The following is a 57671-nucleotide window of genomic DNA, read 5'->3' as shown; positions in this document are numbered from 1 at the left end:
GCCAATCCGCGAAAAAAGCCTTGATGAGAACACCCGTGGACGGCGCGCGTCTTTCCAGCCGCTTTGGGAAACGCAAGCATCCGGTTCTTGGTTATACCAAAATGCATAAAGGTGTGGACTTTGCCGCCCCGCGTGGCACACCTATTTATGCTGCGGGTGATGGCGTCATTCTACGGGCAAACCGTTTCAGCAGCTATGGTAACTATGTAAAAATTCGTCACCATAGTGGCTATGAAACTGCTTACGCCCACCTAAAGGGCTTTGCCAAAGGTATCCGTAAATCCAAACGCGTGCGTCAGGGACAGGTAATCGGTTACGTTGGTACGACAGGACGTTCTACAGGTCCGCACCTTCATTATGAAGTGCTGTTCAATGGCCGTCAGGTTAATCCGTTAGGCGTTAAACTGCCAGCTGGTGAAAAGCTCAAGAAGGCTGACCTAAGAAACTTCAAATCTGAGAAAGCCAAAATCGACGGGCTGATTGAAGACCTGAAACAACCCGCAACCATTGCAAAGCTGAGCACAAACTAATCTCGGATTTTCCGGATTATCCAAATTATACCGCACAGAAAAAGGACCGCTTGATTAAACAAGCGGTCCTTTTTTATATCATACCAAAAGATACTCGGCCCAAGAGACACCAGAAACTAAGGTCGGCTAGTTGACGATTACGTAACAGCTAGCTTTCTGCCATTAATCGTCAGCACATCATCTTCTGCAGAGATATCCAGCTGCTCGCCATCATGTATCGCCCCCTCAAGTAGTAACGATGCCAACGGATTTTGTAGTTCCCGCTGAATCACACGTTTAAGCGGACGTGCACCATAGACAGGGTCATAGCCTTTTTCGGCTAGCCATTCGATGGATTCATCGTCGAGCTTTGCCTTGATATCGCGGTCAGCCAAAAGCTTTTGCAAACGACCAAACTGAATTTTAACAATAGAGCTCATGTGTCGGCGTTCCAAACGATGGAACAGAAGGACTTCATCAAGACGGTTCAAAAATTCAGGTCTGAAGGAAGCCCGAACCACCTCCATCACCTGTTCACGAACCACAGAACTGTCTTCGCCATCCGGCTGGTTCGCCAAGATATCAGACCCAAGGTTGGACGTCATAATGATTAGCGTATTGCTAAAATCAACTGTGCGCCCCTGACCATCCGTCAAACGCCCATCATCAAGAACCTGTAGAAGTACATTGAAGACATCCGGGTGTGCCTTTTCAACTTCATCAAAAAGGACAACCTGATAAGGCCGTCTGCGCACCGCTTCGGTTAAAGCGCCCCCCTCTTCGTAACCGACGTATCCTGGTGGCGCACCAATCATCCGGGAAACAGCGTGCTTTTCCATGTACTCCGACATATCCAAACGTACCATCGCGGTATCATCATCAAACAAAAAGGATGCCAAAGTTTTTGTCAGTTCAGTCTTCCCGACCCCGGTTGGTCCCAAAAAGAGAAAAGAACCGATAGGACGGTTAGGATCCTGAAGGCCAGACCTCGAACGGCGAACAGCATTGGAGATCGCAACAATCGCTTCATCCTGACCGATGACACGTTTCCTGAGAAGATCTTCCATTTGAAGAAGCTTCTCTCTTTCGCCCTCTAGCATCTTATCAACCGGAATTCCCGTCCAGCGAGAAACAACCCCGGCAATGGCATCTTCACGTACTTCTTCGTTCAGCATGTGGCCATCGCCAGCTTCTTCAGCCTGAGCCAACGTTCTTTCCAGCTCAGGCAGGCGACCATATTTCAACTCACCAGCCTTTTCCAAGCGACCATCTCGCTCTGCCTGTTCAAGCTCTAAGCGTGCTTGTTCAAGTTCTTCCTTAATCTTTTGCGCACCGGCAAGTTTATCTTTTTCCGATTTCCATTGGCTCGTGAGTGTGTTGCTTTTCTCTTCCAGCTCTGCAATTTCAAACTTCAACTTGTCGAGACGATCTTTGGCAGCCTTATCACTCTCTTTTTGAAGGGCTGACTGCTCGATCTTAAGCTGAATCAACCTGCGATCCATCTCATCGATTTCTTCTGGTTTGGAATCCACCTCCATACGTAGTCGGCTAGCAGCTTCGTCGACAAGATCGATGGCCTTATCTGGCAAGAATCGATCTGTTATATAACGATTTGAAAGTGATGCCGCGGCAACAAGAGCCGAATCTGTAATGCGAACGCCGTGGTGTAGCTCGTACTTTTCTTTCAAACCCCGAAGGATCGATACGGTGTCTTCGACATTCGGTTCTTCCACAACAACAGATTGGAAACGCCGCGCCAGTGCTGCGTCCTTTTCAATATATTTGCGATATTCATCAAGGGTTGTTGCGCCCACACAATGTAGTTCACCGCGTGCCAGAGCAGGCTTCAGCATATTGGACGCGTCCATTGCGCCATCTGTTTTACCAGCACCAACCAAGGTGTGTAGCTCATCAATAAAAACAATGATCTCACCACTTGCTTCGGTAACTTCCTGCAAAACAGCTTTCAATCGCTCTTCAAATTCACCGCGATATTTCGCACCCGCAACCATTGATCCAAGATCAAGAGACATAAGCTTCTTGTTCTTGAGGCTTTCAGGCACATCACCGTTCACAATCCGAAGAGCAAGTCCTTCAATAATTGCCGTTTTACCCACACCCGGTTCACCAATCAGTACGGGATTATTCTTCGTGCGCCTTGAAAGGACCTGAATAGTCCGGCGAATCTCTTCCTCGCGCCCGATCACAGGATCAAGCTTCCCTTCCCGTGCCATACTGGTCAGGTCTTGCGCATATTTTTTCAAGGCATCATAGCTATCTTCTGCAGATGCGGATTGAGCTGTCCGACCTTTACGCAAATCATTAATTGCAGCATTGAGGTTTTGAGCGGTTAACCCAGCATCTTTGAGAATTTTTCCAGATTCAGCTTCTTTAGATAGTGCAAGTGCGATTAGAAGACGCTCAACTGTAACATAGTTGTCACCCGCCTTTTTTGCGATCTGTTCTGCTTGTTCAAAGACTCTGGCCGTTTCTGGGGCAAGATACACCTGCCCGACATCCTGACCGCTGACCTTCGGTAACTTGGCCAATGCCCGGTCAACATCTTCCCGTGCTTTTGACGGTTTTCCGCCAGCGGCAGTAATCAGATTTGCGGCAAGTCCTTCCGAATCATCCAACATCACCTTTAGCATATGCTCAGGTGTCAGTCTTTGATGATCACTACGGTGTGCAAGCCCTTGCGCGGCCTGAATAAAACCCTGGGTTCTTTCTGTATAACTATTCAAATTCATATTTTTAAAGCCCTCTCCGTCATGCCTGCGTCAGCAGCACACAATCGTTGATGCAATACCATCCATCACCCACGATAGTAGCATGATGGAACTCTGACGTTGATCAAGATCACCCGTCACTAAATATATGTGTATCAGATTAATCGGATACAAGGATCGAACGCGCGGAATTTATCAATACATTCCTAAAACGACGAGCAGAAACGGCAAGGTAGCGTTCACCCACCTTCCCCATCTACCCTTGGGAAAAATAATAAAAAAAACCCTGCCCGAAGGCAGGGTTGGGAAATCCCATAGTTACGTCAGGAGAGATGAGTACATACCCAGAAGGAGCACAAACCAATAATACAAGCGATGTTCGCCGAATAGTTTGTGGTGTCTTCCTCGGTAGGAACTACAAGAAGGAAGCTAGCCTATGAAAAAATATTATGCAACTGAAAATCATTCTCATTTGAAAAAATTTTCATTTATTTTCAATATGTAAATTATTTCTCACCTGTTTTCCCGAATGCTTTATCCCCACAATCCGTTGAAACACAGGAGATTCGAAGATTAAATCATTAAAGGCTTGAAAAATAATGTGTAGCCAACACAATAGAAAAAAATTCGGGAAAGAAGATGTCTGCTTATATCAACTCAATCTACCGCTACCCTGTTAAAGGCCTTAGTGCGGAAAAGCTGGATCAAGTAAATGTCCAGAAAAGCGCTCTTATTCCTCATGACAGACGATTCGCCATTGCTCACGGCTCCACAGAATTTCCCGATGGCCCTGTCTGGCTCTCAAAAAAGCATTTTGTAATGTTGGCAAAGAATCCAAAATTGGCTCAATTGACGTCGAATTTTGACGAAGAGACAGAAATTCTTACTCTTTTACGTAATGGTAAAAGAGTATCCAGAGGAAAACTTACCGATCAGACTGGCCGCATGCTATTGGAACAATTCCTTGCAAGCTTCCTAGAATCAGATGTGCGCGGTACACCAAAGATTGTCGAAAATAAGACCTCAGCCTTTACAGACATTCCTGATTTACAAATATCCCTGATTAACCTCGAAAGCGTTAAAGACCTAGAGCGGGTCGTGAGAGCCCCCGTCGACCCTATGCGGTTTAGAGGAAACCTCTATATTGAGGGATTAAAAGCGTGGGAAGAAAATGACTGGATTGGGAAAGAGATCAAAGTAGGAAACGTCACTCTGGAGATAATGTCCCATATCGGGCGTTGTTCAGCGACGAACGTAAATCTAGACACTGCAGATGTTGATTTAAATATTCCCAAAAATTTGCAAGCAGGGTTTGGGCACAGAAATATGGGTGTATATGCTCAGGTTAAAACTGATGGCACTATACAAAAAAATGCACCAGTGACGACTGTTTAATACAATCAATCAACTGGTGCAAAAAAGCGAACTTTTAGACAGCCAAAAACCAAGAAGTAAAACTAAGCGGTTTCTGTCGTATCTTTTTCAACAGGATTTTTACGTGGGCGGCCCCTAGGGCGAGGCGCCTTAACTTCACCTGTATCTGCAACTTTTCGTGTACGCGTGCGCCGCTTAGGTTTTTCAGCCGGCGTTTCTTCAGCACCCAAAGGCAATTCAACCACAGCAGGCGTCGCCTTGGCAGTCTCTAGTTCTGGGTCTTGTTTAATTTCAAGCGTCGCTTTTTCAGCATGCTTCTCTACTGGGGCGGCATCATCAGAAGCCTCGTATCGAGGACGCCGGGTCCGAACACGGCCTCTTGCAGGTTTAGGAGCTTCCTCTTCAGCAGGACTTTCTTCATTCAAGACAATTGCTGGCTGTGCATCAGCTTCATTTTCAGAAGCAATATTCCCATCAACTGCTTTCGTATCTCCATCAGAAGAATTCCGAGTATTTCTATTGCGGTAATTATTATCCGACTGATTAGTTCGACCCGAATTAGGGTCGGTAGAATCATTAATCACACGGAAATAATGCTCTGCAAACTGATAGAAAGATTCGGCGGCAACACGATCCCCTCCGACAGCGGCGTCACGCGCCATTTGCAGGTACTTTTCTTTTAGCTGAGAGGCATTGCCGCGTATGCGCCCCCCAGGTCCATTACTATCGAAGACACCATTACGTGATTGCTGTGGTTTTCGATTACTGTTATTTGACCGGCCGCGCGGGCGACGGTTCGAATTGTTTGAATTTTGCTGTCTCATCATTCGCAAGCTAAATTAAATGCTAAATCTTGGGTATCGACAAACGTCAAGAGTCTTAAACTCAGACGACGTATCTATCAAGTTGTCGGCAAATACCCCCGGGGCACCCCACGCCCCTGCTTATCGGTACACCGTAAAGCTATATCTTCGGCTTTCCAAGCCCTAAATGTTAATTTTATATTATTTATTAAATGCACTTACGGGCAATGCAGGCTCTGGCAATCCCGCCAAGGTCTTTTTTTGCAGGATAAACCATAAGCCCTGCATCAGACATTAAGGCATTAATAGCCTCGGCCTGGGTATGCCCGGCTTCTACAACAAGCATGCCATTATTTTTCAGGATCGAAGCAGCTTGAGGTATGAATGTTTGATAATCTTTCATCCCGTTATTTTCTGCAAAGAGTGCTAATGCAGGGTCATAATTTAAAACTTCTGGTGAAAGGGCCTTTTTTTCACCCTCACCAATATAAGGTGGATTGGATATAATAATATCCCAACTATCCTTTACCCCATCGCACCAATTCCCTAATTGAAATGCCACTCTATCAGATAAACCCAAAGCTTCGGCATTATCCTTTGCGATAGCAAGAGCCCTATCACTGATATCGATGCCAAGTCCCTTGGCTCCTTGGAGTTCACTTAAAAGAGTAAGTAAGAGGCACCCTGTCCCAGTTCCCAGATCAAGAATTTTAATTGCTTCTGTCTTGTCCACTAAGCTTTCGAGAACTGCTTCAATAAGTGTTTCACTGTCAGGACGCGGGTCCAATGTATCACGTGAGACCTTAAACTCCAGACTCCAGAATTCCTTGCGTCCAATAATTTTTGAGACAGGTTCACGCTTTAACCGCCGATTTATCATCGCCTGAAAATGACCAAACTGGCCATCATTCAGACGTTTTTCCGGATAGCCAAAAAGATAAGAGGTGTCGACACTTAGCGCCTCTGCAAGCAATAATCGCACATCCAATCTGGGATTCTCGATCTCAGCTGCAGTTAACTGTTCATTCCCAAGTTTCAAACAATCTGCAATCGTCTTCTGGACTTGCTCATCAGATGCCATATCTAGCCAATCAATCTTTTAGAACGATGCCTAATTATTGGATTTCGGCAAGGCGTTCAGCCTGATCTTCCGCAATTAGCGCATTAACCACTTCATCAAGTGCCTCACCCGCAATTACCTTATCCAGCTTATATAATGTTAGGTTGATTCGATGATCCGTCACGCGACCTTGAGGAAAATTATAGGTTCTAATTCGTTCCGATCGATCCCCGCTCCCGACCTGTGACTTACGGTTAGCAGCCTGTTCTTTCTCTTGTTCTTGACGCTGATTATCATAAATCTGGGTCAGCAACATCTTCATCGCTTGCTCTTTATTTTTATGCTGAGAGCGACCATCCTGACATTGAACGACAACACCCGTGGGAACATGCGTAATACGCACAGCAGAATCCGTCGTATTAACGTGCTGTCCGCCTGCACCCTGTGCACGATAGGTATCGATACGTAAATCAGCCGGATTAATTTCAACGTCAACATCTTGGGCTTCGGGCATTACCGCAACTGTCGCGGCTGAAGTATGAATGCGTCCACCGGATTCCGTCACGGGCACGCGCTGAACACGATGTACACCAGATTCAAATTTCAGATTAGAGAACACCCCTGTTCCCGTGATCAGGGCGGTTGCCTCTTTCACACCTCCGATACCATTTTCGGAATAGTCCAGTGCCTCAAACCGCCATCCTGATGCTTCAGCATATCGCTGATACATCCTAAATAACTCTGATGCAAAAAGACCTGCTTCATCGCCCCCAGTCCCTGCTCGGACTTCGAGAATCGCGTTACGCTCGCCGTCCACATCTTTGGGGAGCAGCATAATTTGCACCTGCTGTTCCATCTCCGGCAGCTTTTGCTTAAGTTCTAGGAATTCTTCCTGTGCAAGGTCCCGCATTTCAGCATCTGCATCTGGATCATTCAGCATTTCGGCCAGATCAGCCATTTCGTTTTGTAAGGTGCGGAGCTCCTGAACAGTTTCCACGACAGACGTTAAGTCCGACAGCTCTCTCAGCAACTTGGTATATTCGTTAGACCCTGGGTCTTGATGAGTAGAAATAACCGCATTCAGTTCGTCATACCGGGCAACAACAGCATCTAGCTTTTCATCGAACTTCACGTTCAGTCCTCTTTTCCATCATTTTCTTGGGATTCACAATTCTCAGCGAGCCCGCCATCTTCTTTACCACGACAATGCAAAGCAGTCTCTATTCCAAAAAACCTATAGAGCAACTGTTCAAACAACACATGCCCTTCGGGGTCTTCTCTTGCAATCTCTTTTAAGACCACCTGCGGATTATGCAATAGTCTATTAATCAATAGCCGGGTCGCAACATCTGCATTTTCTTCAGTTTCCAGCAGAACCTGTGACCGAAGAGACTCAAAATGCTTTCGAATAACAGCAATAGCAGGGACAGCTTGTCTCTCTACCTTTGAACGGATGAAAGCCTGCATTTCATCGCCAAGAACTTTCCATGCTGCCATCATAGCAGCCTCGCGGTGGACTTTGCCTTGTTTCGCAACATTTTCAAGGTCTTCGAGATTATAAAAATAAGCACCACTCAGATCATTCACCCCGAGGGCGATATCGCGTGCTGCAGTCGTATCAATAAAAAAGACAGGTTTCCGCTTTCTTTTACGAAGAGCAACCCCAACGTTCGTAACCGTTAAGATATGATCACCACCACCATAAGCAGACAAGATAATGTCACTTTGGCTTATCAGATCATCTAGTTGATCCCAAGGACATACCTTTCCTCCCAACCGAAAACTTGCGGTTTGACTTCGTCCAATTTTGGGGTGCGTAATAACAAGGTTACCGATGCCGACGCTATTAAACTCTTGGCAAAGAAGCTCGCCCACTTCGCCACTCCCGATTAAAGAAACCGTACATCTAGCCAAATCACCATGAATGCCACGCGCCACCTGTAAAGCAGAAGAGGCCAGAGAAATCGGTTGCTGTGCAATGGTCGTCTCGGTTCGTACCCGCTTTGCAGCAACAAGGCCGGCGTTAAGCACACTATCAAGAAAACTATCCGTTAGTCCCAAATCTCTTGAAACACGATGACACTCTTTCACCTGGCCTAGAATTTGCGGTTCACCGACGATCAAACTATCCAGCGATGATGCGACAGCAAAAAGATGCCGTAAAGCATCAACCCCTGTGTGCTGATAGCTTTGTTTCCGAAGGCTCTCTAGATCAATATTGGCTTCTTGCGCTATAATATTCTGATAATAATCAATATCTTCGCGTTCAAACTGGCCTAAAACAAAGTCAAATCTTTCACACGTTGCAATCAAAACAACGCTTTGTTTGCCCTCGCTCTTGAGCTTGGTAAGGATCGTAGAATAATCTGGCTCTTCAACAAAGAGAGTATCGCGCAAACGACGCCCCGCAGTTCTTGAACTGACACCAACGATTGCAAGCTGATCAAACTGATCAGAGTGCTCTATCAAAGGATGTTCAGGAACAAAGGGCGGAACTGAATTCATACCATATCACGATTGTAAGCAAGAAAGGCCATTTTAGGCCTCTTTTGCCGGATCTGTACAGCTCAGCGATAAACCGACAGCTTATCAGCCAAAGCATCCAGTTTAACAAGTTCTTGCTCACCACTTGAAAGATCACGAACAGTTGCAGAATTTGCAGCCAATTCATCATCCCCCATAATAATAGCAACACTGGCATTTTGTTTGTTGGCTCTGTTCAATCGTTTTTTCAGATTTCCACTAAACCCAAGCTCGATACGGTATGCTGCATACCTTAGTTCATCCGCCAAAACCTGTGCCTTTGCCTCGGCCGCTTCCCCCATAGGAATAATGACGACAGGTTTAGGCTCAACGACTTGCCGTGTCATCAGCATGGCCAAACGTTCAATACCCGAAGCCCAGCCAACACCAGGTGTTGAAGGGCCGCCCATGGTTTTGATCAATCCATCATAACGACCACCAGCCAGAACTGTTCCTTGGGCACCAAGGGCTGTTGTGGTGAATTCAAACGCAGTATGACAGTAATAATCCAGGCCACGAACAAGGCGCGGGTTTATTTCATAAGAAATACCCAAGGCATCCAGACCACTTTTGACCTGTGCAAAAAAATCTTTACTCAAGTCATTGAGATAGTCAGAGAAAACAGGAGCATCAGCAACAAGCTTTCTGTCCCCTTCCTCTTTTGAATCCAAAATCCGCAGTGGATTTTTCTCTAGTCGGCTCAAGCTGTCTTCTGAAAGCTGGTCTTTGAACGCAGAGAAATATTCAATCAATGCTTCACGGTAAGCCTGACGGCTTTCTTGATCCCCAAGCGTGTTGAGTTCCAGCGTCGTGTTTTCATAGACACCAAGTTCTTTAAGGAAATGCACACCCAAAGAAATAATCTCGACATCTCCTTGTGGCTTTTCAACCCCAAGAAGCTCAACCCCGGCTTGATGAAATTGCCTCTGCCGCCCCTTTTGCGGACGTTCATGACGAAACATTGGACCGCCATAAAAGAACTTAACGGGTAACTGTTGGCTTAGCCCATTGGACATAAAGGCACGGGCAACGCCCGCAGTATTTTCCGGGCGCAGTGTAATTTCATCCCCGCCTTTGGTAGGGAAGGTATACATTTCTTTGGTCACAACATCCGACGTATCGCCAAGCGTACGTTTGAAAACTTCTGTTTTTTCAAAGATAGGCGTGATTATTTCGTCATACCCAAAACGATTTGCAACCTCGCGTCCAATATTCAACACTTCGCGATGTCGACGCATATCGTCGCCAAAAAGGTCATGCGTGCCGCGAACAGGTTGCAGAGAAGACATCGTTAGGGTTCTCCTGAAAGAAACAAATAAGAGTGTGAATAAGAATAACCGGAATGGTTATAGGGAATAGCCCTTTAAAAGTACATAGTCACGATAGCTGACCACGTACTTTTATAAAAGCTTCAGATAGAAACGGCTAATGCCCCATCTGCTGTGGTGTTTCGCCCCGGGCAATTGCGTCTTCGATTTCCGCCGCCTTGGTTTCGATCATACCCACCAAGTGATCAACGATGCTTTGGTCTTTAAGTCGATGATCGGGCATACCGGCCACATAAACTTGATGAGTACCTTTACCTCCACCTGTCAGACCAATATCCGTCATTGTCGCTTCGCCAGGACCATTAACCACGCAGCCAATAACAGAAACGGTCATCGGCGTGGTAATGTGGCTCAATCTTTCTTCAAGAACAGAAACGGTATTGATCACATCAAACTGTTGGCGTGCGCATGACGGACAGGAAATAACATTCACGCCACGATGTCTCAGCCCCAAAGATTTCAAGATATCAAACCCGACCTTGATCTCTTCAACAGGATCAGCGGAGAGAGAAACTCGCAAGGTATCCCCGATACCCGACCACAAAAGATTTCCCATACCGATAGATGATTTAATCGTTCCCGTGCGCAGGCCACCAGCTTCTGTAACGCCAATATGCAGTGGATAATCACAAACCTCACCCAATTGCATATAGGCAGCAACAGCCATGAAAACGTCTGATGCCTTACAGGAAATTTTAAACTCTCTGAAATCGAGATCTTCCAGAATCCGAATATGGCCGAGAGCAGATTCTACCATCGCATCCGGACAAGGTTCCCCAAAGCGATCTAACAGATGTTTTTCCAAAGACCCAGCATTTACGCCAATACGCATGGAACAACCGTGATCCTTTGCTGCACTGACGACTTCGAGTACTTTTTCGCGCTTGCCAATGTTTCCCGGATTAATCCGTAAACAGGCCGCGCCAGATTCTGCAGCTTCAATCGCACGTTTATAATGAAAGTGAATATCTGCCACAATCGGCACAGAGACTTCCTTGACGATATCTTTCAAGGCGCGGGAAGATTCTTCGTCCGGACAAGACACGCGTACAATGTCTGCACCAGCTTCTTCCATTGCATGAATCTGGTCGACAGTCGCTTTCACATCTGTCGTTAAGGTGTTCGTCATAGACTGAACAGTAATGGGGGCATCCCCACCGACAGGAACATTACCAACCATTACCTGTCGTGATTTCCGGCGAACAATATCTCGCCAAGGACGTATACTCATAAAACTCTCTCTGTGCCCTAAAAAAGCAGAGGAAACATGCGCTTTCTTGGACAATAATTCAAGCTGAAACCCCTAAAGTGGTGGTGCCTATTCAATAGCACAATAGTGACAGAAAAAAGAAAAGGCGCAGTTTTATAACTACGCCTTTGAACCTAAAGCAACTAACCTTCTGAAACAGAATGTATTATTCAGCTGTAATTGTCTCTAAAAGCCCTTCTTCAGACAGAATAATATCCCTGCGAACAGCCCCGAGGACACCTAACTTAGGTAGTTCATTACCATTCAGCTTAATTGTAATACCACCGGCATTCCCCGTCGCCATCACCAAATCATCTCGTTTAGGTACATTGTAAACTGACCCGGCACGAAGAACCCGGCTAAAAATTGCTTCACCAGTTCCATCAACAATATGCAACCAGGTATCCCGTTCAGCATGAATAGTTATCGGTGACGCTTCGGCTTCATTTCCAAAGACTTCCGGTTCAGGTGGTGGTGGGGGTGTTACTGCTGCAACCGATGTCTCAGAAGAAACAACGCCCTCTTCTGTCGTTTCGGCAGCACTGTTTTCTGGCGTCGCATCTGCAACTTCCGCATCACCTTGTTCAGCATTGCCCGTCAAAGATACTTCCGGCACATCGGGAACCGTTTGGTTTTCCGCCGCTTCAGTCTCTGTTGTTGTATTATTTGGCGCTGTGTCGGTTGGTACCCTTGCAACAACCTCTTCTGTATTTTCACTTACAACTTCGGACAGCGTATCCGTTGTCACGGCCTCTGTATCAGAGCTATCAACCGTCTCATTATTGCCATTAACGACAACATCAGACGCGGTATCTGTGGTCGAAGAATTACCTTTTACAACAGGTGTCGTGGCCTCAACAGACGCTTCAGCTTGGGGTGCATCCTGATTTGTTGTTTGTGTTACATCGTCTGAACTAGCGGTTGAGCTTTGTACTTCGCCAGTTGTAGCGTTTTGTTTTTCAGATAAAAAAGGAACCCACTCTGTTATATCGACATCAAACCGAGACACCGCGGTCCATCCACCATACGCAACACCAAGCAAAATAACCGAAGTTAAAAGAATTGCCAGTCCAGGGGTTTTGCTCTCGGGAACCGGTGTTGGAAAAACCAACTGCTTCCGATCACCATAGCTTTGAACTTCTTGCTTGAACTGTCGAACAATTTCATCTTTGTCGAGATTTAAATACCCAGCATAGGTCCGCACAAAACCATATGCATAGGTATCCCCCGGTAAGCTCGCAAAATCGCCGCGTTCAATCGCTTCCAGAAAAACATATCTGATGCGAAGAATATTGGCGACAGAACGTAAATCCTGCCCACGTTTTTCCCGGCCAGTACGAAGGATCTCCGCAACGGTTATCGTTGGCTGGCTATTTTCCGAGGTATCTTCCCCGGATGTATTTTCCCGTGATTCCGGCATCGCTTCCACAATCCCCTCCCTGCAAGCTGCGACCATCCCTTAGTATTAAGCTATGGTCACCTGTGGCGCGTAGGGGAAAGTTGTAACAAATTCAGTAACAAACAACAAATAAATCTATTTTAAATCATAACGTTTTCTGTTTTGGCATAGTTCTCTAACTCATGGCGCACACTATGATCCGGCTTCTCTAACAGACCCGTTACAAATTGTTTAATGCTATCCGCATCAAGAGAACGCACCATCTTTTTGGCGCCCGCAACCTGTTGCGCAGGCATCGACAACGATTTGAAGCCACACCCTATCAACGCCATGGCTTCTATTGGTTGACCGGCCATATCCCCACAAAGAGAAAGATCAATCCCAGCCCGGTGTGTGGTTTCCGCAATATTGCGCATCATCTTTAAAACACCGGGGTTTAAAGCATCGTATCGACGTGCCAACCGGGTATTGCCGCGGTCTGTTGCAAAAACAAACTGTAACAGATCATTACTACCAACCGAGAGGAAATCTACCTCTCTACACAAGGGAGCCAGTTGCCAAATCAAAGCCGGAACTTCCAACATCGCCCCCACTCGAATCTTTTCTGGTAACATACCGCCGATTGTTTTTTCGCGTTCAAGTTCACGATCTAGCAATGCACGCGCAGCTTTAAATTCTGCTGTTTCAGAAATCATCGGGAACATGACATCAAGATTACGTCCCGCACAGGCACGAATAAGCGCACGTAGCTGCTGACGTAACAAAGCCGGTCGATCCAACCCGATACGAATCGCCCGCCAGCCCATTGCCGGATTTTCTTCAGCCACGCTTGACCAATAGGGCAGAACTTTGTCTCCCCCCACATCCAATGTCCGAAAGACAACAGGTTTTCCTTCGGCCCGATCCATGGCTTTACGGTACAATTCAGCTTGCTCGGCAACATCAGGAAAAGACTTGCGCACCATAAAGGGTACTTCAGTTCGGTATAACCCGACACCATCCGCACCCGCCGCATGCATATGCGGTAGATCCATCAACATACCCACATTGACGTTTAGCGAAATACGCTGATTATCCAGACTAACCGGTGCTAGATCCCGTGCCGCAGAAACTTCTTCCCAACGAAGCTTTTTATCCTTAACGCTCGTCCGCAAAGTTCTGAGCACATCATCTTTTGGGCGAACAAAAACCTGATCATGAGACGCATCCAGAACAACCATGTCCCCTTCGCGGACACGGGTCAAAACATCCCGACAACGTCCAATTATGGGCAATTCAAGGGCTTGCGCAACCAACGCAACATGGGCTGTTGGCGAACCTTCTTCCAAAACAACGCCCTTTAGACGATCCCAGTCGTAATCCAGAAGTTCAGCCGGACCAAGCGTCCGCGCCAAAAGGACAAATTCATCAGGCAGTTCTGGCTTGTCTTCGTCCAAGTCCAGTAGGTGGTGCAACAGGCGATTGGCAAGGTCATCCAAATCAGCAAGGCGTTCACGCAGATAGGGGTCACTGATTTTGCTCATCCGCGAGCGGGTTTCATTTTGAATCTTCTGAACGGCTGCCTCAGCAGTCATCCCCCCGACACGAATGGCCTCGGTAATTTTTCCGACCCACCCCCGGTCTTCAGCGAACATCCTGTAAGTCTCAAGAACCTCTCGCTGTTCGCCCATCGCCGCGATATCAGTTCTGGTGAGCATCTCATCAATTGATGAGCGCATTTCCTTAACCGTCTTTTCCAAACGCACGACTTCTTCGTCGATATCATCGGCAATAATGCGATTAATAACGATGCCACGATTGTGAAAGACAGCTTGCCCAATCCCCATACCTTCGTTCAGACAAAGGCCTTTGATTCGATCCGGTTTTTCTAGCTCTTCTTTCGAGCTTTTTGATTCGAGAGCAGAAACCGACAGCGCCCCACCAGCGATAAGTTCAGCCAGAACCATGGCGATGGTTTCCAGGGCTTCAACTTCTTCTTCGTCATAGTGCCTGTGGGTAACATTCTGAACGGCAATAACACCAAGAACCCGGCCACTTCGCAGGATTGGAACCCCCAACATGGATTGGTACGGCTCTTCCCCTGTTTCAGGACGGTAGGCAAAATTAGGGTGGCGTGGCGCATCAGAGACAGCCATAGGCAGAGCCAGAGCTGCGCACTGCCCTACGATACCTTCGCCTTTGTGTAACCGTGTTTGGTATACAGCTTCGGGTTTTAGCCCCATCGTCGCAGCAAGCTCGAGATATTCACCTCGACGCATGACGTAGATCGAGCAAACCTCGGCATTCATATCCCGCGCGATCAGATTAACTGTTTGCGCCAGACGCTCCTGATTGGTGGACTTGCCCTTCATCTGATCGCGCAAGAGTTTCAACAAACGACGAGACCCACCCCAAGCCGATGTTTTTTCATTCTTGCCTGTCATCAGATCCAGCGTCCTCGCAACCAGTGAAAAATTCAGGTTCTTATAAATATTGGGTTATTGGCACAGAGCCTATAGCTCGGGGCCAATAACCCAACAAAATAAATCCTATGTCGGCTTTAAAGTACTGCTTATCTACGAAAACCGATTACAGAATTAATACTATAATATTAATCTTCTGAATCAAGACCGTATGCAGTATGCAAGCTCCGCAGAGCCAGCTCTGTATATTCCTCGGCAACAAGAACAGAAATTTTAATTTCAGAGGTGGAAATCACTTCAATGTTGATCCCCTTCTCAGCCAAAGCCGAGAACATCTTTTGAGCAACGCCTGCATGAGAGCGCATACCAACACCAATGACAGAAATCTTAGCAACAGCAGGATCTGAATCCAGACTGTCGTATTTCAATCCATTGCTGCTGTCTTCCAGAACTTTAATTGCTCTGTCCAGTTCAGCCTTGGCAACGGTGAAAGTCATATCTGTAGTTTTTTTATCGGCGGAAATATTTTGAACAATCATGTCCACATTAATCGCATTATCAGTCAAAGGACCAAAGATACTTGCCGCAACACCCGGCGTATCCCTTACGCTACGGAGTGTAATTTTCGCTTCATCACGATTATAGGCGATGCCACTTACGATTGCCTGTTCCACGATTTCCTCCTCGTCTACAACTAAAGTTCCGGGCTTGTCTTCGAAGCTGGAAAGAACTTGAACGCGTACCCCGTGCTTCATGGCCATTTCGACCGAGCGGGTCTGCAAAACTTTTGCTCCTTGAGAAGCAAGCTCTAACATTTCCTCATAGGTGATTTTTTCCATCTTACGGGCCTTGGCAACAATACGAGGATCAGTCGTATAAATACCGTCAACATCCGTATAGATATCACAACGATCAGCTTTCAAAGCTGCCGCAATCGCCACCGCAGAAGTATCAGAACCGCCACGACCCAACGTCGAAATTCGACCATCAGGTCCAACTCCTTGGAACCCGGCAAAGACAGCAACTTGACCTTCTCCAAAACGGCGAATGATATCGTCGACCTCAATGCGCTCAATTCGGGCACTTCCATGCGCCGCATTGGTCACAATCGGGCTCTGCCAACCGAGCCAAGATCGGGCGTTGATCCCCATATCCTGCAACACGATAGAAAGTAAACCTGACGTCACCTGCTCACCAGATGATACAACGGTATCATACTCGCGCAGATCATAGAGCGAACCAGCATCTTGAACATAATTGACTAGCTGGTTGGTCACACCAGCCATTGCGGATACAACTACCGCAACCTCGTTTCCCGCCTCAACCTCTCGCTTAACACGCTTTGCAGCGTTGCGGATTCGGTCAAGATCAGCAACCGAGGTGCCACCGAATTTCATAACGACTCGGGCCATCGGAACTCATCCTGTGAGGAAAATATAAATTTAATATCGCTGCCCTGAATACCACCGTCAAAAAACAGCTTTCAAACGGTTGCTCTCTGGGCTCGACATATCCATACTCTGCACGGCACAGCGACGCAAGAAAATGCGTGTGAAAAACGAACACAATCACATATGTAAAATGTAAAATAGCGTCAGATTTAAAGTAAATTTCTCGTCCTCTCATGCAGGGGACCCCGGCAAAATGATGGTTTAGAATACAATGAATGCGACCCAGATCCCCGAAAAAGACGAAGCGTCCGGCATTACCGTTGACCCCTTGGAAATATCAAAATTTGCGGCCATGGCAGATGAGTGGTGGGATCCATTGGGCAAATTCAAACCACTTCACCAACTGAATCCTGTCCGCATTAGTTATATACGGGACCACCTTGCCCAAAAACACGACCGCGACATCACAACCCTAACCCCACTCAAAGGATTAACGATTCTGGACATCGGGTGTGGCGGGGGCTTGTTATCGGAACCTCTCACCCGGTTGGGGGCAAAAGTCACAAGCATTGACGCTTCACATCGCAACATTGAAATTGCACAAATTCATGCCGAAGAAAGCGGCCTTGAAATGGACTATCGGCATATGACAGCCGAAGAGCTTGTCGAACAAGGAGCTCAATTCGATGCGGTTATCAATATGGAAGTTATTGAACACGTCGCCGATGTCGAGGCTTATAGCCGGGATTGTGCTGCCCTTGTAAAACCCGGCGGCACTATGTTTGGCTCAACTTTAAATCGTACAAAAAAATCTTATCTTCTTGCCATTGTTGGTGCTGAATATCTGTTACGTTGGGTCCCCCGAGGAACCCACGAGTGGAATAAGTTTTTGCGCCCGTCAGAGTTTGTCGACCTACTGCGTCGTAATGGGCTAGAGACCGAAGATCTTATGGGAATAGTATATAATCCGGTGCAGGATAAATGGTCTCAGGACGCCAGTGATCTGGGTGTAAACTATATGCTAATCGCGGAAAAACCGTCGTAAAACTATATCAAGACACAAGTTGCTCTAATCTAAAAGCCGCTACGCGTTGATCAAAAGGATGTATTCGAAGGGCATGACCGTTCATGCCTGTTAAGCATCTGCTTTTTGCTTCCAAGGAATTGTTGCAAAGGCAACGCCCTCTTCCTTTAGGCTTTTGGCATCAGTTTCACTTGCCTCACCATAGATATTCTTTTTGTCTGATTCGCCGTAATGAATTTTACGGGCTTCCGCGGCAAAGTCTTTACCAACATAATCAAAGTTATTCTCAACGGCTTTTTGAGCTTCAGAGATAAATTTTTGCGCCTTGGCCAGCTCTGTGGCCGAGACCTGCTTCTTCTCACTATTGGCCAGACTGACATTCGGTGCCATCAAAGCTTTTTTGACTTCTTTAGAAGAACAGTTGGGGCACAGAACAATCCCTCTTTCGGATTGCTCCTTGAAGGCCGCACTATCTTTAAACCAAGCTTCAAAAACGTGATCGTTTTCGCATTTCAAATCGAAAAGAATCATTCTAATCCTGCTTTATTCGTACTGTCAGTTATGTAAAGAATATGGTTATGACTGATGATCTCTGCAATGGTCAAGCTTCTGATACCAGAAGTTATGGCATTAAAAGCACCTGCCAGTAGTGAATGTAACTAGGCCTCAACATTAAGGCAAAACTCATTAATAGATTGTTCCATTCGATTGGAAACAGAAGGCAAAGATAATGAACGAACCATCTTCGTGGGTGCTTAGACATGCGGGATATATTCCCGAAAGTAGTGACATATTGGACCTTGCCTGTGGGACAGGCCGACATGCACGACTATTTTTAATGTCAGGACACTACGTTACAGCCCTTGATAAAAATACGGATGCCCTTACTGATCTTGAAAACCATCCCGGGGCCGAGATTATTCTTGCTGATCTGGAAGACGGAAGCCCCTTTCCCCTCTCGAACAAAAAATTTGGCGGTATTATTGTTACCAACTATCTCTACCGAGCTCTCTTGCCTTTACTTCCCGAATTACTGCTACCAAACGGCGTTTTGATCTATGAGACATTTATGGTGGGGAATGAAAAATTCGGACGGCCCAAAAGCCCAGACTTCCTGTTAAAGCCCCAAGAACTTTTAGACGAATATTACACACGACTAAAAATTCAAAGTTATGAAGAAACAACAATCGCGGAACCTAATCCCGCCGTTGTGCAACGTATCTGCGCGGTAAATTCAGTATGAAGACGATCAACTGATGGTAAAGTCCCTATCATGATCTATTGATGGCACCATATCACGGGCTTGTTTCACGCGATCAAGATCAATATCAGCAACGATAATCCCCGGTTGATCACCGCCATCAGCAAGGACTTCCCCCCATGGCGCAATAATAAGGGAATGACCATACGTTTCACGCCCCTCAGCGTGAATACCACATTGTCCGGCCGCAATGACAAAACATCCATTTTCAATTGCACGCGCTTTTAAAAGCGTGTGCCAGTGTGCTTCCCCCGTGAACTTGGTAAAAGCAGCCGGCGCCGTCAAAATTGTTGCGCCCTTTTTCGCCTGAGCCCGGAACAAATAAGGGAAACGAACATCATAGCAAATCGCCATACCTAATTCAGCCCACGGAAGCTTAGCGACAACCGCCTGATCTCCGGGGCGAAATGTTGCTGATTCACGATAAGACTGGCCGTCGGGAATAACGACATCAAACATATGAATTTTATCATATCGGGCCGCAATATCACCTTCCGGTGAGAAAAGAAACGCACGGTTAGCCGCACGGCTCTCTTCTGTACCAACAATCAAAGAACCTATGTGCAACCAAACCCCAAGTTCCGCAGCGAGTGCAGAAAAAGCCTTCACCGAGAGATGATCACTCTCGGGAAGTGCTTTTTCCAGCGTCAGCTTTTTATTGGGTTCCATCATCGTCGTGCATTCGGGCGTTTGAATGTAGTCTGCGCCCAAGGCATGCGCCTGACGAATAAGATCGCAAGCAGGACCTAACGTAACGCTGTCATCCCGATCTGCTGTTAGCTGCACACAAGCTGCTTTGAATTTATTCAAGAGGCAATCCTGTTTTCGAGTTTGCTATCCAGTTTACCATGACTTTCAAGTTCCATGAGTTCATCACACCCGCCAATATGCTCACCATTAATGAAAATTTGTGGCACAGATGTACGCCCGCCAGCCTTCTCAACCATTTCTGGTTTACGACGTGGTTCCATCATTACGTCAATCTCGTTAAAAGCAACGCCTTTGCTTTTCAGCAGTTTTTTTGCACGGATGCAATAAGGGCAAAGCATACTGGAATAAACAACAACTTCAGCCATAGACAACATTCCTAATTTCGCTGTGGTTACACAAACAGGTACTTGATCACAGAACCTGCGAGTAACTTTATGTAAGGCACTTACTAATAAATTACAGTATCTGGCAATAAAATTTTATGCCCATAGCTCTATCACTCTTTTGTTACTCGGGCTAAAACTATCCCGCTAACAAAGGCTGCACCACTTGTTTTAAGCACCCGAGCACATGCATCTAATGTTGCACCCGTGGTAAAGACATCATCAATCAAAACAACATGTTTACCGCGAACTTCATCTTGGTACTTGTGGTTTAATTCAAACGCATTGCGTACATTACGCCACCGCCCTGACATGGAAAACTGTCCTTGGGAAGATGTGTTTTTTGTTCGGCTAAGTAAATTCGGCACATATCTTTTACGATGAACACGCGCTACACGCTGTGCCAATAGTGCAGATTGATTATATCTTCGCCTCAATAAGCGTCTTCGATGTAACGGTACAGGTACAACGAAATCAGCTTTATCTAATATGCCTTTTCCACAAGATGACAGCCACTGTGTAAAAAGAGCAACCAAATGCGTTTTATCGGCATGTTTAAAGCCGATAATCATATCCTTACTATGTTCATCATAAACCAAAGCCGCTCTGCATTGATCAAAACTTTTGGGCATCTGAAGACATCCACCACAAAGCAAGCCATCCCCAGAAGATAGCTCAAAGGGGTAACCACAGGACCTACAGCACGCATCGGAAATAAACGTCAAATCCTTCCAGCATGCCGAGCAGATCCCCGTATTATCCCAAATGGCCTCATCACAGTTCCCGCAAACAGGCGGGAACAGGTAATTTACGCCCTTGGTAAAAAGATCTGGTACCAATTCTTTCATCATACGCATATTGCCATGCTAATTGATCTGGTCATCAAGAAGCAATCTGCTATAACCAGAAAATTATCTCGCGTTTATTGGGTTCCAGCATGACTGATATCTATATTTTCGATCGTAAATCTGTAAACCAGCACTATAGACGCTCCCAAAAGGAAATTGACGCCCATGACTTCCTTTTCCGAGAAATCGCTGATCGGTTGGGAGACAGGCTCATGGATATCGCCCGCGACTTCCCCAAAGCATTAGATCTGGGGTCAAACCATACGATTCTAAAGGAAACTCTTGGCTCCAGAGGCGGGATACAAGACTTCACATCTGCTAGATTCCGATCAGAAGAGCCTTCCTTGCCTTCGGAAAGTGCCCTTCTGGGATCAAAAGAGATCGAAATATCAACAGAAATATTACCTCGGGCCCCACACACCTATGATCTGATTATCAGCAACCTTTGTCTTCATTGGGTTAACGACTTACCTGGTATTCTTTTACAAGCACATCAATGCCTGAAAGCTGATGGCTTATTCATTGCTTCTATGATTGGGGGTGAAACCCTAAAAGAGCTACGCACATGCCTTATGGAAGCTGAAATGGAAGTAGAAGGTGGGGTAAGTCCTAGGGTATCACCGCTTATTGATGTCAAAGATGCAGGTGCTCTCCTCCAGAGAGCGGGGTTTGCTTTACCTGTTTCAGATTTTGATCGCATTGAAGTCAGCTATGCCAACGCGTTTGATTTAATGAAAGAACTCAGAGGTATGGGCGAAACGAATGCTATTCATAACAGAAGGAAATCCTTCACCCGCAGGGAAACACTCTTAAAAGCAGCTCAACTTTATCAGGAAAAATTTTCTGATTCAGAAGGGCGAATTAATACTACTTTTGATGTCGTTTACCTTGCTGGTTGGGCACCACACACGTCCCAGCAACAACCGTTAAGACCCGGGAGTGCAACAGAACGTCTTTCAGACTTTCTGGATACGGAAGAAACCAAGATTAATTAAAAAATTCTCTTCTATTAAATAGCTTTACCCACAACCCCTTGCGGTTTCACAGGCCGCTCAGAAGCAGCTGCATTCCGAAAGTATATCAAGATATAAACACGGATTGCTGCAGTTAGTGAAGAGTCCTCTTTGGATTCATCAATCTGTGTACACAGTTCACCGATCGGACAATTCTCGCGCACGCAAATTTCAAAAAGCGCTTCCCACATATCCGGTTCCAAACGCAAAGAGGTTCTCCGCCCCTTCAGCGTTATATTTCGGTTTACTAATGTTGACATCAACCCCAATTGCGCCCGTGTTTTACACTTGGACACACCCCACAATAAAAAGCCTGTTATTCCCCTCGCGCTCCAAAAGTCAGACTTATTAACCAATTAGTAAGACTCGTCATTGGAACTACGGCACCAAAGCTTATAGTAAATCCCGTAACAATGCCACCAATGGCTCATCAGCTGGTGGCATTGGATAATCCCGTAATCGAACGGGTCGGACCCATGTAAATTCCTGCCCTTCGAGGGCGGTAATATTCCCTTCCCAGATACGACATACAAACAATGGCATCAACAAATGAAAATCGTTGTAACTATGCGATGCAAAGGCGATAGGCGCAAGACAGGATGAACGTGTATCAATGCCTAACTCTTCCTTAAGCTCACGTGCAAGTGCTTGTTCCGGGGTTTCGCCGGGATCAACTTTCCCCCCAGGGAATTCCCATAAACCGGCCATCGATTTACCTTCAGGACGCTGCGCAAGCAGTACACGTCCATCACTATCAACCAACGCAGCAGCCGCGACCAGAACAATAGGTTTCGCCGCTTGGTCCCGCTTTTCAGCGGCCCAACACCCCTGCTCGTTTTCAGAAGAATCCATAAATTTTATCCTGGAATTTCTATCGTATCATTAAGGCACTACTAACTGCGATAATCGGCATTGATTTCTATGTAGCCATGCGTCAAATCACAGGTCCAGACAGTTGCCTGCCCATCGGCAATACCAACATCAACAGCGATAGAAATTTCCTGGCCCTTCATGTGTTTGGCAACAGGAGCCTCATCAAAGCCATCTACCCGTTGACCATCTTTGGCAATCGTAACCCCGCCCATGGCTATAGAGAGTTTATCACGATCAGCCCGCTCACCAGACTTACCAACAGCCATAACAACCCGGCCCCAGTTGGCGTCTTCTCCGGCAACTGCTGTCTTGACCAAAGGCGAATTTGCGATGGCTAAACCTACACGACGGGCAGCTTGGTCCGTTTCAGCACCGGTCACCTCAATAGCGACAAACTTGCTTGCTCCCTCACCATCCCGAACAACTTGATGCGCTAAATCTATCAGTACTGTATTTAAAGCTCGAATAAAGTCAGTAAGCTCTGGCGCATTAATATCATTATAGATCGTGTTTCCAGCTTTTCCTGTCGCACAAAGAAGTACCGTATCGCTGGTAGAGGTATCACTATCAACCGTGATTGAGTTAAAGGACAAGTCCGCACCGCTTGAGATTAAATTCTGGATCATCGCCGGGGACAGAGCTGCATCTGTTGCGACAAAACTAAGCATTGTCGCCATATCAGGAGCAATCATTCCTGATCCTTTGGCAATACCATTAATTGTGACCGTTTTCCCATCAATCTGAGTTGTGATTGTGGCTCCCTTGGCAAAAGTGTCTGTCGTCATAATGGCTTCGGCGGCGTCTTGCCAGCTATCGGGACATAGATCCGTTTTCAAATCACCCAGGGCTGATGTTATTTTTTCATCGGGCAGTGGCTCACCAATCACACCGGTCGAAGCTACAAAAACAGCATTTTCAGGACAATCCAGCTCTCTGGCAGTTGCCTCGACCGTTCGCCGAACAGATGCTTTACCCAAGCGCCCCGTAAAAGCGTTTGCATTACCAGAGTTCACGACAATCGCTCTGGCCTCGCCAAATTTCAAATGATCGCGGCAGCATTCAACTGGCGCTGAACAGGTAAGCGAACGGGTTAAAACTCCGCCAATTGTTGTTCCTTTGTCAAAGCTCATCAAAAGAACATCGGCACGACCTTTATACTTCACGCCACAAGCTTTTGTTGAGAGTGACACGCCACTTATTTCTGGCATTTCTGGAAACCCCACGGGGGCGAGTGGAGATTTTTGCAATTCCATAAAACAAATCCTACCTATTCACAGCCAGATTCCAACAGCCATTAAAAAGCCCGGTAAAACCGGGCTTTTTTCATTATTCGCTGGCAGGTTGTTCTTCGCCTTCTGGCTTTTCTTCACCTTCTACCGGCGTGGCTTCTTCAGCCTTAGCACCAATTATTTCAATCTCTACCCCATTTTTGAGGTTCTCGACAATACCTTCATATGCACTTCTTGAAAGTTCAGAACGGAGCTGGCCATCAAGCTGCTCTTTTTTGGGTTGTTCAGAATCGCGCTCGGCATCAACCTTAATGACATGCCAACCAAACCGGGTCTGTACCGGGGCAGCAGAATGTTCCCCAACTTTCATACCAAAAGCAGCATCAGAGAAAGGTTTAACCATCTGCTCAGCCTGAAAGAAACCAAGATCACCGCCACCAGGACCACTTGGGCCAGTAGAATGTTCTTTGGCCAAAGCCGCAAAATCAGCACCTTCGTCCAACTGTTTGATCAAGTCTTTTCCAGTTTCTTCTTTTTCGACAAGAATATGGCGGGCAGACACTTCTCGAACCGGTGGATTCTCCGTCAAATAATCCTGATAGGCTTTTTCAACAGCTTCATCAGTAACTTCTTTTTCAAGAGCTCTGTTCAAGAAGATTTCGACAAGAATTCTCTCTTTAACTTCACTCACACGTTTTTGAACTTCGGGATCATTGCCCAAACCACTCGTCGTAGCTTCTTTTGTAATCAATTTAAGGTCAACGACCTGGCCAACGAGTTCTGGTAAAATAAGCTCGATCTGTTCCTGAGGAATATTTGGAATGCTTTCTGCAAACTTCACGACCTCTGAACGGCGAATTTCAATATCACCGACTTTGGCCATAATCGGATCATCCGCAGCAGGAGCATCTGATACGACCTCAGCAGCCTGATCACCACCAAGGAAAGGTAGCGTTCCCCCTTTTATTCCATAGGAATAACCAGCATACGCTGCACCAGCAAGGGCAACGATACCGACAAGAGGAAAAATAATCTGTTTCGCAGACATCTAAAGATAACTCCTTATTTATATCATTTAGAGAATTATGGCTTTTTGACCATTCTCTTTTAATCGATCAGCACCAAATCCCATGACTGTGTCAAGAGAAAGGCAATATGTTCATTTTTAATTAGTTAGCGAGGGAAAACGGATATATCCGCATCTTGTCTTAAATCCCGCACCATCCGTGCAACCAACTCGCGACTAATTTGGTCTCTAATTTCAGACCTCATAGATTCAAAGGTTGGCTGTTTTACATCCCGCTTATCTTCCAACTGAATAACATGCCAGCCAAATTCAGTGGCTACTGGTGCTTTTGTGTAGGTTCCCGGTGCCAGAGAAAAAGCAGCCGATGCAAAGTTTGGATCCATATCCTTTTGCTTGAACCACCCCAAATCACCACCTTTATCAGCCGAAGGGCCTTTGGAGAATTTTTTTGCCAACAGATGAAATTCCGCACCATTATCCAAAGCGATAACCAAAGCGAGCGCTTCATTACGTGTTTCAACCAGAATATGACGCGCCCGGATTTCTGCATTGACAATATTCTCTCTCAGCAAAGAAAAATACCTGTCCTTAAGCATACTCTCAGTGATCATTTCTCCTAGCTGCTCTTCTAGATAGGCATCGCGGATAATTTTTTCCTCTGCAATGGCCAGCTTCCTTTTTACATCTTCCTTTTCATCCATATCCGCATCGGCACCAGCGTGCGCCAAAAGCTTCAGGTCAATGGCACGATCCAGAAGTATAGGAAACATTGTTTCCAACTGCCCTTGATATTGCTCGGGCAATTTTTTAGCCGCTTGCGTTATGTCCTGCCAATAAATCTCATCGCCTTCGACAACAGCTACGACAGGATTTTCCCGATCGAGGCGATCCAATTCACTTTCCGTTTTGCTCGGGGCGGCTTTAGGGGATGCGGTCGGTGCGATCTGGGTACTTTCCAGATCCTCAACTTTTTCTGAATTTGTATTTTTAGAAATTGGTGCGGTTGACAGATCTTCTACGACGATACCATTTCCAGAAGTATCTTCTGACCTCTTCTCGACTTCTTCTGTAAATCCGGGCGGTGGAGCCAGCCCTTCTCTTTCCTCTCCGGGGACAACTTCGACCTCTGGGGTTACCGTCTCAGGGGTATCGAGCACAGACTCCACAACAACAGGTTCTGTTGTCTTTGTCTCGATAACACTGTCATCAACAGTGTTTGTATTTTCCTCAGGTGCAGGATCAGAAATAGTGTCCGTCTCTTCTTCTGTAACTTTTTCTTCCTCTGGCGATGTTTCTTCGTCATCACTATCACCAAAAAGAAACTTCAAAAGTTTACCACCACTTTCGCGCTGTTCTTTTTTCCATTCGTCATCAGAGCTTTGCTGTGCATTACTGTCTTGCGCGAAACTAACAATCATCAACACGGTGGAAAGGACAATAACTTTACGAAAATTCATTTAAACTCTGGCTCCAGCTCAGAAGAAATAAAAAGTTTATCCTTACTACAACAAAGTCACTGCAACCTAAAGCAAGTATCACGGAAATAAACACATTCAATAAAATCAAGCAATCAAGGCAGACTCCGTTCGTTATTTTATACCTACTGAATCCAGCTTCACATTGACATCCGCCAACCTGCGCCCTATGTCTCACAGTGACTTTTTATAACCAAATCTTGAACTGCGTTTTCACGCAAGGGGTACTCTATGCTCGGCGCGCTTGTGAAGCGGATGTTTGGCTCTGCCAATGACCGTTACCTTAAAGGCCTTAACTCTATTGTCCTCTCTATCAATAGCTTTGAATCAGAGCTGGAAAAGCTATCTGACGATGATCTCAAAGGACAAACAGAGAAATTACGTAACCGCCTGAAGCAAGGGGAAACACTCGACGATATTCTTCCGGAAGCTTTTGCGACCGTTCGTGAAGCATCCCGCAGAACTCTTGGTTTGAGACACTTTGACGTTCAAATGATGGGCGGCATTGTCCTTCATCGTGGCATGATCAGTGAGATGGCAACAGGTGAAGGTAAAACACTTGTTGCAACCTTGCCTGTTTATCTCAACGCAATTGAAGGCAAGGGTGTTCACGTCGTTACCGTCAACGATTACCTCGCCAAGCGTGATGCCGAATGGATGGGGCAGATTTATCGTTTCTTAGGCCTGACTGTTGGTTGTGTATTCCCTGGTCAAGGCGAAGAAGAACGAGCTTTTGCCTATACTTGTGACATTACCTATGCCACAAACAATGAACTCGGGTTTGATTATCTTCGCGACAATATGAAGTTCGAAATCGACCAGATGGTTCAAAGAGAATTTAACTATGCGATTGTCGATGAAGTAGATTCGATCCTCATTGATGAAGCTAGGACCCCGCTTATTATCTCTGGTCCTGCAGAAAACTCATCAGAGAGCTATATTACCATAAACAAGTATGTTCCCTTCTTAACCGAAGAGCATTACGAACTTGATGAAAAAACGCGCTCAGTAACTTTGACTGACGAAGGCGTTGACTTCATAGAGAAAAAACTCATGGATGATGGGGTTATGCAGGGCTCGCTCTATGAAATAGAGAACGTCAGCACACTTCATCACATCAATCAGGCCCTCAAAGCGCACAAGCTATTCCAGCGCGATAAGGACTACATCGTCAAAGACAATAAAGTCGTTATCATTGACGAATTCACGGGCCGCATGATGGAAGGGCGTCGCTTCTCAGAAGGCCTTCATCAGGCACTTGAGGCGAAAGAGAATGCTGAAATCCAAAACGAAAATCAGACGTTAGCATCGATCACCTTCCAAAACTACTTCCGACTTTATCCGAAGTTGGCAGGGATGACGGGTACAGCAATGACCGAAGCCGAAGAATTTTCGGCGATCTATGGGCTAGACGTTATTTCCATGACGACCAACTTGCCTTGTATTCGTATTGACCACGATGACGAAGTCTATCGTACAGGACAAGAACGTGACGCCGCGATTATCAAGCAGATCAAAGAATGTCATGAACGTCAGCAGCCAGTTCTTGTTGGTACGGTAACAATTGAAAAATCAGAATATCTTGCCGCCCTTCTCAAGAAAGAGAAGATTGAGCACAAGGTTCTAAACGCCCGTTATCACGAGCAAGAAGCGATGATTGTTGCCCAGGCGGGTTCACCCGGCGCAGTAACAATTGCCACAAACATGGCGGGTCGCGGAACAGACATTAAGCTCGGCGGTAACGAGGAAATGCGTATAGAGCATGAAACCCTCGGCATTTCTGATGATGCGCAAAAGCAAGCGAAAGCGGCAGAAATTTCTGCTGAAGTAGCTGCCAACAAAGAAATTGTGAACAAGGCTGGTGGCCTGTTTATGATTGGTAGTGAGCGTCATGAAAGCCGTCGTATCGACAATCAGCTTCGTGGACGTTCAGGCCGTCAGTCTGACCCTGGTGCATCAAAATTCTTCCTTAGCCTCGAAGATGATCTGATGCGTATTTTTGGATCTGAGCGCATGGATTCAATGCTCCAGAAGCTTGGCCTCGAAGACGGTGAAGCTATTATTCATCCATGGGTGAATAAAGCACTGGAAAAAGCGCAGAAAAAAGTCGAAGCCAGAAACTTTGAAATTCGTAAAAACATCCTCAAGTTTGATGATGTGATGAATGACCAGCGTAAGGTTATTTACGAACAACGCAAAGAAGTGATGTCTGCAGAAGAAGTCAAAGACACTGTGGCTTCCATGCGCCATGAAGTTCTTGAAGACCTCGTAACACGTACAATCCCTGCCAATGCCTATTCAGAACAATGGGAATTGGACAGCCTGCACGAAGAGTGCGTACGCCTTGTTGCCATGGATCTGCCCGTTAAAGACTGGGCCGAAGAAGAAGGCATTGCCGATCAGGAAATTCTGGATCGTATTCTTCAAGCCAGTAACGAGAAAATGGCCGCCAAGACTGCGAACTATGGCCCAGAGGTTATGCGTTCTCTGGAAAAACAATTGCTGCTTATGGTTCTCGACAAGCAGTGGAAAGAGCATCTGCTGTCACTTGATCATCTGAAACAAGCTGTTGGTCTTCGTGCATACGGACAAAAAAATCCGCTGGATGAATATAAGCGTGAAGCTTTTGAAATGTTCGAGAGCATGCTCGATTCCGTACGTGACGAGCTCACAATGCTTATGCATCGTTTCGAACTACAGACCCCTGAAGATGCAACTGTTCCGCGCCAAGAACAAGAAATGCACGAGTCTCGGCAAGACCCAGCAGTACAACAAGCTGGCGCAACAACCGTACAAGTAAAAGAGTTTGATCAAAACGATCCGTCAACTTGGGGTAAAACCAGCCGTAATGCTCCCTGCCCTTGTGGATCAGGCAAAAAATATAAACATTGCCACGGAAAGCTTAGCTAAAATCAGTTAGTAGATTTTCCGAATTTTTTACACAATAAAGGCGGCTCTATGGCCGCCTTTATTATTTTCGATGGGTACCTAACATCTAAAGGCCTGACCCTAGGCTGGATCAGAAGATCAGAACTTCCCGTCGTAAGACTCACGTTCAATATGAGCCGCGATCAATGTGAATTTGTCGCCGTCAAATGCTGAACTCAGTGCAGTTTGTAACTCTTTACGGTTTCGAGCATTAATACCAATTCCCCCCATGGCATCAGCCAAGGCTGCGAAATCAGTTCCACCAAAATCAACGGCAAGGTTTTCCCGGCCGCTTCCGCGTTGCTTCAATTCTATCAACGCAAGCGATGCATCCACAAAGACAACAACAACAACTGGGAGCTTCAAATCCCTGAGCGTTGATAACTCACCAAGGATCATCTCGAGTCCTGCATCACCCGTAAAGGCTACGACGGGTAAATCTGGTGACGCGACTTTAGCCCCCATTGCCAAAGGCAAAGCACAGCCCATCGTGCACAAACCACTGGATTGAATAAGCGTATGCGGCTCGCGACAGACCCATTGCTGACTTTGCAAAATTCTATGTGCCCCGGAATCCACAGATGCAAGCCCATGATCAGGCAAAGCCTTACGCACTTCATCAACAATCGCAGATGGCCCCCATTCTTCATCCCTAGGGAATGCAGCGCAGATCTCTTCTTTTGCCTTTGCAAAGTCGCCGTTACGCCAAACAGCTCCAAGCTCTAATCCTTGGTCCAACACCTGTAGCGCAGGCACTAAAGAACCAACAAAAGTACAGCTAGCCCGATGCATACCGTGCAAATTTGGCTCAAGCGTAAACTCCGCGACAAACTGTTTTTCTGGTTGCCAAACATCCTGCCAGCCATGTCGCATCTCGATAGGGTCGTAGCCGATCAGCAAAATACAGTCACTTTTCTCGATCAGCGGCAGAACCGTTTTATCCGCTTTAGGGGAAAGCCCTGCGCCACCGAGAGAAAGCGAGTGATCATCGGGGACAACGCCTTTCGCCTTATAGGTCGCAACGGACGGAATACCATGCTTGAGAAGAAAGTCTTTTACTTCTATCTCACAGCACTCACTTAGGATCTCCAACCCCAAAACAGCCAAAGGTCTTTCTGCCTTGGACAAGCGTTCTCTCAGGTCGGCAAAGTCAGCGCTCTCGGCTGGGGCTGTTGGCAAATACTTTGGTTGCCATAGCTTCGGTGTAGCATCCTGAAGCTTTGCTGCCAAAGAAATCGGCACATCAATATGTACAGGCCCCGGACGACCTGATTGAGCCAAAGACATGGCCTTATCAATGACACGATCAACAGCACCATCAATAAGTGTAAAGCTGCCCTTCACCACGGGTTCTAGCGCCTTGCAATGATCAAAAACCTGATGCGTATAACTGGCCATATCATAGTCATCGACCCTACCTGTCAGAAAGATCAACGGCACTCGATCCTGATGCGCGTTAGCTATGACGTTAAAAGCATTTGCCATGCCCGGCCCCAGCGTCGCAAAAAGAACCCCCGGTGCGCCCGTGCGGTGGTAAGTACCTTCGGCCATAAAGCCCGCACCATTTTCATGCTTGGTCAATACAATCTCGAGCCCGGCCCGATCAAGTGCATGCATCACACTTAGAACCTCACCGCCCGGAATACCGAATGCATGGCGGCATCCTGCATCAAAAAGACGTTGGGCAAGAATATCAGCGCTGGTCAAGCTCATCTCGGCTTCTTTCAAATTAGTCAATTACACACAACACTAGCTACCCACTTCAAAAAGCGAGTTACCTAAAATCAGTTGTTTAGCAGTACCTTATCACCCAGTATTTTAGCACTCGGGACTACGGTCAACAACAGATCGCAGATCTTCCATGGAAGATTTATCAGCGGTACGCGCCAGATAACCATCTCTTGTCTGGGGAAACTTGCGTTTTAGCAAATCAGAAGCGATCACATTTCTGAGAACCTGTGCGGTACCACCGCCAATGGTAAACATACGTGCATCACGAACCATACGCTCAACCGGGTTGCGTCTTGAATAACCCGCAGCTCCATGCATTTGCAGTGCGTTATTGGTCACGGTGACAGCCATCTCAGATGTAAAGAGCTTTGCCTGTGCAGCCTTCATTTTATCGGGGAACCCTTCCCCAGAGACAGCTTCATTGATTAAAGCCCGTGCTGCGCTAATTTGTACGGACATATCGGCAAGCATCCACTGTAACCCCTGAAACTCGCAGATCGGGCGACCAAATTGTTCTCGCTTTTGGATGAATTTTTCTGCCTGTTCATAGGCCCCAACTGCAATCCCAAGTGCCACAGCCGCAGCCCCCACACGTTGCCCGTTATAAGCCGTCATCAAATCACCAAAACCCTTTCGAAGACCAGAAGGAGGCTGTAGCATCATGCCAGATGGAACGTGTAAGTCTTTCAAATGAACTTCGGTTTCTGGAATTCCCCGCAATCCCATTGTTGGTTCACGCCGTCCAATGGATAGCCCTTCAGCACCGGGTTCCCCCCGGACGACAAGAAAACCAGCTATTCCCTGTGGCTCATCATTTTCATAAACCCGTGCAAAGATAAGATGTAATCGTGAAACACCCCCACCAGTAATCCAGTGTTTTATTCCGTTCAAGACATAACCATTCCCGACCTTATCAGCACGGGTTGTCATTTCCGTGGCCGCAGAACCGCTTTCTGGCTCGGTAATACAAATCGCAGGCTTATCACCATCAAGAACTAATTCAGCCGCGAGCTTCTTTTGCTTTTCCGAACCATAGGCCATGATAGCTCCAATAGCCCCCATGTTGGCTTCAACAGCGATGCGTCCGGTAACACCACACACTTTGGCAACTTCTTCGACTAGGACAACAGCTTCCCGATATCCGGCCCCGGCGCCCCCGTAAGCCTTAGGGAGTGTCATGCCCATGAAACCAGCATCCCGCAAAGCAAAACAGTTTTCCCAAGGATACATCTCTGCAGAATCAATTGACGCGGCCCGAGGCGCAAAAACGTCCTGCGCAAGGCTTCTTGCACGCCGTCGGATGTCTTCAATAGTGAACAGGCGAGATTTCTCTGTTTTATCAGAAGCATCTAGTCGATCAAGATCAGCAAGCATTTGGTCTCTCCATCCGGGCTCTCGTGGCAAAAGGCATGGGTTCTTTATTGACGTTATTATCTCGCGCTTGCTTTCTTCAAATCAAACGAATTAAAATAACTTCTTACTTCAATTATTTTGATGTTATTTTATGGGTATTCGCCAACTTCGTACTTTAATAGAGATTGCTGAAACTGGTAGCTTTCAAGCTGCGGCAGAAAAGCTGGGTTTAACCCATTCAGCGATCAGCATGCAGATCAAATCGCTAGAGGATGAACTGCAGACTGAGCTTTTTGACAGGACCCGTCGCCCACCTGACCTAAACCCGACCGGCATTCGGTTACTAGGGAAAGCGCAAGAGATTATCAATCTGTATGATTCTCTATCCGAAGCAGGATCAAAAGCGGGAGATCTATCCGGCCTCTTACGCTTGGGTGCCATTCCCAGCGCAACATCATCCTTCTTGCCAGAGGTTCTTGCTCGGCTTGGTCAGGGACATCCACGTTTAAATGTGCGACTAGAAAGCGGGTTAAGCACAGAGCTAACCCGAGAACTGATACAAGGAAAATTGGATTGTATCATCATCACAGAAGCCCAGCGTCTAGACGAAGCACTGAAGATAACAAAACTCAGGGAAGAACGCCTTGTTGTCATAGCCCAGAAAAATAGTGGAAACGAAAAAATCTCTAGAAAAAAAGATGGTGATATCGCGCTATTAAGCCAGCTCCCCTTTGTACGCTTCAATCACCTGACAGGCGTCGGTCGCGTTATTGAACAAAGCCTTAAAAACAGAGGTGCAAATTTGAGAGAAGCCATGGAACTTGATTCTCTCGAAGCAATCCAACGTATGGTCGCCAAAGGCCTAGGTGCTGCAATTGTGCCCGAAAACAGCCTAGAAGACAGAACAAACCTGCTGGTTCGTCCCTTTGGTAAACCGAGTGCAACACGAACAGTCTCACTTGTTGAAAAACATCGTGGGCAACGCCCGGATCTGACTGGGCTTCTAGCGACCACACTCAATGACGTATTACACAGCTAAATCACACAAAATCGGCACCACACCATTCTAATAAATGGACCTACAGGAACCCCAAATTGGCCCTATGCTACGAAACGTAATCATCAACAAAAAGATTACATCAGGAAAGATAATACAAAGCGCTATTTACGCGTATGGAGCCAAAGAAAATGTCCTTGGATACAACATCCACTGCAACAGACCTGCAGACCAAACCTAGTGTTTGTCCCCTAGACTGCCCGGATACCTGTAGCCTGTCTGTTGTCACAGACGGCAAGCATATCATTCAGGTACGCGGTTCAAATGCCAATCCCTATACCGCCGGTGCCATATGCAAGAAAGTATCAAATTACTACCCTGATTTCATTCATGGCGAGCGCCGCTTAACGCAGCCTCTCTTACGAACAGGCCCCAGAGGGTCATTGAAATATAAAACCATCAGCTGGGAAGAAGCCCTTGATCGTATATATGACGGTTTGACTTCTACCATTGAAAAACATGGGCCTCAATCCGTGCTTCCCTTTAACTACGCTGGCCCTCATGGGCAATTAGCTGGCGGATCAATTGACTTTCGTTTTTTTTATAAATTAGGCGCAACCCAACTCGACAGAGGTCCCCTCTGTGGGGCTGTGCGGGGAACCGCCTACACCAGCCTGTTCGGGAACACCCCCGGTATGGAACCAGAACAGGCCGTTAAATCTGACCTGATTGTTGTGGCGAGCAATAACGTAACGGTTTCAAATCTTCATTTAGCGCGGACAATCAAAACGGCTAAAAAGAATGGTGCAAAATTGATCGTCATTGATCCCAAAAGGGTAAAGATTGCTGATCAAGCTGATCTCTATATTCAGATTAAACCCGGTACAGATATTGTTCTCTTTTTGGCACTGGCTACTGAGTTAGAAAAGCGTTCCGCGCTCGATACAGAATTTATTGACCGTTGGATATATGGCATCGAAGAATACCTGAACGCCGCCCAGAAATACTCTTTGCAAGATGCCGCAAAGATTTGCGAAATCCCCCCGGAACAGATTCAAGAATTCCTGAGCATCTATACCGCTGCAAAAAATGTTTCCATGTCGGTTGGAAATGGAGCAGAACGCGGACATTCCGGTGGATCTTCTATTCGTGCAGCTATGGCACTTCAGGCTATCACTGGTAATATGGGACGGTCCGGAGCTGGTATCATTGCCAAACAAGGCCTCGCGTTCCCTGCGACAACAGCCAAGCTCCGACGCCCGGACCTTATGCCAGAAGGAACAAGAATGCTGAACATCGTCGATGTGGCTAAACACATTCTCGACGATAGTCTCTCCCCACCAATCAAGGCCGTCTTTATCTATAACCATAACCCGGTTTGCACTCACCCGGACCAAAACAGAATGCGCCGCGCGCTCAACCGGGAAGATCTCTTTATCGTTGGCTGCGATGTCGAGATGAACGACAGCATGGCCTATGCAGATGTTATTTTACCCGCCTCAAGTCATTTTGAGTTCCCGGACATCTATGCGGCCTATGGACAAGCCCACTTGCAAAGGGCTGAACCTGTTATTCCGACAGTGGGGAATTCCCTCCCCAATACCGAAATTTTCCGCCGATTGGCCGCCCGGTTTGGATTTAACGATGATCTGTTTAAAGCAGACGATTACCAATTGATGGATGAAGCTTATGATCCATCAGCCCTACAAATGAAGGGCATACGCCCCAGTGAAGTACCTCTTGATCGTTCTTTGCCTATGTTGGCAGAGAATGATCAGGAACTCATCATGTGCCAAACCGTTTTTCCGGCAACAAAGTCTGGTAAAATCGAGCTTTACTCTGAAGATATGGAACAACAGTTCGGGTATGGGCTTCCTCGCTACGAAGAAGTCCCACAGGACCTTCCCTTTGCCTTGATCTCCCCTTCATCAAACAAACGGACAAATGCAACCTTTGGCGGGCACAAAGAATCAATCGGCATAGAGCAACTCGAAATCCATCCGCAAGATGCACTGGCAAAGGGTATTTCAGACAATACAAAAGTGAAAATATGGAATACTTTGGGAGAAGTTATTCTTCTGACCAAGATCACCGAAAAGGTCAAACTCGGTGTTTTCTACTCACCTAAGGGGACTTGGTTAAAATCCAGCGGTTCAAATCAAACAGTTAATGCCTTGATCAATTCCGAGACAAGAACTGATATTATGTCAGGAGCCTGTTACAACGACACATTTGTTGATATTGCTCCGGCTTGAGAATGCTCTATCTTTGAATTTCTACCACGCACAAAAAAGGCCGCTAAAAGCGGCCTTTCACATAACTTGTGGCAAAAATCAGAGACCTTTTTGTCCCATCTCTAGGAACTTGTCCCGACGCTTTTGGCGAAGCTCTGCCCCCCCAAATTGGGATAGCTCTTGCAAATACTTTTCAATACTATCACCTAGTGCAGTCATACAGATCTCTTTTGCCCGGTGCGCCCCACCCATTGGCTCTGCGATGATTTCATCGATCACACCAAGCATTTTCAGGTCTTGAGCCGTCAGTCGAAGAGCTTCTGCAGCTTCTTTTGCTTGATCACCAGAACGCCAAAGAATAGAAGCACAGCCTTCAGGCGAGATCACAGAATAAATTGAATGTTCTAGCATCAAGACAGTGTTGGCTGCGGCTAAGGCAATCGCCCCGCCCGATCCGCCTTCGCCAATAACAGCAGAAACAAGGGGTACTTTGATCGTAAGGCATTTTTCGATACTCCGCGCAATCGCTTCGGATTGACCGCGTTCTTCAGCACCTACACCCGGATAGGCACCTGCCGTATCAACCAAAGTAATGACAGGCAAATCAAAACGCTCTGCCATGTCCATTAAACGCTGTGCTTTACGATAACCTTCGGGACGCGCCATGCCAAAATTGTGCTTCACACGGCTGTGCATGTCAGCACCTTTTTCCTGACCAATCACCACAACGGACTGACCACGGAAACGACCTAAACCACCCAAAATGGCGAAATCTTCTGCAAATGCACGATCCCCGGCCAAGGGTGTATAATCTTCGATTAGCGCCTCGATATAGTCCTTGCAATGCGGACGATCAGGATGGCGCGCGACAAGCGTTTTTTGCCAAGGGCTCAGCTTTGCGTATGTTTGGCGCAACAGCTTATCAGCCTTAGCTTCCAGTTTGGAAACTTCTTCAGCAATGTTTACATCACTGCTGCTGTCAGATAGGTGCCGCAGGCCTTCAATCTTACCAGCAAGCTCAGCAATCGGTTTTTCGAAATCTAGGAAATTTTGCATAAGGCGTTGTCTATCATATCGTGAAAATCAGTCAACAAATATAGTCGTGTATAGTACCTTTCAAGCGCACAATTTCAAGTTCTAGCTTTATTGCCCCTAATCCAATTAGTACAAAATCTTACTACCCGGAAAAATAAAGGCCGCCCCCTTTAAAAGTCGACCTTTGTCCAAAGTCAAATTTTGTTATGAGTACTAACTTGCAGAATTAGCGTCTGCTAGAGCAATTTCTTCTGCTTTTTCAACCATCACACTGGCCTGACGAATAGAGGCGATGTCTATGAGCCGCCCATCCAGAGAAACGGCGCCTTTACCTTCGCGTTGCGCCTGATCCATTGCTTCGAGAATACGATTGGCTTTGTTCACTTCGGCTTCCGATGGGCTGTTAACTTCGTTCGCGATACCAATTTGATTGGGATGGATCGCCCATTTCCCTTCACAGCCCAAAATTGTCGCTCTGTTAGCCTGGGCGCGATACCCTTCTGGATCTGAAAAATCCCCAAAAGGACCATCAATGGCGCGAAGACCGTTCGCACGTGCAGCAACAACCATGCGCGCAAGAGCATAATGCCACATATCTCCCCAATGGAAATCTCTTGGTGTATCACCATCAACATCTGTTAAAACACCATACATTGGGTTCGGACCACCGATACCAGTGGTTCTGGCTTTCGTTGATGCTGCATAGTCCGCGACACCAAAGTGCAAGCTCTCATTTCGCTTCGAAGCAGCCGCTATTTCGTGGATATTCTGCATACCCAAAGCCGTTTCGATAATCATTTCAAAGCCAACAGTTTTTTTACGACGTTTTGCTGTCTCAACCTGAGTACACAACATATCAAGTGCATAAATATCAGACGCGGTTCCCACCTTGGGAATCATGAACAGATCCAGCCTGTCTCCTGCTTGCTCCAGCACATCAATGACATCCCGATACATATAAGGTGTATCCAAGCCATTAACACGGACTGACAACGTTTTACTTCCCCAGTCGATATCATTTATGGCTTCAATAACATTCTTACGCGCCAGTTCCTTATCATCTGGGGCCACCGCATCTTCCAAGTCCAAGAAAATGACATCCGCCTTGGATGCTGCCGCTTTTTCAAACAGTACAGGATTGCTTCCCGGCACCGCGAGTTCGCTACGATTTAAACGTGAAGTGGTTTCTTCTGGAATTGTAAAGCTCATGTTTTACTCCCTGGGTTTCGGTCAGCTTTTTGAAAATAGCTAACTCTTATTGTGCACCGCAACATAAACTGTGACCTGACAAATTAATTCTGTCAACCTTGAGGAAAAATTTGAGGGAAAAGAATTTGTGCGCCTGACCAAGTAAGCGCAAGAACCATGCGGCCCATCAGGGTCGGAAGATATTCCTGAAACTATGATAATTTCATTTAACAAAAGAGATCAAGTTTTTGAGGACAGGGGGTGCTTTTCAAACACAAGCTTCTGCAAACGCTCTTGTAAAACATGCGTATAGATCTGTGTTGTCGAAATATCAGAATGTCCCAGCATTTTCTGAACAGATCTCAAATCAGCGCCGTTTTCCAACAAATGGGTCGCAAAAGCATGCCGCAAAACATGAGGAGAAACCTTCGACGGCATAATCCCACTCTTTATGGCTAGCTCTTTTAAGAGCTGCCCGACACGATGGCGGGTCAAATAGCCACTTTTCCCTCGGGAAGGAAAAACCCATCCTGTATCTTTGGCCTTATCCCGTTCCAGATTGGGTAGAAAGTTATCACGCACAAGAAGGTAACGATCCAGCGCTTCACGAGCTTGGGGACTAAGAGGTACAAGCCGCTCTTTATTTCCTTTACCCATCACGGTCAGAATACGCGGGTCACGCTGTGTTTGGGATACCTTCAAAGATACGAGTTCACTAACCCGCATCCCAGTTGCATATAACAATTCAATTAACGCACAAAGACGTAAGCCTTCATCTGTTCGGTTTTCCTGCGCAGCTTTTAGAAGAGCGCCAGTATCATCAACAGAAAGAAACTTTGGTAAAGACTGTGCCATACGCGGCGTACCAATTTCTGCAACCGGATTGTCTTGCCTTATATCTTCTTCCATAAGAAACAGATAAAACTGCTTCAAAGAAGACAGATGCCGCGCTTGCGTTCGTGCGCTGAGGCCCTCTGCAGTTAAATCAGCCAAATAGGTACGAATATCCGATGCCTCAACGTCGACAAGATCTTTACGAGTGCTCGACAAAAAATCGTCAAACCGTTCCAGATCTCGCTCGTATGCTTCTAAGGTATTTTGACTGGCGCCGCGTTCAGCAGACATCATCTCTAAAAAGATAGAGATTCTGGATGCAGCGGACATCAGGCACCAGCCATCAATTAAATACCACTAAGAACAGTTGCTTCAATTGCCAACGAACGGGCTTCGTCTTGTAAACCAACGGAATACAGCGCTTCCACAACACCACCAAGGGCAAGACTATGTGTATCACCTGGTCCTTCTTCGCCCAAAATGATAAGGCTAAGCAAAACAACCTCGGCCAAACGTCCACCGTTTTGTGCGTCTTTCAGAGCATAAAGCAGGGCTGCTGATGGAGCCAAACCAGGTGACGCAATTTCTAACGAAGCAAGCTCGCCCCAACTCAGGCGCGTGTTTTCACCCAGTGCCTGCATACATGAACGTAACATCACCAATTGTTGGTTCAGAACTTCGGGGCCAATGCCACTCTGTGCAGAAGCCCATCCCTTTAGAGTACCGTATCTTTCGCCGCCTTCCATACCGGAAAGACGTGCATAGGGCCAAAGGGCCGTCAGATTTGCAGCTGCGGTCTCTTCGCTCAACATATATTGACGCGCCAAAAGCAACCAAGCATCAGCCCGTTCACGCTGTCCCGCCAGATAGAGTGTTCGTCCGGCTGGCAAAGCAAACCAGGTCAAATCAGAAGAATGCGGAATTTCAGAGACGAGGTCTGCGATGACTCGTGACATCAGGAAACTGGTTCCATCTTTGCCGGCCTGATCCAGTGCTGCTTTGACAATCTCGGCTCTTGCCGCAGGAACGGCCTGTAGCTGGGAAGCTTGTAAGAACAAGGCGCGCAAAGCTGGCCCTTCGCGATTTATTTGACCACCGACAACAGCATCAATTTCTTCTGGTTCAAAGGCATAGCCACTATACAGATTAACAAGTTCATCAGATGACAAAACACCACTAGTCACAGCAGCTTCCGCAGCATAAACCCGTCGTTCCAGCGGATAGCCTTCGTCATGGATCAAAGCGTTCCGGACACCTGGGTTGAGAAAATTGTCCAATTCCTCAGAAAGTTGTGAGCCTGAAAGTGTCGCCAACGCCCAGTGAATAGGCTCAACTCGTCCAGCACTTTTCCCGGAAAACTTGATATTTGCACCAGATGCAGCAAGGGCAAGTTCTTCAAAAAGAGGATCCGATTCCTCGCCCGTCTCTCTTAGAAGGTCCAGACTCAATAGAGCCTGATCAACTTGTTTTTGCAGGAAGTGGCAATAAACCATGCCACGTATCCAGTAACTGTCCTTACCAGTCGCGGACATGCCCTGAATCACCTGACAAGCATCTCCGTTTTTCCCCGTCATCAACAAGCTATCGCTTCTATACCGGGCCTGTTGCTCGTTATCGGAACGTGTTGGGATTCGCTGGAACAGATTATCAAGGTCAATATAGGCACCCAGTTCTGCGAGCTTTTCCAAACGGAGAGACAAAAGGCTTTGTTCACTCTGCAAGGGCTTATCATCCAATGGCCGTCCGGCACTTGATAGTAAAAGCCGCTTAGCAAGATCGTTTCCAACAGCAGAACTGTAGCTGACAGGCATTTGCTTAATCAGGGAAAAAACATCCTGTAAGGAGCTTTGTCGCCACATATCATAGCCAAGACCGCCTTGCTCTGGACTAAGAGTTCCGATGCTATCTAAATCCAGACCACCAAGGCTATTAACCTGTATTCCACCAGAACTAATCGGTGTGCTCTCTACAACAGGCGAAACAGGAGCCTTGATCAAAGGTTCTCCCGTTACCGATGGGTTGGGTGTCGGTTGCTGCGGAATTAATTGCGTCTGGGCATACGCTGATGCCCCTACCCCGATAGACAGTGCCGCGACGGAAAGCCTCAACGCCGTTCCCGCAAGGGCCGATTTAGACAACTTAAATGGCATTTTAGTTTGTGAGGCGATCATTTGGAATGACCTTTTCCACGTTTGCAGAAGGCGCGGGAATATCCCACGTCAAAAGGAAAACTCCTCCTGCGAGTAAAGCACCGATCAGGATAACAAAGACAAAAAGGCCGAATTTCTTCATGGAGCGTAAGCTTCACTCTATCTGTTTGCGTCAATAAATTATTCATACCACCATATATCTATCAGCAGAGTATGGCGAGATTGGGACAGTCTAAAACCCGGTTTTGCTTCTGTAAACAACCTGTTGAGATACGAGGGCCTTTTATTTGGACCTTAGCTAACAGACAGACCCTCTGTATGCCCATCTACTGTCAAAATCTGCCCGGATATTTTGTTCCCCTTTGTTGAAGATGCAAAGAGTATCATATTTGCGATATCTTCGGGGGATACAAAAGTTCTCATCGACGTCTGTTTTTCGAACTGTTCGCGGACAACATCCGCAGAAACATCTTGGGTTTGTTCAGACGCTTCAATCACCCGATCCATTCGTAGCCCGGATACAGAACCAGGTGCTACGGCATTAACCCGTATACCAAAGGGCCCAAGTTCCATCGCCATCGTTTTGGTAATCCCAACTACAGCCCACTTCGCAGCTGCATAAGGTGCCCGATAAGGAAAACCAAATAATCCTCCCGTAGAAGATAAATTAAATATTGCCCCACTTTTTTGCTTTTTCATCACAGGGATGGCCTCTCGGGAAAAGAGAAATTGCGAATCAATATTCACAGAAATACATTTTTGCCACGCACCATAATCCAGATTTTCAAGTTGGCCTGTTTGGCCGGCTGTGCCAGCATTATTCACCAACACATCCAAGCCATTGAAATTAACCTTTAGATCATCAAACAAACTTTTAACGCCTTGCTCATCCGTAACATCAAGAAGGCTTTTTGTTAACGTTCCTATTTTCTCGGAACGTCCCTCAAAACAAAAGCTATCTAAGGCCCCTTGATCAATATCACAGATATGAACATCAGCCCCTTCACACAAGAAAGCTTCTGCCATAGCTCGGCCAAGTCCAGCACCCCCAGCAGTAATCAACACACGATACCCATGAAGATTCAGGTCCATCTCTCAAGTCCCTCTACACTCTATTTTAATAGATAATCCTAGAGGCCCAGAAAGAAATCACCATACATATTGGCTGAATTTAAATACCAAATGCGTCAGAATAAGACACATGACTTTCAATTTGATGTGAGAGTTTAGCCCCCGCCCTCCCCCATTGATTCAACCACAAACTGAGCCATTGCCCGCGCCGAACAAGCACGGCTTGAATACGCAGCCACATAAGTACTTAGATCGGGATGAGATCTTAGCTCGTAATCGCTTCTGAGTGCACAAACCACCATCTTTCCCTTAGTTATATGGATCAGCTGGTTCAAACGTTCTTTTTGAAAATCAACATCGTAATCCATACCGGGAAGAGGGTAATCCTCGCTTACAGCAAGGATAATATCCCCCTCATCAAAGTGTTCTTTACCAGTAAGATAATCCTGAAGGTCCGGTTCTGATAAAAACTCAATATCGGCAGAAGAGTCTTTGAGTTCTTCGCAAAGGACATCAAAAGCCGCCTGAGGGTCATTCGGCCCAATACCCCGTGTGTTAATGACCATTTGATGGGCCTCGGCTCCACTAAGGCCAATCAGCTTCACCTTCCCCTTAAGCGGCAGTAAATCGTCCCGATCACGCACAACGCGAATGGCTTTATCTGCCGCACGGTCCGCTACGTCTTGATGACGCTCTGTTAAGACATCATCAGAATCCTTGTTGCGAAGATTTTCATTCCTAGCGAGTTGAAGCCTCAAGTTAAATATTCTTTCCAGAGCATTTTCAACGACATCAAGAGCCAAATCCCCTTTGTTAACAGCCTGTATCACGCCATCAATGGTCGCCATTTGTTTGGCAACATAGTTAGATGCATCGTGCTCGTAGTGCTCTTCAGACAGCATGACAATATCGCACCCCGCTTTCAGGGCCAGAATTGCGGATTCAGCCGGGTCATAATTTTTCCGCATCCCCCACATATTCATACTGTCGGTTACAATCACGCCCTCAAACCCCATTCTTTCCCGCAACAAATCGTGCATAATTTTTCGGGAAAGGGTTGCAGGATAATCAGGATCAATCTGCGGAAAATTAATGTGGGACGTCATGATCATAGGCAACCCGGCATCAATACCAACCTGGAAAGGAACAAGGTCTTGATCTAACAAATATGCCATACTTCTATCGACCGTTGGTAACAAACGATGACTGTCTTCGCCCGTATCCCCATGGCCAGGGAAATGTTTCCCACAACAAACAATATGGTTGCTCAAAGCCCCTTCAACAGCGGCTTTCACATGTCGGGAAACCTTATCTCTATCCTCCCCGAACGAACGGGTTCCAATAATCGGGTTATCAGGATTACTATTGATATCAGAACAAGGGGACAAAATAACGTTATAACCACACGCCATCATTTCTTGTGCGTATATGCCGTACATATCGTGTGTTAAGGACGTATCATCCGCAGATCCCAAAGCAAGATTTCCCGGCCCTGTTGTGGTCTCTGAAACAGCAACACCCCATGCTCCCTCTTGGTCCACTCCAAGAATCAGGGGTAAATCAAGTTCTGTAGAACATACAGCTTCTTGAAGGGTTTTCGTCAGATTTTTTGCTTCTAATATAGTCTCGGCATTATCTTGAGAAATATAGAACCCGGATACAAAACGTTGCTGAATAAGCTCTTTTGCATAGGACAAATCTTTGCCACCGAAAGCCAACATAAAAAGCTGACCGACCTTTTGTTCCAACGTAAGCTTCGCTATTAACCCACGCGCTTCCGCACGTGCATTTTCCAGTACACCCATTGTTCTTTTACCTTCTATTTTGGTAATTAGACGACGCCAATTACCTTGCGTGATTTTGCTTTAAAGGTTCATTCACCACACAGCTTTGACCAAAACTGGATTAAGCCGCACGCTTAGCCCCGGTGATAAGCCCGACGAGATCATCTGGCGTTATATCGTCGATCCTAACATTTGCAGCGGCACGACCATGACGCAAAACAACCGCACGGTGGCAAACTTCCATGACATGCTGAATGTTATGACTAATCAACAACACAGCAATTCCCTGAGAACTAATCAGCTTAATCAGATTATTCACCTGCGCCGCCTGCTCGACCCCCAGTGCAGCGGTGGGTTCATCCATAATAACAATATCGGCCCCCCAATTCACGGCTCGGGCAATGGACACAGCCTGTCGCTGTCCACCAGATAGGTTTTTGATTTCTTCACTGAAAGACGGAATACGAGAATTAAGACGCTTCAGGGCAATTTCACTTTGCCTGTTCATTTCCTTATGATCCAACCATCCAAAAAACTTCAGAACAGGATTGGATGAAAGAATTTCACGGTTTAAAAACAAATTCTTTGAAACATCAAAATTTGGAATAACAGCCAAGTCCTGAAATACGGTCTCAATCCCTTGATCTCTAGCATCTTGTGGGGATTTTATATCAACTTCTTGACCGTTTATAATAATCTCTCCGCTATCTTGGGGGTGCACCCCGGATATGCAGCGAACCAATGTCGATTTACCTGCGCCGTTATCCCCCAAAAGACCAACTACTTCACCTTTCAAGATCGAAAAGCTCACCCCTTTCAAGGCTTGCACACCGCCAAAGGATTTATGAATTTCTCTAACTTCCAGCGCAATATCCGGCACATGATATTCAGCAGTCATTTTCTGTCCTCCTTCACACCAATAGCAACGGCAACGATCAGAATAAGCCCTCTGGCAATAATCTGTTCGTTTGTAGAGAAGCCCCACAAAATAAGACCGTTATTAATTACGCCCATGAGCCAAGAACCAACCACAGCACCTGCGACAGATGCACGCCCGCCAAAAAGACTTGTACCGCCAATTGCTACCGCCGCAATAACAGTAAGGAGATCGGCTTCTCCAAGGCTATACCTAGCCCCATGCAATCGCCCGGCATAAAGCATTCCCGCCATTGCCGCCGCTCCACCTGCAATGACCATTGCTGTAATTTTCACCTTAACAACATTAATGCCCAAAGCACGTGATGCCGTTGGATTTCCGCCGACTGCCAACAGATGGCTGCCAAACCTAGTTTTCGACAGAAAAACCCATCCCAGCACAAGCGCCAATAGTGTCCAAATGAACATGACAGATATCGGCCCCAAACTTCCCGAGCCAAAAACAAATGTGAAGGTATCATTGGTAACCGGGATTGATTCCAGATTGGTAATCACACGAGCAACACCCGAAATTACCCCCATTGAACCAAGCGTGATTAATAAGGACGAAACTTTAAGCCATTCCGTTAGAACGCCGTTAATCAAGCCCACCAGCATTCCGGCACACAAGCCTGCAAAAACAGCAAATGGCCATGGCACCACATCAACCAACAAACTACAGACAAGGGCTGAGAGAGCGACAACCGACCCGACCGAAAGATCAATATGCCCAACGGCCAGCGCGAATGTCATCCCCACAGCCATAACAGTAATGGGTGTCGTCTGCCGTATGATGTTCATAAAATTTGGTGTGGATAAAAAGGCTGTGTCAGCAAGAACGACAGCAAAAAAAACAATCACAAGTATCAGTGCGTAATAAACAAAATATTCGCGATTAAGGATTCTATGAAACACCGTAGATCGGGTTTCAGACAGTAAAGTCATGTCAGCACCTTGGTCAATTCCGTAAGTTCTCTTTGTGCTCACCGAAAAAAAAGCAAAAGCTTAGCAAATCGAAAACAAAAAAGAGAGGAATGGGCAATGTTTCCATCCCCCATTCCCCAGAGGATAAGTCAGAATAAATGATCGTAAAGCAGGAGTATAACGACCTTACTACTTAAGAGCTTCACTCAGTTTTTCCGGGATAGGCCGACGTAAAGATTTTTCCCACGTAATCGCCAGGTTTTCTTTCGTCACCTTATCATACCCAACGACAGAAAAGGCAGGTGATTCTTTATCTAAAAGCCCATAAACACCAAGCATTGCCATGGCTTGACCAATCTCAAAGGGTCTGTCAGCAACCGTGCCATACATATTCCCCTTCTTTATCATATCTAGCGCATTATTTTGCCCCAGATCGTGTGTAATTACTTTTACGTCACGACGACCTTGTGCGCGCAAAGCTTCAATAACGCCCTCGGCAGCGACATCCCAAGCAACATAAATCCCCTTCAGGTCCGGGTTCTGAAGAATCATCGCTGAAGCCAGCTCAAAGGTCTGTCCTTCTTCAGTAAATCCCTTTTCAGAGACAATTTTTATGTCGTTGTGCTTTTCCTGAATAGCTGTTCGAAAGGCATTATCACGATTATTCGTTATAAAGTAGCTAGCATCATGATAAATAAAACCAATATTTCCTTCACCGCCTATCCCATCGCTCATCATTTCAGCTGCGGCAACACCCATACCGTACATGTCATCTGTTACAATACCTGTATACTCACTATTTGGTTTGTAACCTGCTATAGGGTTTGAAAGCAAAACAAGCTCTGTCCCTTTATCAACAGCGGGTTTGAAGGCGGCCCCACCACTCACCGGGTCGACAACCAGTGTCAGAATGATATCAGGGTTCAAAGCCATTACATTCTCAACATCGCTTGCTTGCCTAGCGGAATCAAATTGCGCATCTGTTGTTGCAACAACTTCAATGCCCAGCTCTTCAAACTTTGTCTTAGCACCTTTTGTTACCGCATTCACCCAATCACCAGAAGCATGCCAAACAAGAGCTGCTTTATATTTTTTTCCTTTAACCGCTGCGGCTTCACTTGAACTAATCGAAATCTCATCCACTGATTGAGCTGCATTTCCATTCGGCCCTTCGGGTGATTTATTTAAATCAATCGTTTCAAGCGGGCCCGCTTGAACTGCAGAAGCAGCCATTGCAAATCCAGCAGCAATCGCAGTTGTCATTGTTAATTTCTTAAATTTATTGACACCAAGCACGTTAAGACTCCCATTTGTTTTTTTATTTTGTTTGTTTAATCGTAAGTAAAAATATTTATTTGTCAATTATTTTGACATATCTAATTTTTACCATTTATTTCATTATGTTAATTATTAAATTTTGCATTTCATCTTTATCCGAGTAGATTAATCCAACTGTTTTACAAACAAGGCCTTTAGCTCCATGCCCCCCAAAGGGACCAACCTAGAACAAACAAAAGCCCACAATCTGCGTCTGGTTCTAAGTGAGATACTTTCTAACGATGAAATTTCACGCGCAGATATTGCCAAGCGCACAGGCCTGACCCGCCAGACAATTTCTAATCTGGTCGAAAAGCTTCTTGATGCCAGCATGTTAGTCGAGGGAAAATATAAAAAGGGCGGCGCAGGGAAACCGTCACGCATACTCCAGATATCCTCTGCAGCAGCCTTTAGCGTCGGCATTCGAATTGAGTTAAACAAAATTGCACTCAGTCTTATTGATTTGTCAGGGAACTTGATCCATTCAACGCAAATCAGTGCTACTTACACCACAGATGAAGACGTTATCCGCTTAATTGAGCCTCTTTGCCTTGATGTCCTCAGAGAAACAAACACAGATATAAGACGCGTGCTTGGTATTGGGATCATTATGGCTGAAAAAGATGATCGTAATCATCGCCACGCGATCAGTGATGTTACTGCTGATCCTAAAAACATTGCGGAACTTCTCTATAAAGAACTGGACATACCAACGTTTCTTGAAACCGCCGCAGCAGCGGCAGCTTTGGCCGAGTTCCTTCAGGGAAGCGCCCGGAACTTCAGAAATTTTATCTATCTCTTTATCGGACCTGATTTATCAGCAGGTCTTATGGTTGACGGCAAAATCTATGGCGGTAGATCAGCCCGTGCAGGATCAATCGGTCACCTTGTTGTAAATATAAATGGCCCGATCTGTGCCTGTGGAAATCCTGGATGTTTAAACGGGTATATATCATTGGAATCAATGGCTTCCCACCTGCAAAAGCTAGATAAAAAATCCAGAAATCCCTATGATGTTTTTACGGACATACAGCCAAACGACCAGAAGGTTGTATCCTGGCTGGAACAACAGGCGGAATATTTCAGAATAGGCATAAACTCTCTGGAAAACCTGTACGATCCCGAAACCATCATCCTCGGAGGAGACTGCCCGGATTGGTTCCTCGAAACTGTTATTCGCGTATCTAGACCCTTTATGCGCTCTATCAGTGAAAAAGGCGACCGGGACCTTCCCCGTGTCATCAAATCACCGCACGCTGACCAGATGGTTCAAAAGGGGGCTGCAACCCTGCCTATTCACGCCGCGCTTGGCGAGGAAAATGCAGCTTACAAATCACAAGCACAGTTCGGCGCGTCCTTTAATCGACTTTCCGAATTGCTAGGGCATTACATAAACGAAAAATAATCTTCCCTACCCAAAACACCGCCGAACGTCACAAAGATTCAATTTCGCCCTGAAATCTTTTCCCTAGAGCGTTCTTTTCCTTTTGTTTCAGGGAAATCCTTTCTATAGGCTAGGGTTAAGTGATTAATATGAATCGGTAAAAGGTACGATGTCATCAAACGGGAACTTTACTCCCCCAAAAACTGTTGTTCTCGTTGGCTTAATGGGCGCAGGAAAAACATGTATAGGAAAGAAGCTGGCACACACCCTACAGCTACCTTTCGTAGATGCTGACGTCGAAATAGAAAAAGCTGCTGGTTGCACAATTTCTGAAATATTCGAAGAGCATGGAGAAAGCTATTTCCGTGACAGAGAGCGAATGGTCATCCAGCGCCTATTGGAGGGACCTGTTCAGATTTTATCCACGGGGGGTGGTGCCTTTATGGACGAACGAACCAGAAGCACCATCACAGAAAAAGGTATTTCCCTCTGGCTAAAAGCAGACTTGGATATTCTCGTCGAACGAACATCGCGCCGGAATCATCGCCCTCTTTTGCGGAACGGTAACCACCGTGAAATTTTGTCTGGACTGATCGAAGCACGTTATCCTGTCTATGAACAAGCAGATATCACAACTCAATCAGAAGAAGGTTCTGCTGATCTGACAACCCGCAATGCCCTCAAAGGTCTTGAGGAATTTTGCGGCAGGTCACAAACCTCGTGAAAACATCCGTTATAAAGATAAATGTAGATGAATAAAGAAACGTATGAGCGCCTCACACTCGACTTAGGGGAACGTAGTTACGATATACTGGTTGGTGAAAACCTAGTAGTAAATGCTGGCCCGCTTGTTCGTCCATTTATCAAACAAGATCGTACTTTCATCATTACAGATGAAAACGTGGCCCAACACCACCTTACAAAACTGGAAACAGCCCTTAAATCAGAAGGGATTGAAAGCAATGCCTTAGTTTTACCCTTTGGTGAGCAGACAAAAAGTTTTGCACAGCTAGATAGGGTTATTGATTTTCTTCTGGAACATAACGTTGATAGGAAATCAACGCTTATTGCTTTTGGTGGGGGCGTTATAGGGGATTTAGCTGGATTTGCCGCGGCCGTCGTAATGCGCGGGATAGATTTTATACAGATCCCAACAACCTTGTTGTCACAGGTTGATAGTTCTGTCGGCGGCAAAACGGGGATCAACACTGCCCGCGGGAAAAACCTTGTTGGTAGTTTTCACCAGCCCAAGCTGGTCCTTGCTGATACAGGTTTGCTAGAAACCCTCCCCAACAGAGAGCTTCTTGCTGGCTATGCAGAGGTTGTCAAATACGGCCTGATCAATGATCCAGATTTCTTTAACTGGTTAGAAGACAAAGCTCACAAAGTCATTACAGGAGATATTTCAGCGCGAACACACGCTGTGTTGATTTCCTGTGCGGCTAAGGCAAAAATTGTAGCGCAGGACGAAAAAGAATCTGGGGCACGCGGCCTTCTAAATTTAGGACACACCTTTGGGCATGCTTTAGAAGCTGAAGCCGGATACAATGGATCTTTACTTCACGGAGAGGCCATCTCTATCGGCATGGTGATGGCGCATGATTTATCTGCTGAGCTCGGCTTGTGCTCTGAAATGGACGCACAAACAGTTCGCGATCACTTTGAAAAAATTGGTCTCCCTGTCTCAACAGATTATGTATCCTCTAACGCACTAGGTGGGAAAAAGCTTGAAGTTTCCCGGTTGATGGATCACATGAGCAGAGATAAAAAAGTAAGTAACGGACGCCTGACCTTTGTAATGACAAAAGGTATTGGTCAGGCTTATCTGGATAACGCGGTAGATATGGCTGTCGTTTCTGACTTTATGAAACGCTTTATTGCTTAGATGATCGTACCGCCTTATTCACAACCCCTGAAAGGGCCATGGAAACAGAGTTAATTCTCGCTATTAGTGCCATTGTGGTACTACTCGCAATCTCCGCCTTCTTTTCTGGCGCAGAGACATCAATGACGGCGTCTTCAAAGCCACGCATGCATACGCTTGAGCAAAGTGGAGACAAAAAAGCACAGATCGTAAACAAGCTTTGGTCAGCAAAAGAACATCTGATTGGCTCTATTCTTCTGGGTAACAACCTCGTCAACATCTTGGCTTCCGCATTGGCGACGTCAGTATTCCTCAAGATATTTGGGGAGACTGGGGTTATCTATGCGACTCTGACGATGACCGCACTTGTCCTTGTCTTTGCCGAGGTTCTACCCAAAACCTACGCCCTGAGACACTCTGACAAAGCTGCGCTGGCATCAGCGCCTGTGTTACGTCCAATCGTCTTCATATTTGGTCCAATTGCCCTCACCGTTGAGAGCATTGTCAAAATTATCTTGGCCATTTTTACACGCTCTGACACCGCAGACGAAATGAACGAATTCGCCGAAGAAGAATTGCGGGGTGCGATTGATCTCCACGAAGGTGAAGGCGAAGAGGTCCGTCATGAACGCGAGATGCTCAAATCGATTTTGGATTTGGACGATGTCGAAGTTGATGAAATCATGACCCATCGGCAGGATGTGAATTCCAGTGATATTGATCAATCACCCGCCCAGGTCATCGAAGACGTCCTGTCCAGCTCTTACACCAGAATTCCGTTATGGCAGGACAAGCCCGACAACATCGTCGGCGTTTTACATGCGAAAGCACTTTTACGGGCAATTCGTACACATGATGGCGAGCTTGATCGGGAAACCTTGATTTCTATCGCCAGCACGCCTTGGTTTATTCCAGAATCAACAAGCCTCTTGGCCCAACTTCACGCTTTCCGTGATCGCCACGCGCACTTTGCTATCGTTGTCGATGAGTATGGTGAAATGCAGGGAATTGTTACCCTTGAAGATATTCTGGAAGAAATTGTTGGTGACATCACTGATGAACACGACATTGATATCGAAGGCGTTCAAACCGTTACCGAAAATGAATTTATCATCAACGGCACGGTAACCATCCGGGATTTGAACCGCCAATTTGAATGGCGGCTTCCGGATGACGAAGCCTCAACGATCGCGGGTCTTATTTTACACGAGGCACGGCAGATTCCAAAAGTCGGGCAGGCCTTTGTCTTTCATGACATGCGTTTCGAAATTTTGGAGAGAAAGCGTCACCAGATCACATCTATACGTGTGTCCCCCCTTGCGGAACAGATCACTGCATGATCCAACAGAAATACGCTAAGGATTAGATATGCCCCTATCCCCGGCAACCCGTCGAAAAAACCTTCATCAACGACGTTACGACTTTCAAGGGTACGAACGCGAAGATGGACAGTGGGATATTGAAGGTCGCATTACAGACGTCAAATCATATCCGTTTGACAATCAGTTCAGAGGAACGATTGAAGCAGGTGAAGCTCTGCATGATATGTGGATACGCCTGACCGTTGATATAAACTTCGTTGTTCAAGACATAGAGGCATGTATTGATGATAGTCCCTATTCAGTTTGCCCTTCAATCACACCGAACTTTCAAAAGATCATCGGCCTGAAAGTTGGTCCGGGATGGCGGGCTGCTATTCGTCGGGCAGTTGGCGGCACCGAAGGCTGCACTCATCTCGTTGAAATGCTGGGCGCAATGGCCACTGTTACATTTCAAACCCTTTATCCCGCAATGATAAAACATCAAGAGAAACTCAAAGAAAACCAAGAGAGCGCACCCCCGAAGAACAAAGGCCAAGAGAGCGAAGGCGAACCTAGGAAACGCCCAGGTATCATCGATACTTGCCACGCTTATAGTTCTGATGGAGAGATCGTCAAACAGGAATGGCCCGATTTTTACACGGGCAGATCGTAACAGATTTCTTTAATAAATCAGTTACTTATTCTTTGGCATGGTAGGATACTGCGATGCAGGGATTGGCTTCCAGCCTCTTTTTTCCTGTGCTGCTGTACGGAAATAAGAAAGAGTAAAAACTCTAATTGCAGCCGTCAGGCTTGATTGAACCCGTCTGCCTTCAACAAGATTGCATACCTCATTCAATGCCAGACCTTCACGCTCACAAATCTCAGTCAAACCGCGCCACATCATTGGCTCTAGACGCAGTGACGTGCGATGCCCGCGAACAGTAACGTTTTTCAGAACTAGTCCGTTTTCTCCCGCAAGTCGCTTCATCTCTTTTTGGAGATCCCGTCGACTTTGCGAAAGAAATGAAACGTTATCATCTTCTTTCGCCATTCAGAAACCACCTGTGCCCAGAGCTTTGATTTCGTCAGGAGTATTAGCCTTGATTTGCAAAGCATGAATTGTGGAAACGAGTTCAGCTTTTAACAAGTCATGAATCATTCGCTGCCTGTTAACCCGATTAACACCAATAAATTTTTCAGAAACGATCTCAACAGAAAAATGGCTCTCGCCACCTTCGCGATACCCAGCGTGACCGACATGATGATGAGAATCATCTGTTACCGCCAAATGAGAAGGCGATAATCCTTCGCGCAAGCGCGCGTCTATTGTTTCTGTCATCCCCATGGCACTACACCCTACAATCCATAGATATTCGCTTTAAAGGCAGCATAGTACCGACCAATATGCCCCGTTTTCAATGTAATTTAAAAAATTTCCATTAAAATGACGTTAATTCACATTAAATTCACGCAACGACTGACAACCTAATCAATCAAACACGTTCATCTATATGTCCTGATTTAGAAATAAAATGTAAGCATACAAAGCCCTTACAAGAAGCGATTCTCCTAGGCTGGGACTTGTATCCATAAGTAATAAACACCATAATTCGGGTATGAAAAGATCAATGCACGATGCTTCATTGCAAACACCTTGGGACCCGGCTGAAATCAAAAACTGCTGCGAGGCCGAAGGCTGCACAAATGAAGGTACGTATCGAGCGCCAAAATCCAGAGTAAAATTAAACAGCTACTATTGGTTCTGTCTTGATCACGTGCGCGAATACAACACTGCCTGGAATTATTGCAAAGATATGGATGTCGCCGACGTAGATCGATTGCGTCGGCAGGATGCCGTCTGGGGCAAACCAAGCTGGCCATTGAATGGCGCGGGCAAAGAAAATTACGCAAAAAAATTGGATGACCTCGGTAAAGCCTGGCGATCATTTGCCGGGTACGACAACAAACAACCAGACCAGACACAAAAGTTCATGCCCGAAGAAGAAAGAAAAGCTCTTCGAGTATTGGGACTCGAAACAATAGAATCCTTGAAACAGATCAAAAAACGCTATCTGGCCCTGGCAAAAGAGCTACATCCAGACACCAATGGTGGCGCAAAAGGAGCAGAAGACAGGCTCAAAAAGGTCAATCAAGCCTATAGCCTTTTAAAAAATAGCATTTTTATAAAAGAAACACTTCAAGAAACCGACCTGACGTCCTAGTGTAACGTCCGAGAAATGATAACACCCTAACAGAAGTATGGATGCAACGATGTCCTCTAAAGTAATTGGCCATGGCGAAATGATCATGGGCGGCCCAGATACAACAGTTTCAGCACGCGAAGCTTTTGGCATAGACAGTGATATGCAGGTACCTGCATTCAGTACACGTAACGAATACGTTCCTGAAGAAGATCCTACCTATCAGTTTGATCATGATACAACCCTCGCACTGCTTGCAGGTTTTGCTTTTAATCGTCGTGTGATGATTCAAGGTTATCACGGTACAGGTAAATCAACCCACATTGAACAAGTCGCATCCCGCCTGAACTGGCCTTGTATTCGTGTCAATCTGGATAGTCACATCAGCCGTATTGATCTCGTAGGTAAAGACGCCATCGTCCTGAAAGAAGGCAAGCAGGTTACTGAATTCCGCGAAGGCTTAATGCCTTGGGCGCTACAACGCCCTGTCGCTTTGGTTTTTGATGAATATGACGCAGGGCGTCCTGATGTTATGTTTGTTATTCAGCGTATTCTTGAAGTCGAAGGACGTCTAACGCTGCTTGATCAGAACCGTGTCATCACTCCACATTCATCATTCCGACTGTTTTCAACTGCGAATACAGTTGGCCTCGGCGATACCACAGGCCTTTACCACGGGACACAACAGTTGAACCAAGGCCAAATGGACAGATGGAATATCGTCTCCACATTGAACTATCTTCCGCACAAAGATGAAATGCGCATCGTTCTGGCCAAACATCCGGAATACGACACGGAAGAAGATCGCGATCTTATTGCGAACATGGTGTCCTTGGCTGATCTCACCCGTAGCGGCTTCATCAACGGTGATATATCTACTCTTATGAGTCCTCGTACTGTTCTATCGTGGGCTGAAAATGCCAAAATCTTTGATAACATTGATTTTGCGTTCCGCCTTACCTTTTTGAACAAGTGCGATGAAATGGAACGTCCCCTCGTGGCTGAGTACTTCCAAAGATGCTTTGGGCGTGAATTAGTAGATGGCAGTGAAAAATCTTCGTCTTAAATCGACAGAAGACCAAGACGGTAAGTAACAGGTATGAGTAAAGCTGAAACGCCTTTAGAACAGTTTAAACGCGCGACTTCATCCACTGTAAAAGCGATGGCGAAGAAAAGCGAACTAAGTGTCATTTTCTCTGCAAATGGTCGTGGTTTGAATGGGGATGAACTTCGGCTGCCCATACCTGTAAAGGATTTACCCGCAGATGATGTCCAGCGCATTCGGGGACGTGCAGATTCCTCGTCGTTGCGTCTGCGTTACCATGACACAAAAACACATCAAAAATTAAAACCCTCAGATAGTAAGGCTGCCGCTATCTTTGATTCTGTTGAACAGGCCCGGTGCGAAGCACTGGGTATGTCACGGATGGAAGGCGTTGCCCAAAATCTCGAAGCTCTTCACGAAGACACTCTTGATCAAATGGGGTATGGCAACGCCGTTACATCGGATGATGTGCCGCTGAACGAAGCCATGGCTGTCCTGGCCCGCGAAGCTCTGACAGGGCGACGGTTAGAAAAAACATCCGCTAAAATTGCTGAAATCTGGCGTCCGAACCTAAGCCAGGAAATTTTCGAGACACTGGATAGTCTTGGGGAACATGTTACAGATCAAGCACAGTTTGCCCGCGCCTTGCAGGATCTTCTTGGACAGCTAGATTTTGATGTCGAAGACAGCGAAGAATCAGAAACCGAAGAACAGGATGATCAAGATCAGCTAGACGATACGTCAGAGGATCAGGACCAACAGCAAACGTCGGAACAATCCGCCCCGATGGAAGCCGAAAGCAGTGACCAGGGTGACGCCGAAGGTGCTCCGGATGATGGCGGCGAAAGTGACGGGGAACAAATGGACGGGCAAGGCCAGGATTCTGCTGGCTCTCCCGATCAACAACCCGATTTTGATCAAAACCACAACTATTCTGCTATCCACGGGTATAAGTCTTTTACCTCTCAGTTTGATGAGATTATCGAAGCGCAGGACCTTTGCGAAGATGAAGAACTCTCACGCCTGAGAGAATTATTGGATAAACAGCTTTCCCACCTTCAAGGCGTAATATCCAAATTGGCAAACCGCTTGCAACGACGTCTGATGGCTCAACAAACCCGGAACTGGGAATTCAATCTGGAAGAAGGTTTGCTTGATACAGCTCGTTTAACCCGTGTTGTGACCAACCCCATGCATTCTCTTAGCTTCAAGCAGGAAAGTGATACCGAGTTCAAAGACACGGTTGTAACTCTCTTGATAGACAATTCCGGCTCTATGCGTGGGCGCCCAATCACTATCGCAGCAATGAGCGCCGATATACTTGCCAGAACCTTGGAAAGGTGCGGTGTCAAAGTTGAAATTCTCGGATTTACCACAAAGATGTGGAAAGGTGGACAATCTCGAGAGCGCTGGATTGAACAAGGAAAACCCGGAAATCCAGGACGATTAAACGACCTTCGGCACATCATCTATAAAAAAGCTGATGCCCCAATGCGCAGGTCCAGGAAAAATCTCGGCTTGATGTTGCGCGAAGGTATCCTAAAAGAAAATATAGATGGTGAGGCACTGTTATGGGCACATAATCGCTTACTCGCCAGAACAGAGCACAGACGAATTCTGATGGTTATCTCTGACGGTGCCCCTGTTGATGATTCCACCCTTTCCGTCAATAGCGGCAGCTATCTGGAAGACCATTTACGTGAAGCCATTGAGCTCATCGAAAAACGTTCTCCTGTTGAGCTTCTGGCCATCGGGATTGGGCATGATGTTACCCGCTACTACAAACGCGCCGTCACCATCAGCGATGCAGAGCAACTAGGCGGCATTATGATGGAAAAATTGGCTGAACTTTTTGCCGAAACGCCACGTGGTGGTGACAATTCACTAGAAAATTTCAAGCGATAACGCTTCATAAACTGATTTTATTTCGAAACCTCGCAGATTTTATCCAACTTGCGGGGTTTCTTTTTAAGAATTATTCGCAAATAAACTTGACACTTATCAAGAGCAGAACTAATAGTTGCGAATGATTTTCAGTATCGGTTAAAAATGAATGACACCTGATAACTCCACAAATATACGAGTCTCCATAGACGATCCCGTGAATGATCAGGGTAATTCTTCTCGCAAAATGCATCGAGTTTCTGCTGAAGCGCTGATGCAAAACACCCGGGAAATAGTCATTGAATACCAAGGTAGTGATTACCGCCTTCGTATTACGTCTAATAATAAACTGATACTTACAAAATAACGTCTCTCCGGTGCAGTAGAGAACGCCAGCCAGCTCGCCACCTTGTCTAAAAGACATATCAGCCAGCCAGCCAGCAATGTTCATAAACAACATTAATTGGTTTGCTTTTCGATAAGGTGTCTGACCTGTGCAATATAAATCTTACAAAGGGCTTTTGCTTGCAAGTGTTGCCCTGACTTTACTCTCCACGCCCCTTAAGGCCGAAGATAATACAGCAGAAAACAACAAGGAGGCTGAAACACCGTCCTCAACGAGTGAGCACAAAGTACAAACTCTGGACGCGATTTCTGTCACCGCATCACGAACAGAAAAATTGGCGATCGATAGCCCAGCTTCGATTTCTATTGTAACCGAAGAAGAGATTGAACGCCGACAAGCCGAAACAGTTCATGACCTATTAAAGGATTTACCGAGCGTCGAGTTAGAAGGTGGTACACGTAATACTGTTATGAAACCTTCCATACGCGGTTTGGGGGGACAACGCGTAGTAACCAGAATTGATGGTGCACGCCAGAACTTCAATGCAGGACACAAGGGAGGATTATTTGTT

51 protein-coding genes (2 of these 51 cut by a window edge) are annotated in these 57671 nt (G+C 46.3%); 18 read left to right on the top strand and 33 right to left on the bottom strand.

Annotation, left to right across the window (positions count from 1 at the left end; genetic code table 11):
* Nucleotides 1–530: the end of a M23 family metallopeptidase gene (locus tag ACN0QW_RS17130; RefSeq protein ID WP_417433151.1), read on the top strand. 943 nt of this gene lie to the left of the window's left edge; 530 of the gene's 1473 nt are visible here — the last part of the coding sequence; its start codon lies off the left edge, out of view; its stop codon occupies nucleotides 528–530.
* 137 nt (nucleotides 531–667) lie between these two features.
* On the opposite strand, the gene clpB is transcribed toward ACN0QW_RS17130, so the two are convergent.
* Nucleotides 668–3259, bottom strand: a complete 2592-nt coding sequence (gene clpB, locus ACN0QW_RS17125; protein ID WP_417433149.1) for an ATP-dependent chaperone ClpB — start codon at nucleotides 3257–3259, stop codon at nucleotides 668–670.
* A 618-nt stretch (nucleotides 3260–3877) separates the two neighbouring features.
* Between clpB and ACN0QW_RS17120 the strand changes: the two genes are divergently transcribed.
* On the top strand, nucleotides 3878–4633 hold the full coding sequence (locus tag ACN0QW_RS17120; RefSeq protein ID WP_417433147.1) for an MOSC domain-containing protein: 756 nt from the start codon (nucleotides 3878–3880) through the stop codon (nucleotides 4631–4633).
* A 62-nt stretch (nucleotides 4634–4695) separates the two neighbouring features.
* Here the strand turns inward: ACN0QW_RS17120 and ACN0QW_RS17115 are convergent, their stop codons facing one another.
* The 9 genes from ACN0QW_RS17115 to ACN0QW_RS17075 all read right to left on the bottom strand — a co-directional run bounded on the left by ACN0QW_RS17115 (nucleotide 4696) and on the right by ACN0QW_RS17075 (nucleotide 16788).
* On the bottom strand, nucleotides 4696–5439 hold the full coding sequence (locus ACN0QW_RS17115; protein WP_417433145.1) for a DUF4167 domain-containing protein: 744 nt from the start codon (nucleotides 5437–5439) through the stop codon (nucleotides 4696–4698).
* A 184-nt stretch (nucleotides 5440–5623) separates the two neighbouring features.
* Complete coding sequence (gene prmC / locus ACN0QW_RS17110; RefSeq protein ID WP_417433143.1) at nucleotides 5624–6496, bottom strand: peptide chain release factor N(5)-glutamine methyltransferase; 873 nt, start codon at nucleotides 6494–6496, stop codon at nucleotides 5624–5626.
* Nucleotides 6497–6530: 34 nt separating this feature from the next.
* Nucleotides 6531–7607 (bottom strand): peptide chain release factor 1, encoded by a 1077-nt coding sequence (prfA, locus tag ACN0QW_RS17105; RefSeq protein WP_299380337.1) that lies wholly within the window; start codon nucleotides 7605–7607, stop codon nucleotides 6531–6533.
* Between the two features lie 2 nt (nucleotides 7608–7609).
* The gene (gene hemA / locus ACN0QW_RS17100; protein ID WP_417433140.1) at nucleotides 7610–8980 is read right to left on the bottom strand and encodes a glutamyl-tRNA reductase; all 1371 of its coding nucleotides are present in this window, start codon (nucleotides 8978–8980) and stop codon (nucleotides 7610–7612) included.
* Nucleotides 8981–9042: 62 nt separating this feature from the next.
* The gene (hisS, locus tag ACN0QW_RS17095; protein WP_417433138.1) at nucleotides 9043–10287 is read right to left on the bottom strand and encodes a histidine--tRNA ligase; all 1245 of its coding nucleotides are present in this window, start codon (nucleotides 10285–10287) and stop codon (nucleotides 9043–9045) included.
* A 136-nt stretch (nucleotides 10288–10423) separates the two neighbouring features.
* Nucleotides 10424–11557 (bottom strand): flavodoxin-dependent (E)-4-hydroxy-3-methylbut-2-enyl-diphosphate synthase, encoded by a 1134-nt coding sequence (ispG, locus tag ACN0QW_RS17090; RefSeq protein ID WP_299380331.1) that lies wholly within the window; start codon nucleotides 11555–11557, stop codon nucleotides 10424–10426.
* Nucleotides 11558–11741: 184 nt separating this feature from the next.
* A complete protein-coding gene (locus ACN0QW_RS17085) occupies nucleotides 11742–12995 on the bottom strand; it encodes a RodZ domain-containing protein (RefSeq protein ID WP_417433156.1) in 1254 nt (417 codons plus the stop codon).
* Between the two features lie 119 nt (nucleotides 12996–13114).
* Nucleotides 13115–15397 (bottom strand): phosphoenolpyruvate--protein phosphotransferase, encoded by a 2283-nt coding sequence (gene ptsP, locus ACN0QW_RS17080; protein WP_417433136.1) that lies wholly within the window; start codon nucleotides 15395–15397, stop codon nucleotides 13115–13117.
* A gap of 167 nt (nucleotides 15398–15564) precedes the next feature.
* Nucleotides 15565–16788 (bottom strand): aspartate kinase, encoded by a 1224-nt coding sequence (locus tag ACN0QW_RS17075; protein WP_299379803.1) that lies wholly within the window; start codon nucleotides 16786–16788, stop codon nucleotides 15565–15567.
* 250 nt (nucleotides 16789–17038) lie between these two features.
* Between ACN0QW_RS17075 and ubiG the strand changes: the two genes are divergently transcribed.
* Nucleotides 17039–17812, top strand: coding sequence for a bifunctional 2-polyprenyl-6-hydroxyphenol methylase/3-demethylubiquinol 3-O-methyltransferase UbiG (gene ubiG, locus ACN0QW_RS17070; protein WP_417433133.1), 774 nt, complete (start codon nucleotides 17039–17041; stop codon nucleotides 17810–17812).
* A gap of 90 nt (nucleotides 17813–17902) precedes the next feature.
* On the opposite strand, the gene ACN0QW_RS17065 is transcribed toward ubiG, so the two are convergent.
* The gene (locus ACN0QW_RS17065; RefSeq protein ID WP_417433131.1) at nucleotides 17903–18322 is read right to left on the bottom strand and encodes a DUF1178 family protein; all 420 of its coding nucleotides are present in this window, start codon (nucleotides 18320–18322) and stop codon (nucleotides 17903–17905) included.
* A gap of 199 nt (nucleotides 18323–18521) precedes the next feature.
* Here ACN0QW_RS17065 and ACN0QW_RS17060 point away from each other — a divergent pair, with 199 nt between their 5' ends.
* Complete coding sequence (locus ACN0QW_RS17060) at nucleotides 18522–19034, top strand: class I SAM-dependent methyltransferase (protein ID WP_417433129.1); 513 nt, start codon at nucleotides 18522–18524, stop codon at nucleotides 19032–19034.
* A gap of 6 nt (nucleotides 19035–19040) precedes the next feature.
* Here ACN0QW_RS17060 and ACN0QW_RS17055 read toward each other — a convergent pair whose 3' ends face one another.
* From ACN0QW_RS17055 to ACN0QW_RS17045, 3 genes are all read right to left on the bottom strand, one after another.
* Nucleotides 19041–19862 carry a carbon-nitrogen hydrolase family protein gene (locus ACN0QW_RS17055; protein WP_417433128.1) on the bottom strand — a complete coding sequence of 274 codons (822 nt, stop codon included), beginning with the start codon at nucleotides 19860–19862 and terminating at the stop codon, nucleotides 19041–19043.
* The gene (gene grxC, locus ACN0QW_RS17050; protein WP_417433126.1) at nucleotides 19859–20128 is read right to left on the bottom strand and encodes a glutaredoxin 3; all 270 of its coding nucleotides are present in this window, start codon (nucleotides 20126–20128) and stop codon (nucleotides 19859–19861) included. Before grxC ends, ACN0QW_RS17055 begins: the two co-directional genes overlap by 4 nt.
* A 131-nt stretch (nucleotides 20129–20259) precedes the next feature.
* Nucleotides 20260–20997, bottom strand: coding sequence for a ComF family protein (locus ACN0QW_RS17045; RefSeq protein WP_417433124.1), 738 nt, complete (start codon nucleotides 20995–20997; stop codon nucleotides 20260–20262).
* Between the two features lie 86 nt (nucleotides 20998–21083).
* Here ACN0QW_RS17045 and ACN0QW_RS17040 point away from each other — a divergent pair, with 86 nt between their 5' ends.
* The gene (locus ACN0QW_RS17040) at nucleotides 21084–21989 is read left to right on the top strand and encodes a methyltransferase domain-containing protein (RefSeq protein ID WP_417433122.1); all 906 of its coding nucleotides are present in this window, start codon (nucleotides 21084–21086) and stop codon (nucleotides 21987–21989) included.
* Nucleotides 21990–22003: 14 nt separating this feature from the next.
* Here ACN0QW_RS17040 and ACN0QW_RS17035 read toward each other — a convergent pair whose 3' ends face one another.
* From ACN0QW_RS17035 to ACN0QW_RS17015, 5 genes are all read right to left on the bottom strand, one after another.
* The gene (locus tag ACN0QW_RS17035; RefSeq protein ID WP_417433120.1) at nucleotides 22004–22267 is read right to left on the bottom strand and encodes a ribbon-helix-helix domain-containing protein; all 264 of its coding nucleotides are present in this window, start codon (nucleotides 22265–22267) and stop codon (nucleotides 22004–22006) included.
* Nucleotides 22268–22400: 133 nt separating this feature from the next.
* Complete coding sequence (gene mutT / locus ACN0QW_RS17030; RefSeq protein ID WP_417433118.1) at nucleotides 22401–22859, bottom strand: 8-oxo-dGTP diphosphatase MutT; 459 nt, start codon at nucleotides 22857–22859, stop codon at nucleotides 22401–22403.
* Between the two features lie 41 nt (nucleotides 22860–22900).
* Nucleotides 22901–24133 carry a bifunctional glutamate N-acetyltransferase/amino-acid acetyltransferase ArgJ gene (argJ, locus tag ACN0QW_RS17025; protein ID WP_417433116.1) on the bottom strand — a complete coding sequence of 411 codons (1233 nt, stop codon included), beginning with the start codon at nucleotides 24131–24133 and terminating at the stop codon, nucleotides 22901–22903.
* 73 nt (nucleotides 24134–24206) lie between these two features.
* On the bottom strand, nucleotides 24207–25157 hold the full coding sequence (locus tag ACN0QW_RS17020) for a peptidylprolyl isomerase (protein WP_417433114.1): 951 nt from the start codon (nucleotides 25155–25157) through the stop codon (nucleotides 24207–24209).
* Between the two features lie 125 nt (nucleotides 25158–25282).
* A complete protein-coding gene (locus ACN0QW_RS17015) occupies nucleotides 25283–26593 on the bottom strand; it encodes a peptidylprolyl isomerase (protein ID WP_417433112.1) in 1311 nt (436 codons plus the stop codon).
* A 249-nt stretch (nucleotides 26594–26842) separates the two neighbouring features.
* Between ACN0QW_RS17015 and secA the strand changes: the two genes are divergently transcribed.
* The gene (secA, locus tag ACN0QW_RS17010; protein WP_417433110.1) at nucleotides 26843–29521 is read left to right on the top strand and encodes a preprotein translocase subunit SecA; all 2679 of its coding nucleotides are present in this window, start codon (nucleotides 26843–26845) and stop codon (nucleotides 29519–29521) included.
* Between the two features lie 117 nt (nucleotides 29522–29638).
* Here secA and ACN0QW_RS17005 read toward each other — a convergent pair whose 3' ends face one another.
* Together ACN0QW_RS17005 and acdA are read right to left on the bottom strand one after the other, a co-directional pair.
* Nucleotides 29639–31252, bottom strand: a complete 1614-nt coding sequence (locus ACN0QW_RS17005; protein ID WP_417433108.1) for a thiamine pyrophosphate-binding protein — start codon at nucleotides 31250–31252, stop codon at nucleotides 29639–29641.
* A 105-nt stretch (nucleotides 31253–31357) separates the two neighbouring features.
* Nucleotides 31358–32644, bottom strand: a complete 1287-nt coding sequence (gene acdA, locus ACN0QW_RS17000) for a 3-sulfinopropanoyl-CoA desulfinase (protein ID WP_417433106.1) — start codon at nucleotides 32642–32644, stop codon at nucleotides 31358–31360.
* 130 nt (nucleotides 32645–32774) lie between these two features.
* Between acdA and ACN0QW_RS16995 the strand changes: the two genes are divergently transcribed.
* Together ACN0QW_RS16995 and ACN0QW_RS16990 are read left to right on the top strand one after the other, a co-directional pair.
* A complete protein-coding gene (locus tag ACN0QW_RS16995; protein WP_417433104.1) occupies nucleotides 32775–33662 on the top strand; it encodes a LysR family transcriptional regulator in 888 nt (295 codons plus the stop codon).
* 149 nt (nucleotides 33663–33811) lie between these two features.
* On the top strand, nucleotides 33812–35875 hold the full coding sequence (locus ACN0QW_RS16990) for a molybdopterin-dependent oxidoreductase (protein WP_417433102.1): 2064 nt from the start codon (nucleotides 33812–33814) through the stop codon (nucleotides 35873–35875).
* Between the two features lie 78 nt (nucleotides 35876–35953).
* Here the strand turns inward: ACN0QW_RS16990 and ACN0QW_RS16985 are convergent, their stop codons facing one another.
* The 10 genes from ACN0QW_RS16985 to ACN0QW_RS16940 form a co-directional block, all read right to left on the bottom strand.
* The gene (locus tag ACN0QW_RS16985) at nucleotides 35954–36910 is read right to left on the bottom strand and encodes an acetyl-CoA carboxylase carboxyltransferase subunit alpha (RefSeq protein WP_417433100.1); all 957 of its coding nucleotides are present in this window, start codon (nucleotides 36908–36910) and stop codon (nucleotides 35954–35956) included.
* 192 nt (nucleotides 36911–37102) lie between these two features.
* A complete protein-coding gene (locus ACN0QW_RS16980; RefSeq protein ID WP_417433098.1) occupies nucleotides 37103–38098 on the bottom strand; it encodes an HpcH/HpaI aldolase/citrate lyase family protein in 996 nt (331 codons plus the stop codon).
* 219 nt (nucleotides 38099–38317) lie between these two features.
* Nucleotides 38318–39241 carry a site-specific tyrosine recombinase XerD gene (gene xerD / locus ACN0QW_RS16975; RefSeq protein ID WP_417433096.1) on the bottom strand — a complete coding sequence of 308 codons (924 nt, stop codon included), beginning with the start codon at nucleotides 39239–39241 and terminating at the stop codon, nucleotides 38318–38320.
* A gap of 17 nt (nucleotides 39242–39258) precedes the next feature.
* Nucleotides 39259–41082 (bottom strand): hypothetical protein, encoded by a 1824-nt coding sequence (locus ACN0QW_RS16970; RefSeq protein ID WP_417433094.1) that lies wholly within the window; start codon nucleotides 41080–41082, stop codon nucleotides 39259–39261.
* Nucleotides 41063–41203, bottom strand: coding sequence for a hypothetical protein (locus tag ACN0QW_RS16965; protein WP_299380935.1), 141 nt, complete (start codon nucleotides 41201–41203; stop codon nucleotides 41063–41065). Before ACN0QW_RS16965 ends, ACN0QW_RS16970 begins: the two co-directional genes overlap by 20 nt.
* 152 nt (nucleotides 41204–41355) lie before the next feature.
* A complete protein-coding gene (locus ACN0QW_RS16960; protein WP_417433092.1) occupies nucleotides 41356–42153 on the bottom strand; it encodes an SDR family oxidoreductase in 798 nt (265 codons plus the stop codon).
* Nucleotides 42154–42287: 134 nt separating this feature from the next.
* A complete protein-coding gene (locus ACN0QW_RS16955) occupies nucleotides 42288–43937 on the bottom strand; it encodes a glycoside hydrolase family 3 protein (protein WP_417433090.1) in 1650 nt (549 codons plus the stop codon).
* Between the two features lie 100 nt (nucleotides 43938–44037).
* Nucleotides 44038–44814 (bottom strand): ATP-binding cassette domain-containing protein, encoded by a 777-nt coding sequence (locus ACN0QW_RS16950; protein WP_417433088.1) that lies wholly within the window; start codon nucleotides 44812–44814, stop codon nucleotides 44038–44040.
* Entirely contained in the window at nucleotides 44811–45776 is a 966-nt protein-coding gene (locus ACN0QW_RS16945; protein WP_417433086.1) for an ABC transporter permease, read from the bottom strand. Before ACN0QW_RS16945 ends, ACN0QW_RS16950 begins: the two co-directional genes overlap by 4 nt.
* A gap of 168 nt (nucleotides 45777–45944) precedes the next feature.
* Nucleotides 45945–47018 (bottom strand): substrate-binding domain-containing protein, encoded by a 1074-nt coding sequence (locus tag ACN0QW_RS16940; RefSeq protein WP_417433084.1) that lies wholly within the window; start codon nucleotides 47016–47018, stop codon nucleotides 45945–45947.
* A 217-nt stretch (nucleotides 47019–47235) separates the two neighbouring features.
* On the opposite strand from ACN0QW_RS16940, the gene ACN0QW_RS16935 reads away from it, so the two are divergent.
* The 5 genes from ACN0QW_RS16935 to ACN0QW_RS16915 all read left to right on the top strand — a co-directional run bounded on the left by ACN0QW_RS16935 (nucleotide 47236) and on the right by ACN0QW_RS16915 (nucleotide 52294).
* A complete protein-coding gene (locus ACN0QW_RS16935) occupies nucleotides 47236–48477 on the top strand; it encodes an ROK family transcriptional regulator (RefSeq protein WP_417433082.1) in 1242 nt (413 codons plus the stop codon).
* A 148-nt stretch (nucleotides 48478–48625) separates the two neighbouring features.
* Complete coding sequence (locus ACN0QW_RS16930) at nucleotides 48626–49180, top strand: shikimate kinase (protein ID WP_299380942.1); 555 nt, start codon at nucleotides 48626–48628, stop codon at nucleotides 49178–49180.
* 27 nt (nucleotides 49181–49207) lie between these two features.
* Complete coding sequence (gene aroB, locus ACN0QW_RS16925) at nucleotides 49208–50341, top strand: 3-dehydroquinate synthase (protein WP_417433080.1); 1134 nt, start codon at nucleotides 49208–49210, stop codon at nucleotides 50339–50341.
* A 38-nt stretch (nucleotides 50342–50379) separates the two neighbouring features.
* Nucleotides 50380–51660, top strand: a complete 1281-nt coding sequence (locus tag ACN0QW_RS16920) for an HlyC/CorC family transporter (protein WP_417433078.1) — start codon at nucleotides 50380–50382, stop codon at nucleotides 51658–51660.
* Between the two features lie 28 nt (nucleotides 51661–51688).
* The gene (locus tag ACN0QW_RS16915; RefSeq protein ID WP_417433076.1) at nucleotides 51689–52294 is read left to right on the top strand and encodes a DUF2889 domain-containing protein; all 606 of its coding nucleotides are present in this window, start codon (nucleotides 51689–51691) and stop codon (nucleotides 52292–52294) included.
* 21 nt (nucleotides 52295–52315) lie between these two features.
* On the opposite strand, the gene ACN0QW_RS16910 is transcribed toward ACN0QW_RS16915, so the two are convergent.
* Complete coding sequence (locus tag ACN0QW_RS16910; RefSeq protein WP_417433074.1) at nucleotides 52316–52675, bottom strand: ribbon-helix-helix domain-containing protein; 360 nt, start codon at nucleotides 52673–52675, stop codon at nucleotides 52316–52318.
* Nucleotides 52676–52969 carry a BolA family protein gene (locus ACN0QW_RS16905; protein ID WP_417433072.1) on the bottom strand — a complete coding sequence of 98 codons (294 nt, stop codon included), beginning with the start codon at nucleotides 52967–52969 and terminating at the stop codon, nucleotides 52676–52678.
* Between the two features lie 283 nt (nucleotides 52970–53252).
* On the opposite strand from ACN0QW_RS16905, the gene ACN0QW_RS16900 reads away from it, so the two are divergent.
* The 5 genes from ACN0QW_RS16900 to ACN0QW_RS16880 form a co-directional block, all read left to right on the top strand.
* A complete protein-coding gene (locus ACN0QW_RS16900) occupies nucleotides 53253–53846 on the top strand; it encodes a J domain-containing protein (protein WP_417433070.1) in 594 nt (197 codons plus the stop codon).
* 49 nt (nucleotides 53847–53895) lie between these two features.
* Nucleotides 53896–54891, top strand: coding sequence for a cobaltochelatase subunit CobS (gene cobS / locus ACN0QW_RS16895; protein WP_299376987.1), 996 nt, complete (start codon nucleotides 53896–53898; stop codon nucleotides 54889–54891).
* Between the two features lie 33 nt (nucleotides 54892–54924).
* Nucleotides 54925–56775: a cobaltochelatase subunit CobT gene (cobT, locus tag ACN0QW_RS16890; protein WP_417433068.1), complete on the top strand. Its 1851-nt coding sequence runs from the start codon at nucleotides 54925–54927 to the stop codon at nucleotides 56773–56775.
* A gap of 148 nt (nucleotides 56776–56923) precedes the next feature.
* A complete protein-coding gene (gene hemP / locus ACN0QW_RS16885; RefSeq protein ID WP_417433066.1) occupies nucleotides 56924–57121 on the top strand; it encodes a hemin uptake protein HemP in 198 nt (65 codons plus the stop codon).
* Nucleotides 57122–57248: 127 nt separating this feature from the next.
* Nucleotides 57249–57671 carry the beginning of a TonB-dependent hemoglobin/transferrin/lactoferrin family receptor gene (locus ACN0QW_RS16880; protein WP_417433064.1) on the top strand. 1632 nt of this gene lie beyond the right edge of the window, so only the first 423 of its 2055 coding nucleotides appear in the window; its start codon is at nucleotides 57249–57251; the stop codon falls past the right edge of the window.

It is taken from the genome of Kiloniella sp. (assembly GCF_048259265.1).
In the GTDB taxonomy this organism is placed as follows: Bacteria; Pseudomonadota; Alphaproteobacteria; order Kiloniellales; family Kiloniellaceae; genus Kiloniella.
This window is presented reverse-complemented; position numbering and strand designations above follow the sequence as displayed.

Bases quoted from the DNA above. Each gene is read 5' to 3' on its own strand.
- clpB (WP_417433149.1), bottom strand. From the start codon at position 3,259: ATGAATTTGAATAGTTATACAGAAAGAACCCAGGGTTTTATTCAGGCC.
- ACN0QW_RS17120 (WP_417433147.1), top strand. From the start codon at position 3,878: ATGTCTGCTTATATCAACTCAATCTACCGCTACCCTGTTAAAGGCCTT.
- ACN0QW_RS17115 (WP_417433145.1), bottom strand. From the start codon at position 5,439: ATGATGAGACAGCAAAATTCAAACAATTCGAACCGTCGCCCGCGCGGC.
- prmC (WP_417433143.1), bottom strand. From the start codon at position 6,496: ATGGCATCTGATGAGCAAGTCCAGAAGACGATTGCAGATTGTTTGAAA.
- hemA (WP_417433140.1), bottom strand. From the start codon at position 8,980: ATGAATTCAGTTCCGCCCTTTGTTCCTGAACATCCTTTGATAGAGCAC.
- hisS (WP_417433138.1), bottom strand. From the start codon at position 10,287: ATGTCTTCTCTGCAACCTGTTCGCGGCACGCATGACCTTTTTGGCGAC.
- ispG (WP_299380331.1), bottom strand. From the start codon at position 11,557: ATGAGTATACGTCCTTGGCGAGATATTGTTCGCCGGAAATCACGACAG.
- ACN0QW_RS17085 (WP_417433156.1), bottom strand. From the start codon at position 12,995: ATGCCGGAATCACGGGAAAATACATCCGGGGAAGATACCTCGGAAAAT.
- ptsP (WP_417433136.1), bottom strand. From the start codon at position 15,397: ATGACAGGCAAGAATGAAAAAACATCGGCTTGGGGTGGGTCTCGTCGT.
- ACN0QW_RS17075 (WP_299379803.1), bottom strand. From the start codon at position 16,788: ATGGCCCGAGTCGTTATGAAATTCGGTGGCACCTCGGTTGCTGATCTT.
- ubiG (WP_417433133.1), top strand. From the start codon at position 17,039: ATGAATGCGACCCAGATCCCCGAAAAAGACGAAGCGTCCGGCATTACC.
- ACN0QW_RS17065 (WP_417433131.1), bottom strand. From the start codon at position 18,322: ATGATTCTTTTCGATTTGAAATGCGAAAACGATCACGTTTTTGAAGCT.
- ACN0QW_RS17060 (WP_417433129.1), top strand. From the start codon at position 18,522: ATGAACGAACCATCTTCGTGGGTGCTTAGACATGCGGGATATATTCCC.
- grxC (WP_417433126.1), bottom strand. From the start codon at position 20,128: ATGGCTGAAGTTGTTGTTTATTCCAGTATGCTTTGCCCTTATTGCATC.
- ACN0QW_RS17045 (WP_417433124.1), bottom strand. From the start codon at position 20,997: ATGATGAAAGAATTGGTACCAGATCTTTTTACCAAGGGCGTAAATTAC.
- ACN0QW_RS17040 (WP_417433122.1), top strand. From the start codon at position 21,084: ATGACTGATATCTATATTTTCGATCGTAAATCTGTAAACCAGCACTAT.
- ACN0QW_RS17035 (WP_417433120.1), bottom strand. From the start codon at position 22,267: ATGTCAACATTAGTAAACCGAAATATAACGCTGAAGGGGCGGAGAACC.
- mutT (WP_417433118.1), bottom strand. From the start codon at position 22,859: ATGGATTCTTCTGAAAACGAGCAGGGGTGTTGGGCCGCTGAAAAGCGG.
- argJ (WP_417433116.1), bottom strand. From the start codon at position 24,133: ATGGAATTGCAAAAATCTCCACTCGCCCCCGTGGGGTTTCCAGAAATG.
- ACN0QW_RS17020 (WP_417433114.1), bottom strand. From the start codon at position 25,157: ATGTCTGCGAAACAGATTATTTTTCCTCTTGTCGGTATCGTTGCCCTT.
- ACN0QW_RS17015 (WP_417433112.1), bottom strand. From the start codon at position 26,593: ATGAATTTTCGTAAAGTTATTGTCCTTTCCACCGTGTTGATGATTGTT.
- secA (WP_417433110.1), top strand. From the start codon at position 26,843: ATGCTCGGCGCGCTTGTGAAGCGGATGTTTGGCTCTGCCAATGACCGT.
- ACN0QW_RS17005 (WP_417433108.1), bottom strand. From the start codon at position 31,252: ATGAGCTTGACCAGCGCTGATATTCTTGCCCAACGTCTTTTTGATGCA.
- acdA (WP_417433106.1), bottom strand. From the start codon at position 32,644: ATGCTTGCTGATCTTGATCGACTAGATGCTTCTGATAAAACAGAGAAA.
- ACN0QW_RS16995 (WP_417433104.1), top strand. From the start codon at position 32,775: ATGGGTATTCGCCAACTTCGTACTTTAATAGAGATTGCTGAAACTGGT.
- ACN0QW_RS16990 (WP_417433102.1), top strand. From the start codon at position 33,812: ATGTCCTTGGATACAACATCCACTGCAACAGACCTGCAGACCAAACCT.
- ACN0QW_RS16985 (WP_417433100.1), bottom strand. From the start codon at position 36,910: ATGCAAAATTTCCTAGATTTCGAAAAACCGATTGCTGAGCTTGCTGGT.
- ACN0QW_RS16980 (WP_417433098.1), bottom strand. From the start codon at position 38,098: ATGAGCTTTACAATTCCAGAAGAAACCACTTCACGTTTAAATCGTAGC.
- xerD (WP_417433096.1), bottom strand. From the start codon at position 39,241: ATGTCCGCTGCATCCAGAATCTCTATCTTTTTAGAGATGATGTCTGCT.
- ACN0QW_RS16970 (WP_417433094.1), bottom strand. From the start codon at position 41,082: ATGATCGCCTCACAAACTAAAATGCCATTTAAGTTGTCTAAATCGGCC.
- ACN0QW_RS16965 (WP_299380935.1), bottom strand. From the start codon at position 41,203: ATGAAGAAATTCGGCCTTTTTGTCTTTGTTATCCTGATCGGTGCTTTA.
- ACN0QW_RS16960 (WP_417433092.1), bottom strand. From the start codon at position 42,153: ATGGACCTGAATCTTCATGGGTATCGTGTGTTGATTACTGCTGGGGGT.
- ACN0QW_RS16955 (WP_417433090.1), bottom strand. From the start codon at position 43,937: ATGGGTGTACTGGAAAATGCACGTGCGGAAGCGCGTGGGTTAATAGCG.
- ACN0QW_RS16950 (WP_417433088.1), bottom strand. From the start codon at position 44,814: ATGACTGCTGAATATCATGTGCCGGATATTGCGCTGGAAGTTAGAGAA.
- ACN0QW_RS16945 (WP_417433086.1), bottom strand. From the start codon at position 45,776: ATGACTTTACTGTCTGAAACCCGATCTACGGTGTTTCATAGAATCCTT.
- ACN0QW_RS16940 (WP_417433084.1), bottom strand. From the start codon at position 47,018: ATGACAACTGCGATTGCTGCTGGATTTGCAATGGCTGCTTCTGCAGTT.
- ACN0QW_RS16935 (WP_417433082.1), top strand. From the start codon at position 47,236: ATGCCCCCCAAAGGGACCAACCTAGAACAAACAAAAGCCCACAATCTG.
- ACN0QW_RS16930 (WP_299380942.1), top strand. From the start codon at position 48,626: ATGTCATCAAACGGGAACTTTACTCCCCCAAAAACTGTTGTTCTCGTT.
- aroB (WP_417433080.1), top strand. From the start codon at position 49,208: ATGAATAAAGAAACGTATGAGCGCCTCACACTCGACTTAGGGGAACGT.
- ACN0QW_RS16920 (WP_417433078.1), top strand. From the start codon at position 50,380: ATGGAAACAGAGTTAATTCTCGCTATTAGTGCCATTGTGGTACTACTC.
- ACN0QW_RS16915 (WP_417433076.1), top strand. From the start codon at position 51,689: ATGCCCCTATCCCCGGCAACCCGTCGAAAAAACCTTCATCAACGACGT.
- ACN0QW_RS16910 (WP_417433074.1), bottom strand. From the start codon at position 52,675: ATGGCGAAAGAAGATGATAACGTTTCATTTCTTTCGCAAAGTCGACGG.
- ACN0QW_RS16905 (WP_417433072.1), bottom strand. From the start codon at position 52,969: ATGGGGATGACAGAAACAATAGACGCGCGCTTGCGCGAAGGATTATCG.
- ACN0QW_RS16900 (WP_417433070.1), top strand. From the start codon at position 53,253: ATGCACGATGCTTCATTGCAAACACCTTGGGACCCGGCTGAAATCAAA.
- cobS (WP_299376987.1), top strand. From the start codon at position 53,896: ATGTCCTCTAAAGTAATTGGCCATGGCGAAATGATCATGGGCGGCCCA.
- cobT (WP_417433068.1), top strand. From the start codon at position 54,925: ATGAGTAAAGCTGAAACGCCTTTAGAACAGTTTAAACGCGCGACTTCA.
- hemP (WP_417433066.1), top strand. From the start codon at position 56,924: ATGACACCTGATAACTCCACAAATATACGAGTCTCCATAGACGATCCC.